The sequence below is a fragment of the Candidatus Glassbacteria bacterium genome, assembly GCA_019456185.1.
Lineage (GTDB): Bacteria > Gemmatimonadota > Glassbacteria > GWA2-58-10 > GWA2-58-10 > JAJRTS01.
Map to the genome: position 1 here is coordinate 48,293 of VRUH01000014.1, position 47,104 is coordinate 95,396.

Below are 47,104 nucleotides of genomic sequence, written 5' to 3' on the forward strand. Positions count from 1 at the left end.
CAAGGCGGATGACGGCTCGATGGCCGCTGGACCGATGTACTATCTCGCCCGCGGCCTCAAACATTCCCGGATGGGCATTCTGCTCTCCTCCCTGTTCGCGATCGCCGGCGGCGCGGCCTCGCTGCTGGGTGACGTGATGGTCCAGTCCAACTCGATAGCCCATGTTTTCCACAGCAGTTTCGGCGTGCCGGTGGTTATCAGCGGCCTCGCAATCGCCTCGCTGACAGCCCTGGTCACGATCGGCGGGATTAAGAGGATCGGGCTGGTAGCGGAAAAACTGGTGCCCGTGATGATCCTGCTCTTTATCGGCACCTCGCTGGTAATCCTGGCGTTGAAATTCAGCGAACTCCCCGTTGCGTTTCTGTTGATAGTCAAAAGCGCGTTCTCACCCTCGGCCGCGCTCGGCGGGTTCGCCGGCTGCGGTGTGATGCAGACTGTCCAGTTCGGGGTCAGCCGGGGCCTCTACTCCAACGAGGCCGGCTGGGGCTGCAGCCCGATTTACCACGGCGCCGCCAAAGAGGACAACCCCGAGCGCCAGGCCATCCTCTCGATGAGCGGCGTCTTTATCGACACGCTGGTGATCTGCACGATGACCGGACTGGTGATTCTCGTCTCCGGCGCCTGGACCGGCGGAGCCACCTCCACCGCCCTGACCGCCGCGGCGTTCGGCAGCGTGATCCCCCGCGGCGAAACGGTTGTGGCGCTCTGCTCGCTGCTGTTCGGCCTGAGTACGGTGTTCGTGGGCTGCTACTACCGGGAGCAGATCCTGCAGTTCCTGTTCGGGATGAAATTCTCGCGGGCGTTTCGCTACGTTTACGTGCTGCTGGTTTTTCTGGGCGCGGTGTTCCGGGTGGAGCTGGTCTGGAGCCTGACCATGATCCTGATCGCGCTGATGACCGTGCCCAACCTGATCGGCGTCGTGCTGCTCAGCGGGAGGGCGGCTTATTCTGTCGGGCGGAAAAACGAAAGCGGCCCGCCGCGATAACTCCCGGCAAGCCCGGTGGCCCGTAATATTTCGGGTGCCAGGCATGCAGGCCACCGGCCGTACAAGCATTTAAACGACTAATCCCTTCCCGGCTTCACTATAATCTCCTGTTCAACTTGTCCGTGCAAGAGAATCTATTGCTGAATGCAACCAGCTCCGGATTAGCCGTCCGCCGAGTTGAGGCCACACTGGTTTAACGGATTCCCAAATCACGCACAACGCATTGAATGATAAGATTGTCAAAAAAATATCGGAAAATGAAACATTTCTTGCAATCTCAAGGTACAAATGCAAGGACAGCATTCACACCGTCGCCCAAAGCGAGGTCATCCGCCTGGCAGTTGATGGCGATTTTCAGATATTGACTCGCTCCGAATCGCATAAAAGATAATCCCGATTTAACATACAACTCGTCGCAATTTCCGGAAATCCCACCTGTCTCCGGAGAAAATGGCAAATGCGAATCTTGTCCCGGTTCCTTATCCCACTCGTGATCCTGTCTTTCCACAGCCTTCCTTTAAAAGCTGAATTTGATTTGATCGGCAACGCCACGCTAAGCGTGCCAACCGGCGATCTGCGTAAATACTCGTACGGTTCTGTCGGGGTTGGCGGGACAGTTCGGGTGGCGACCAATATCAACAGGTACGCAAAAGTTTTTCTCCAGGGCGCCTACGCGGATTTCGGGCTCGAGAGGGGGTTTACGCGGCGGGATAATATTTTCTCGGATGCAGCACTGGAATCCGTAACTGATGCGTATTTCCTGAGCATTTGCCCCGGGATATCGTTTGGCAAGAATTTTGAGGGGATGATTACCTATTTCAATCTCGCCGGAGGAATAAACTATTACTCATCGCTCAGCCGGATCAACAGCAGGCAGTACAGCGAAATCAGCGAATACATGGAAAACAACGGGGTCACCTGGTGTGCCGGAGCCGGGGCCGGGATACGGCTGAAGACCTGGGAAGCGGATGCCGACGGTGAGTCGCATCTGATCGATGCAGTGCTGTTCGATTTCCGCTTCGATTACTTCCTGACCGGTGAAGTGGAATATCTGGATATGCGGACCGTGCGGTACAAGAGCAACGAACTGCAATATGACACTACAAAAAATTCAGGTGGACTGTTCCTGATCAATATCGGATTTGTCTTGAAGTTGTAATAAATCTTTTGCCCTTTCCACTTCAGGGAAGCCACCAAAGCTCCGGAGGCAGAGATGGATATTGTGAAGATCGGGAAAAAGTATCATTCTCTGGTATATTTGATTTTCCTTCCATTGATATTCGGGCCCAATTGCAATTCCCTCCCCCCCACATCGCCTCAGGACAGTGAATTTTTCGACCCGAGTTCTCTTACCTGGGAGACGGCCGAAGAGTTCTCGGCGCTGAGCGGCGACTGGTACAAGAATGGCGATTATTTCCTGACTCTCAACGACGACTCGGTTCGGATCAATAACTTAAAGCCATCGGATTGGTCGTTGTCCACCGCAGATTCATACTATCGACTGTCATATCGATGGGTATTTCTCTATTATGCCGTGTACTTCAAACAAATATCCGCGGACTCACTGCGATTTGTCGAGGCCGACAGCGCGGCTGCCGATCAGGCGGTAGCCAATTTGATGCCTGTAACCGGTAGATGGAGCGCTCTGACAAGCAGAGTAATCTGGAGGCCTTCCACCCTGTCATTGTCTCTGCTTGGCAACTGGCATGTCCGGGATGATTACCTGGAAATGAATATCGGCGAGGAACAGGTAACCCTGGATGGCGAAATCTGGTCTCTGGATGCGGTCCAGGTAACCAATCTTGCGAAAAGGCTCGTTTTAAGCAGGGCGGATTCAGTGATTGCAATCTATTACAGGGACGAGGAGCTTCTGACGGCCCAGATTATGCCTTGGGGCTCCGACGAATATATCCTGGACCGGAACGGCAACGTGACCGGAGAATGGCTGACACTGAAAAAGTGGTACGATTTTCTGGAGTTGAGCAGACTGCGGGACGGTGCAGTGTGGGATTATAGATTTGAATTCGACTCCAAGACTATTGAGGTTTCGAATGAAACTTCCCCGCAGGACAGCATTTTCAAGCAACAATCCCTGAATGGAGACATGGGCGTACTCGTCGAGGGCGAAATCGCCGACACGGCCGACCAAGGTTCTTTTCTGTTAAGGGTCTCCTTTGATATCTCAACCGATGAAGGCCTGTACCGCCATTTCCGCTATAACCCAACCAAGGAACTCCTAGCGGACTCTTCGTGGTCTACGCAGGGGGAGAATATTGAAAATATATTTTCCGTTGTGCTGGAGAACGATAACCTGTGGACCGAAACTCCGGAGGGACGGGTCTTTTTCGCCCCGCGCAAAGTGGATATCAACTCCAGGATCAGTCTTTACATGTTCACGTATCCATTCGACCCGGCATTGTCCCATTTCCCCGACACTAACGGCCTTAACGCTTCTCTCCAGTTGCCATACGAGATACCGTCATCCCCTGACCCAGTCTCTATCGATGGTTCGGGTATAGCTATACAAGGGACGAACCGTATCTACATCGTCGGTGGAGAAAGGGACTCATATGCCGAAATAAGAGCCTCTGATGGTATGATTAAGATTCAGTACTCGCTGGGCAGTTATGACCGCCGTTACTGGATGCGGTCCGACAGCTACAAGAATCCATTTATCCGTGAATACAAGTACACCTGTACCCTTAGCTCCTTTTATGCCGGGGGCTCTGGTGGATGATTTGCGGGAGATAGACCTCGTCTCCTTTCCAAAAGTTTTAACCCAGTCTCTAACTTATAAACTGGATCAACTTTGGAGGCAGCCTCACAACTCCTCGCCTCGGCGGCCGTCTGGACTCGCCTAGCTAAAACACCTCCACGAGGCCCAAGCTGTCCGTATGGCCGCAGCCTATCACAACAAGCCTCTGGCGCGGCGGCTGATTTTAGCTGATATTGACCAGAGAGGATAGCCTGCCATGAAAAAACGATATGCCAATATCTGTTTTCTGCTGGCTGTGGTCTGCGCCGCGCAGCCCACCGGATTGCGCACGCTGAAGGCTCAGAATGCCGCCGGAACCGTCCCGGATACTATCTATGCTAAAACCACCTATACCTACAAGGTTGCGGGGCAACACGAGATTAATGCCGACGTTTATCGCAAGCCAGGCGATGAGATTCTGCCGGCTATCCTCTGGATACACGGCGGCGCACTGATTTTCGGCACTCGAATCTGGATTCCTGTCGATCAACTGGAAGCTTATCTCAAGGCGGGATTCGCGGTAGTAGCGATTGACTACCGCCTGGCGCCGGAAACCAAGCTGCCGGAAATCATCGAGGACCTGAAGGACGCCTATGCCTGGCTGCGGGCCGAAGGCCCCGGACTGTGCGGGATCGACCCGGAGCGGATAGCGGTGGTGGGCCATTCTGCCGGCGGATACCTCACCCTGATGTCCGGCTTCTGCCTGGACCCGCGCCCTGACGCCCTTGTCGCGTTTTATGGCTACGGGAATATCACCGGTCCCTGGTATTCACAACCCGATCCTTTCTATAACCGAAGTCCGGCAGTTTCGAAGGAGCAGGCATTCCAGGCCGTCGGCGATACAGTTATTTTCAGAACCCCGTCAGCAACCCCCGCCCGGGAGCGGGGTAAATTCTATCTCTACTGCCGGCAGCAGGGTCTCTGGCCGCAACAGGTAGGCGGACACGACCCGGCCGATCTGGACTGGTACGCCGCCTTCGAACCCCTGCGTAACCTCACCCCGTCATACCCTCCGACTGTCCTGCTCCACGGCGAAAAAGATACGGACGTGCCTTTCGAGCAATCGGAGAGGATGGCCGAAGAACTCAAGCGTCACGGGGTCGCATTCGAATTCATCCGGCACCCTGCCTGGGGTCATGGCTTCGATCATGTCGGCCTTGATGACACCGGGGTTCAGGAGGCATTCGACCGCGTCCTGGCTTTCCTCCGGGAGCACGTCAGGCCCTAGTAGTCAATGCACAAAGGGTGCACCCCTAGAAGGTATCACTTCGGAAACAGCTCCCGTAGCTCATCAGCCGCTTTATTGCGAATTCACCAATAAAAGAGCGATTTTCGGCAGGATTATTCATTCTTTTTAACAAAAACCGCCGTGACAAACAAAACAAACGTTAAAAACAAGCCCACGGCCAGCAGTCCGGCAGAGGTGGTGGCAATCAGCGAGAGAGACTCTGTTGCCTCGTGCGTACTACCCAGCCCGGGAGCTTTCATGCCGGCAAACATCCAGAACGATGAGTAACCGAGCGCCCCTGCTCCCAGGCAAATCGAGGCAACATCTGTTAGTTTGCCTCCAGGGCAGAAAAGCATCATTATTATTATCAAGACCAGAGAAACTATGCCAAGACCGTTTGCGTGGATATGCGACATTTTGAATAAACCGCCTGACATATTGAGGACACTTCTCATTGAATCAATATCATTATTATAAACCGTATCAAACACGGCTTCAGCATTGGATTTCAGCACATCTTTGATAATTTCCTCGGCACCCCCAAATATTATCCCGATAGAAAAACCTAACGAGATTGTCAAAAGCGCAAGTAAAATGCCGATCTTTACCGGTCGAGTCGTTTTCTTGGCTAAGTCAGTCAATTCCACCTCCTTTGACAAGGTTTGGAGTTTCTTGTGAAAACCACCTCCGCTTTCAGTGGGAACTTTCTCTAAAAGGCAGTTTTCAGCTCAGACGCCACGATATCTGCTTAGGTCATTGGCAGGCTCTTCGATAGTGAAGAATTGATAATCATAAGGCATCTCGATTAGCGTTCATTATGATGGATCATCGCCGACGTGCTGCTTCCATTTTTGATATTTTCATAGCTTTTTCCTTCGCGATTGCTATCCTGCGTCCTAGGTATGTCAGACTATCTACATCAATTTTACCCTATTTCGTCCGATTTTATCCTACTTGGTTATAATCTCAAGTCAAAACAAAGACGCCGTATTTCCCTACAAACTCAAGAAAATACGGCGTTTAAACATGGTGGAGCTGAGGGGGGTCGAACCCCTGACCTCTTGAATGCCATTCAAGCGCTCTCCCAACTGAGCTACAGCCCCACTGAATTCGGCACTCTTAAGACCGTTAAAATACTTGGCTCAACCCGGTCTGTCAAATAATATTCCGCTAGTAAAAGTAGACTTCCTCAATCATCGCGCCATAATTCAGCAGGTCGTAATCACCGACACCGGTGCGGTCCATGAACACCAGGTAAGTGTCTCGCGAGTCCATGTAGTTCCAGACTTCCAGATTCCGTCCCGCGCCGCGCATGGCGTACCTGTCGCGCCAGTCGGGCGGGCCGAGCCTGATCCAGGTTTCGCCCATCTCGGTTTTCCAGCCGGGAAGGAGAATCGAGCCGAAATTCTCGTTGGCGTAGCGGATTCGCTGGAAATACTGTGCTCGGCTCTCCTGCTCCAGCGTCCCGTTTTGTTTATCTACAGCGGCCCAGAAGCTTTCCCACGCTTCCAGCCGTTCGTCGGCGGCCCGCTGTTCAAACTCCCCGCGGATATCGTCCCTGGCGATATACCGCAGGTAATTGACCGACTCGCTCCAGTTGTTCAGCGCCCACTCGGCGCTGCCGAAATTATCCGGCATCTCGACTTCTTTAACCGCGTAGAGCGGTATCACCGCCGTTATCAGCAGCGGCGCCACGAGGGATGCAAGAATCCTGCTGCGTATCATCATCCCCTCCCTGTTGAAGTTAAAAACCGCCCCCCTGTCCTCTGTCGCCAGTTCTGAATATTATTACCCCCCTCAGGCGTGATTTGTTCATACCGGAGCGCACCACTTCCGGTCAGCCGCACGCAAGCTCGCCTGCAGTTGTATCTTGAATTCCGGCTCCACAAGTTTTACTGTTCCAGAGTCTGGCATTGCGGGCAGATAAAATTGAATTGACGAGCCGGGGGACAGCGCCCGGCTGATTATTCAGCGCATTGAGACAATTCCAAAACCTCTAATTGATTTTCTGCGGACAACAGCATTGGATGACCCGGCTGCACAAAATACCGATCCCACCGTCACCGTGCTGATGTCGGTGTACAACGGCCAGCGGTTTCTTGCCGAGTCGATCGAAAGTATTCTCGGCCAGTCGTTTGGCGGCTTCGAGTTTCTTGTTGTCGATGACGGTTCGACCGACTCCAGCAACGCGATAATCCAGGAATTCGCCCGCGCCGACCAGCGGATCAGGATTCTGCGCAACGAGACCAACCTGGGCCTGACGCGTTCGCTGAACCGAGGTATCGCCGAGGCCAGGGGCCGGTATCTGGCCCGCCAGGATGCGGATGATGTTTCATTGCCGGAGCGGCTGGAATGCCAGACAGACTTTCTCGAAAGCAATCCGGAGGTGGGCGTGCTGGGCAGTGGATGCCTGCTTATCGACGAGGCGGGCGAGGTAGTCGGCGAGCGGACCCCGGTCCCCGATTCGCGGCGTTTGAGAACCGAACTGATTGTCAAGAACCACGCCCTGGTGCATACGTCGGTGATGGTCCGCACGAACCTGCTCAGGAATGCCGGGGGCTACGACGAAACAATCCGCTATGCCCAGGATTACGACCTCTGGTGGCGGCTGTCCGGCAGGACCGAGCTGGCCAATCTGGAACGCAAACTCGTCAAATGGAGAGTTTCGGGTGCGCAGATCTCTGCGGGCGACAGAGCGGGCCAACTCGAATGCATGCTGGAGACCTCGACAGGGATAATCGGATCATTACTCGGCGAGAATGCATTACCGGCTGAACCGTACCGTAGATTCTGGCTGGCCTGCAACAGCGACGCACTCGAGGACCTGCGTCCCGGTGATATCGATCTTTTAAAACCATTGTGGGATTTGTTGTCAAGTGATAAGGGCTGCCCGCCCGCGACGATCGGTTCTATCGAACAACTGGTTTATCGTCTGATCAGATCACGCGGCTACGGCGCGGCTCTCCGTCTTTCCGGGATTCTCAAATCTTACTTCAATAACCCACTCCGACTGACATCCGTGGCCGCCAGTATCCTGCGAAGTTTTCTGCCGCGAGCCTGACAGAATTCCCGCCTGCCGAACCTATTCATCACCGCCGCCGGTTGTAACACTCATGACTTGAATATTGCCGGCTCCGGGATTAACTTGCCCGGGACAGGCGGCCGTCATTAAGCAGCCGCAGTCTGACAGGGCAAATCTAGGGGCTGGAAAAAGAAAAATCAACGTTTGGAGCACCTGCGATGGTTGTCGAAACTATCACCTGGCTGGGTAATGCGCCCGGCGGCAGGGTTAAACTGATCGACCAGACATTGCTGCCCGGAGAGGAAGTTTATCTCGAACGCAGTGATTACAGGGATATCGCCGATGATATCAGGCGGCTGGCCGTGCGCGGAGCACCGGCGATCGGCGTGGCGGGAGCACTGGCAGTGGTGTTGGGGATGCAGGGCGGGACAGCGCTGGCCCCGGCTGCTTTCCGCGCGAGACTGGCCGAGGTCCGCGATGAGCTGGCAGGCACCAGGCCGACCGCGGTCAACCTGTTCTGGGCTATCGACCGGGTGAAACGGGTGGCGGACAATCTGGACCGGAAGACTCCATCGGCTGAAATACTCTCGGCGCTTGAGCGGGAAGCTGTCGGGATCATGCGCCAAGACCGCGAGCTGTGCCGGGCGATCGGCGAGCACGGCGCTCCGCTGGTGGCCGACAGCAGCCGGGTGCTGACCCACTGCAATGCCGGTGCGCTGGCGACCGCGGGAATAGGCACGGCGCTGGCCGTAATCTACGTGGCCACCGAGCAGGGACGGCACCCCTCGGTATGGGTCGACGAGACCCGTCCCCTGCTCCAGGGTGCCCGGCTGACAGCCTGGGAACTGACCCGTGCCGGCGTTCCCGCCACGCTGATCTGCGATAATATGTCCGCCAGCCTGATGGCCGCCGGGAAAGTGGACATGGTGATCACCGGCGCGGACAGGATAGCGGCCAACGGGGACACGGCCAACAAGATCGGCACTTACGGCGTGGCCTGTCTGGCCGAGCGCCACGACGTACCATTTTATGTGGCAGCGCCGTTCAGCACGTTCGACCTCGAAATTCCCGACGGGAGCCGGATCCCGATCGAACAGCGCGACCCGGCCGAGGTCACTGCTCCCCGCGGCGTGCAGTTCGCTCCCGAGGGTATGGATGTGTTCAACCCGGCGTTCGATGTCACTCCGGCGGAACTGATCGCCGGAATAATCACCGACAAGGGCGTGCTGAGACCTCCGTACACCGAAAGTATCCGTCACGCCCTCGCCGGTTGAGCATCGGCTACTGCTTATAGCGCTTCTGGTAGAAGTTTTGAATCCGCATTCGCAGTTCGGGACTGATCCCGTCGCGGTGCCACAGGTGGCCGTCCTGGCTGTAAACATATTTTTCGAGCAGTTCTTCGGCTTTCTGCTCGCCGGCGGCTTCCTTAAGTTCGGGAATGAACTTGATGTAGAAGTGCTTGGCCACCTCATACATCCCGTGCCACCAGGCGTAGTCGGGACCCATCATCGAGGCGCCGTGGCGCGCCCTTCGGCCCTCATGGTGCCACAGCTCCCACCAGGTCCACTCAATCGGGTCGTCGAAGTCAGCCTTGGTAATTATGCCCTCGTCCTTCAACTCCTGTATGATTGCCCTGCAGGGTTTGGCGAACTTTTCGTTGTAAAGCTCCACCAGATTGTCGTACTGAGTGTAAAAGCTTTCGACAAAAGGCTCGGCGTGGCACTGGGTGCAGAGCTGGGCCATTTTATCCCGCCTGTCCTGCCAGGTTAAGACAGCCTCGACTTTCTTGTTCTCGCCCGATTTCGTCTTGTGCATCGCCCCCACATCCGGAAGCTCGGGAGCTTCTCCCAACAGGTCCTCTTTCGAGTAATCCTCGTAAATAACCATGTTCAGCTTATCGGAAACCGGCGGGCGCAGAGTCCAGGAAATCCGCTGGCCCACATCATGTGTCACCTGTTCGCTGCCGCCCGCGCCCATATGGCATGAGGAGCAGGTGGGTCCGGTGAAATAGTCCCTGCCGGCCACCCACTCGTCACGGTCCAGGTTCATTTTCTCGCGGTTGGCGTGGTAAAGGATGCCATGCTTTGATTCGTTCCAGACTTCAATCTGGGGATGATCGGGACCCAGGTGGCACTTGCCGCAAGCTTCCGGCTGGCGCGCCTGCTCGACACTGAACGAGTGGCGGGAGTGGCAGGCCGAGCACGATCCCTTGGATCCGTCCGGGTTGATCCGTCCCATGCCGGTGTTGGGCCACGTGTCGGCGGTTGGGCGCCCGCTTTCATCGACAGCCACTTCCGAGCCGTGGCACTGCCTGCAGCCGACAACTACCGCGGGCGGTCCGCCCACAACCTCGCCCAGCAGGTTGTCCAGCGAACCAAGAATATCCGCTGCCTTTGCGTGGTGGGAGCCTTTCTGCTGATTGAATTCGGTTTCATGGCAGATCGAGCAGTCCCTGGGAGAAACAATCACCGATATCAGTTCGCCGTAGTGCTCGAACCCATCCGCATCCTGCTTCTCGGCTGTGTGGCAGGCGATGCAGGTGACATCCTGTTCGGCGTGTTTCGATGACTCCCATTGAGATACGATACCGGGACTCTCCTGCCTGTGACATTCGATACAGGCGGTATCCTGAGCTTCAAGTGATGAAGGTGCCATAAACAGGTTCGCGGCTGCGATTACCACGGAGACCGCCGTTACGGTTGCGAAACGAATTGTGGTTGACGGCATTTTACTCCTCCCATGTGAAAAGAAATCGGCGGTTTTTTTCAACGACTCGAACGACAAGAAGTAAAGCTAGAATTTGACGGTTACCATGTGGTAGACCCACCACGCAGTACGGTCTCCCCTGGTTTTTTTGAAGACATCACCCGGGGAGAACACGCTCAGGCCGAAAACGTTACCGACCCCTTTACGCGTATTGATCCCGAGGTTCAAATCTATCTCGGTGCCGATATCCGTGTCTCCGCCCGCATCCTGCTCTGCATTGCGGAAGAAATGGAGATCACACCTGAGCAGGCATTTCGGATGAGGATTCACTTCGGCCTTGAGCATGTAATCCACCAGGCCCCTGTTGCCAGTATGGGCCGGGATGTTCAGGAAATAATCCATCTGCCCGTAGAATTTGTGATTTGTGGCGTAGAGCGTATTGAAAGCTTTTATCTCGCCGGCGGAGGGATCATCGTCTCCCGATAGGAAATCTACCCCGGCCGACAGGCGCGGCTTTGCCGGAGAGTTAAACGTGTACCCGGCCGAGGCAGCGAGCAGATACGCGCTGATATCCTCGCCAGCCTGTTCGCCACGCTGTACGGCTGTTTCGAAATCGTAGCCGAAACCGCCCACGCGTCCGGTGGCATGAAAACCTATGGTTTGCCTGCTGAGGAGCTTCATCCCCGCCGAATTTTTTACGCCGTCAGTTTCTGCGATCAAATAACCGCGCGGTACGAATTGTGGAGACGCCTTGATTTCCAGATCGATCCCGTAGATCGATTGGTCCAGGTCCTCGCCGTTTTGATAATTCTCGGCCAGCCTGGCACTCCAGAATTCCACCTTCGCCGATTCAGGGTCGTAGATCACCCGCGCTCCATCGAACGAGCGCCCCACGTTGTCCCAGCCCACCGGGCCCACCAGCCTCTGTCCGCCGAACAACATTTCCATTCTGCCGGCAGTCACACTCAAACCCTGCGCGCCGAACAGGTTGTTGAACGTGACGTAACCCTGATGCAGATCGATGTTGTCCTGGGCAGACAAGGTGGAAACCTCTTCGCCGAACGTCCGTGAGTCCTGAAACTGGACAAACGCGGTCACGTCATCGGCCAGCTTGAAATCCAGTCCAAGCCTGGTCCGCAGAAGTGAAAATTTGTTCGCGTCGCTGGCCTGATTAAAGTCCTTGGAGTCCACCTCGCTTCGCAGCCTTATTTCTCCGTTAACAGTCAGACGGTTTTCAAGCGCCGCTAGCTGGGCAAAAGAAGAACTGGAAACCGTCAACAGAATCAAGACAGTCCGCCTGATTATGACGTCAATCGTCATCGCATCATTCTCCATAGCTTCAGTTGTTCAGTGGTGCGAATTGCAGTCGCTTCAATGAAAGGTAAGCACAACCGTATCACTCAGCAGCGATACGGAAGATTGCGGAACAACATAAACTGTTTATCCGCGAAAAACAACATTTATGACTTCCTTATCTTGTATTCTCTTTTAGCCCATGCCATCCTTTGATCGGATTTTCTTTGACAAGGTGTTTTGATTGCTTATATAATGCGGCATAGGCAACTTGGATTTAGCTTTGACCGGTTTACCGTTCCCTTAGGTCGATCCCAGGCAAGTCCTTACAAACGGGGAAGTTACCCCGTCGCAATAGAGGAAAGCATTACCCCAGCACCCCGCCCCGGTCGGAGTACTGCCTGTTGATTTGAGCAAGGCACGGCGGCCCCTCCACAGGAGCGGATACTATCCATCAATTTTTTGTATCCGGAGGTGTCAGTGAACAAGCTCAAGGAGAAACTCGCAGCCCAGATTCCCGCCCTGCGCGATGAACTGAAGGGTCTGATCGGCAACAACAGCGACAAAAAGATCAGCGAAGTGACCGTGCAGCAGTTATGGGGGGGAATGAGAGGCGTCAAGTCGCTGTTTTGCGACACGTCGGTGGTCGAGCCGGAAAAAGGCCTGATCATCCGCGGCAAATCGATTCTCGAACTTGCCGACCGCCTTCCCGAAGAAATTTTTATCCTCCTGCTCACCGGTGAACTTCCCAGTAAAGACGAACTAAAAGACTTCCAGGCAACACTGGACAGCCTGCCGCCGGTGGAGGAGTACGTGTGGGATATCCAGCGCTCTCTGCCGGCCGATACGCACCCGATGATACGTCTTAGTATCGGCATTCTGAGCCTGGAGAAAAACAGCAAGTTCAGGGCGCGCTATACCGAGGGGATGCAGAAGGCCGATTACTGGGAGCCGGCGCTTGAGGACTCGATGGTCCTGCTGCACAAAATTCCCGAGCTGGCGGCGGGAATCTACCGGATCCACACGGGCAAGGGCGATCCGCTCCATCCAAAGACCGGTCTGGACATGGGCGCCAACTATGCTTACATGCTGGGAATTCCCGATCCAAACGGCGAGTTCGCCAACCTGATGCGCCTCTACCTGGTGCTGCACAGCGACCACGAAGGCGGCAATGTCAGCGCGCTGACCACCCACGTGGTTGGCTCCGCACTGTCGGATCCGTACTATGCTGTCAGCGCCGGCCTGAACGGGTTGGCCGGCCCGCTGCACGGTCTTGCCAACCAGGAATGCCTCGATTTCGTGCTGCATATCGAGGAACGTTTCAACGGTGTGCCCAGCGAACAGGAACTGATCGACTTCTGCTGGGAAACGCTCAACAGCGGGAAAGTGATCCCCGGTTACGGCCACGCCGTGCTGCGCACCACCGATCCGCGCTTTACCGCTTTCCGCGAATTCGGCCTCAAGCACTGCCAGGATTCCAAGCCGTTCCAGATCGTGGACATGATGTTCCGGCTGGTGCCGGATGTGCTAAAGGAGCACGGCAAGGCCAAGAACCCCTACCCCAACGTGGACGCCGGCAGCGGCTGCCTGCTCTACTATTACGGCCTGGCGGAGTTCGATTACTACACCGTGCTCTTCGGCGTGTCGCGCGCGATGGGTATGCTGAGCCAGCTGGTAATCAACCGGGCCATGGGCGCGCCGATTTTCCGGCCCAAGTCGGTGGGCCGGGGTTGGGTCAAAAGTCAGGTAAGTTAATGGTCGGCAAAAAGAATAGCATTACAAAAAAGCGGCGGGTGGACCACCCGCCGCTTTTTTGAGATATACCGGCTTTATCAGGAATCTTCGTGGGAGGAGTAGGACTCGTACATCAACCCGCCCCCGTCGGTTGAGTCCACTTCGAGGTAATGTCCCTTGGAAAGCAGCAGGTATTCCATGCGCTGCTGCTCGCGGGTGCCGATCATGATATCCCGCTCCACCGAACCCGCCAGCTGGTCCACGGTATCCACTTTCCGGAGTTTCATATAGGCGGACAGCGAATCCAGCAGATGAGCGGCCTGCTTAAGGCCGTCGCGGTAAAACAGGGAGCAGACCTGGACAGTCCTGGCACCGGCCAGAATGTATTTAACGAGCGCATCGCCGCTGTGCACCCCGCCCGAGGCGGACAACTGCACTTTGGGCATCAGTTCGTGAAGGATCGTGATCCAGCGCAGCGGATAGTAAAGCTGATGGCCCGAGGTTAAACCCTGCTCGCCCTTGCTGCTGAACGCCTTGCGGCTGTTGAGGCTGATATCCAGGCCGCTCTGCCGGTTGAACACCACCAGCGCATCGGCTCCCGCATCGACAAGTTTTTTCGCCGTGCTCTGCGGAGTTGTCAACTGGCCGCTCATCTTGACCGCCACGGGTATCTTGACCTTCGAGGCCACCGCAGTGACAATTTGGCGGAAACTGTCCTCAGCCTGCTCCGAGGTCAGCTCCAGGTCTATCGATGGAACCGAGAGATTGAGCTCGATCGCGTCCGCCCCGGCGCCCTCGAGCTGGGCGGCATAATCCACCCACCAGCGCGATTCGGCGCAGTTGACCGATGCGATCACCGGGATACCTGTCTCCTTCTTGGCTTTTTTTATCTCCTCGCAGTACTGCTGAGCGCCGTAGACCAGGCCCACATCGGCCCTGAAATACTCGCTGGCCTCGGGGTGCGTGGAAAAGAAATCGTCGAACGTGTTGTCCTTGCGCCGGATATCTTCCTCGAAGATGCTCTTCATCACCACCGCCCCGGCGCCAGCCTCCTCGCACTGACGGACCAGGCTGGCGTTACGAGTCAGTCCGCTGCTGGCGACAATCAGCGGATTCCGCAATTTCAATCCCAGGTACTCGACAGACAGCTCCGGCATGGCTCACACCCTCTCTGACTGATAACTCGATAAAAACAGCAGACATAATCTGGTCAGCTTATCCCGCACAGACCGGGCCGCGGGGACACGCGCCAGCATTAATTTAAGCAAAAAATAACTGCAACTCCAGGGAAGATGTTTGAAACGTGGCTTGTCTCAACAGGGCTCCAAGGAGCTTCCGGTCTGGAAACCAGGTACCAGCTACTAATTCTAGTACACTCTCCAACAACAATATCATGGTTACCGACAGCATCGACGTCAGTTACCGCGTTTCCGATGGATTCAAATCAGTATCAGTCTTTCTGGCGGTTCAGCGCTTGCTCGATCTTCAATGCGATAATTTCCCTCACCCGGTAGACAGTCCGGGGATCACTGGTAAATCGGGTGGTCGATACGGCTACTTCCCCGGCAATGTGCACTTCTCCCTGCAATTCCGCCAGCAGCCTGAGATATTCGTAGTCCTCCAGACCGTCCCTCAGATTGGCCAGGCGGATCGAGGCCAGAGGGTTGCCGCCTGGTCCGGGATAGGTAAGATAGCCATCCCCGTTGTAATTTCTGAAAGTGTTGGCCGTCCAATTTCCGCGCAACTGCGGAAAGCCCTCGTTTTCTCCCCAGCTGTTGGGACTCCAGTATTCGAAGCCGGTCACGCCGGTTTGCCAGCAGATCCAGCCCAGCAGCCGGCCGTCGATGGCCGGGTATTCGAGGAAAAAGTTCGGCCGGTCCACCGGGTAGCAGCAGACGGCCAGCCAGGCTTCGTCCCCGTCGGCCACCCGTTGCTGCACCTCGGTCTTTTCGTACTGGGCCACGTAAACATCCCAGGTGTCCGCGAAACCAGCCATCGCCTTTACCCCCTCCGGGATGTTCAGGCATTGTATCACCCTGAGTTCCTGACTAACGCTTTTAACCAGCTCGTACATCTGTTTGGCCTGAGGCCAGTGTTCCCTGCCCACTTCGTCGTAATTGTAGACGTAGGCCTTGCCGTCCAGCCAGCCTCGCGGGCCGAAGCGCCGCACGTAGCTTTCAAGTTTTTGTACAAGTTCACGCTTGTAACTGGCAGAATATTCTTCCTCACCCCTGCGCTTGAGGTTGGGTATGACGTGCAGCAGGAAGGCGTTCATCCCGCGCTCCATGCAGTAGGCGATATCCTCGTCCGTCAACTCGATGTTGCCGCCCGGTCCCAGGCGGTGGCTCAGCAGCAGGTCGTACATCTTCCTTTTAGCCCGGACCGCTTCCGGACTGCCCCTCCGGTAACCGTAATAGCTGGACAGGTCGCTCACCCAGGTCAGGGTTTTGATCGACGGCGTGCGCGGCAGGTCGAAACCCCATACCCGGAGCTTTACCGGTACTTCCCTGCTTCCTCCCCCATCCGTCGACACTTTGATGGTAGCATAGTAATAACCCGCGGCTGTCCCGCGCGGGACATGGACGGTTACCCAAACGGGCTGAATTTCGCCCGGGGCCAGGTCGAAACTGCCGGTTTCGAGCAGCGGGTCGGGCCACCAGCCGATAGAGCTGTCGTACTTGTCACAGACAACGGTGGTGTGAACGTAGCCGACAGGGTTGAAACTTACACTTACAGGAGAACTTTCGTCTTTTTCGAACCCGAAACCCTCCGTCCTGCTGCGGATCGACCTGAGAGTGTCCCGGTGGCCTTGAATCACCAGTTGGAACGATTCGTACTCGCCTCCTGCCACGGCAAGTTCAACCGTATCTGCGGCTTCAAAAAGTTGCTGCCTGTCGAAATAGACTTTCTCCATGCTCGATGCTACGCCCAACTTGAATGTCACCTGTTCTCCGCGGCAATCAGCTAACACTCCCAGACAATACAGGGAGATTGCAAATAACACGGATGCGGTTTTCAATGTTGAAGTATCTCCAGTTTTCGGGAGTATTATTGTTCCTGTTCATATCCGCCGTGAATCAGAGTTTTTACCGTCAAAGCGTAGTTTTGTACATGGACTGCAAAATTCATAAAGATTTCCGACTCATCGTGAAAAAACGATTGTCCATTCGACTAATTTTTCCTAACCTTGAAAAGCTATTTCAAGCAAGCCGTTATTGACTTTTTGAAAAAGGATATCGGCATTTAATCGTTTTCCTTTTCCGGGGCAGGATATTTTTCGTTCAGGTAGCTGACAATCCCGTCCCATTCCGGGCTGTTCCAGATCAGCCCCTCTTTGCCTGGCAGCTGCCCGATCAACCGCCGGGCGTATTCGATCCGCTCATCGGTCATCGGGTGGGTGCTGAACAGGTTCGCCCATATCGATGGTTCCGATTCCCGCCCGGCCTTGAGCATCTTGAACATCTCGACCATCCCGTTCGGGTCGTAACCGGCCTCGTACATCGTCACCAGCCCGTCGTAGTCGGCCTCGCGTTCGGCCTCGCGGCCGTAGTAGAGCAGCCCGCCAGTGGTAAGCAGGTTGGCCACCAGGTTCGCCGTTGCTCCTCTATCACCCACGACAATTTCGGTTATTCCGCCTACAATATTCATCTGGGTCAGGCGTTTCATGCTGTGCTGGTGCACCACATGGTTGACCTCGTGGCTGATCACGCTGATCAGCTCCGCCTCTGTTTTGCTTTTACGGAACAAACCGAGGTTTATATAACAATACCCGCCTGGGATGGCGAAAGCGTTGACCGTCTCGTCATTTACCACCGTGAAAAAATACCGGATGTCCCTGCGCCTTGAGTGTTCGATCAGCGCCCGGCCGCGCGTGGTGACAAACGAGTCCAGCCGGGCGTCGTCCAGCATCTCCTGCTGCTTGCGGATTTCCTTGTCCAATGCGTTGCCGAGCTGAACTTCCTCGCGGGTGGAATACATGTTGAGATTCTGGATCGCACTGCAGCCTCCACCCGCAAACATCATGACTGCAGCAGCGAAAAGCGTTGCCCACACTCTTTTTATCATCATTGCCATCATCCTTCGCTCTTCGTCTGCCTTGACAATTTTGTCCAAACAAGCAACTTAGGGTAATATACAATTATCGCCATTCACATTCAAGCCGGACATCTGTTCGTTTTTCTGTAATTCCACCCGTTGAAAGGCCCGCTATGCCCCGGCAGGACAGATACGAAGGCCTGGCACCCTATTACGATATCTTTATCGACTGGCCGAAGCGGCTGGCGCTTGAAATACCGTTTATCATCGAAACACTGGCGGGTAATCCGACCGGGAAAAGCTGCCTGGATATCGGCTGCGCAACTGGCAGGCATCTTCAGCGGCTGGCGGCCGAGGGACTCTGTCCCGAGGGCATGGAACCCTCTCCCCACCTTCGCAAGCTGGCGCTGCGCAACCTGCCGGAAACACCGGTCCACGAAGCCGGCATGGAAAACCTGCTCGAAGTGGCGGAACGTCACGGCCCCTGGGACGTGGTCACCTGCCTGGGCAATACCCTGCCCCACCTGGAACCGCCGCTCAGGGAACCGTTTTTCAGGGGCCTCTTCCTGGCTCTGAAACCGGGCGGAAGCGCGGTGATCCACCTGCTGGGGTACGACAGGATCATGCGCGACAGACCGGACGGCCTGCTGGAGAAAAACGCTGAACGAGATGGCCACAGTTACAGCTTTTACCGGGAGTACTCCTATACCGGCGATGGGATTGTTTTTTCACTGCGGGTTGTTGTCGATGGCGCCGAGGTGGCGTCGCAGCGGGAAATGCTCCATCCGCTGACCGGGGATGAACTGCTAAAGCTCTGTAGCAGGGCGGGCCTGAAAACCGTCGCCCTCTATAACGGCTTCAACAGGACCAAAGCCTACACTGCCGACAGCGCCAATCTGGTAGGTGTTATCAGCAGGTAAGCATTGACATTGAGCCCCATGACCCGGCAGTGAAGCGTGCATTCAGGCGGTTTCTTTTTTTTCTGGCTAATCGGCTTTAGTCGTTGATATATTCCCATGTCAATTTTGTTCTGACCATGATTCGAGTTGATTTCACCTCTGCACGGTAAAGCCATGTATACCCTCGAGGAACTGATAGACCTCCTGTTGAAGGTCAAGCAGCTGCCGACGCTCAATCCGGTGATGGTCATGGTTGTCAAGATGCTCAACGAGGAAGAGCCGGACGTGCACCGGATCAGCAAGGTGCTGTCCGACGATCCGTCAATGACCGGCATGCTGCTGAAAGTAGCCAACTCCGCGATGTATGGAGGCCGATGTAAAATAGCCACGGTCCAGGATTCGGTGGTCAGGCTGGGGTTAAAGGAAGTCCGCAAACTGGTGGTTGATATTTCGGTTGTCAACTATGTGGCCAAGATGCCGAAGGGCCGGCTGGATCCGATCGAGTACTGGGAGCACTCGATCGCCGTGGCAATCTGCATGGAAGAGATCCACCAGCTGACCCGCGTGCTCGATACAAACGGTCCCCAGAGCCACGTGGTCGGACTGTTGCACGATATCGGCCGGCTGATCTGCGCCACCCATCTCCAGGAAGCCTACCGCAGTCTGCCAGATGATCCTGAGGAATTGGGCGGCAACGATGACATTGTCGAACTCGAACGCGAATCCCTGGGTATCGACCATTCGCAGATCGGTGCGGCCGTGCTGGAGCATTGGGGCATCCCGCTGAAGATTGTCAACTGCATCCGTTACCATCATGAGCCGGATGTCTGCCCTAAAGAGCAACGCAAGGAAACATGGCTGCTCACTCTCTCCGATTCGATCTGCAGGATGATGAAAATCGGCTGCGCGGGTGAAGGGGCGCTGAAGGAAATCGATCAGGAATTGTGGGAAAAACTTGAATTAAGCCCTGCTATCCAGGACGAGATCATGAAAAAGATCAGAGCTCGAATCAAAAAAAGCGAGGTTCTACTGCATATCAGCGGCATGAAGAGATAAAATCAGCCCGGGTCCGTAGCTCCATTCTCCGCCAGTTGGCTTTCCCTCCCGTTTTCATACTGCCTTGTTCCCGCAACCGAACCGGCTTATTTTACTAATTCTTACACGGAGCGCATCAGCCGAGCCCACCGGTCATTTCAACTTCCAGAATTCGTGGTGCTGCATTGCCCAACAGGTACCTGATATACACCAGCAGCTTTCTGATGGACTTCGTCTGCGCTTTCATGATCGGTGGCGTGGCGGTTTTTGCCCTTGAGTTGGGCGCGGGACCGGTGCACCTGGGCACGATCGGCGCAACCGGTGCGGCGCTCTATATCGTTTGCAGCATTTTGGCGGGTAAGCTCAGCGACAGGTTCAGCCGCAAACGCAGCCTGCTGCTGTACTGCCTGCTCAGTCTTGGCGCCAGCCTATTGTTCACCCGCGCCGGCAGTCTGGTCGAACTGTATCTTTATTACGGCCTGTTCCACGTGGCCATCGGTTTGTACTGGCCTACCCTTCAATCCCTGCTGGCCGACAGCCGTCACGGGCGGAACCTGAGCAGGACGCTGAGCAATTTCTGTCTCTCTTGGAGCCTGGGCTTCACGGTGGGTCATTATACCTGCGGCAAGCTGACCGAGTTCGACACCATCCTGCCGTTCACCTGGTGCGTATACCTCTCCCTGGTCATCTTCGCCCTGGGATTCACGCTCTCCGAGGAGGAGGGCGGGGAGAAATCGGCCAGCCGCGATTTCCTCGAACGTCCCGGCGTATCCAGCCGCCTGTGGAGCAGGTTCCTGGTCTGCGGTTGGATCGCCAATTTCACGCTGGTATTCACCCTCGGCGCGGCCAAGATGCTGTTTCCCAAGCTCGCCCTCGATGTCGACCACCTGGACCGGACCGAGCTGGGTATCATGCTGGCGCTGATCCACGGAGGCCAGTTCGCGATGTTCTGGCTGGTAAAATACTGGCACAGCTGGCAATACAACCGCAGAACGTATCTGCTTACCCAGTTGCTGGCACTGCCGGGCGCCGGACTGCTGGCCTTCTCGAACAGTGTGGCCGGCTATGCTGCGGGAATGCTGCTGATTGGTATTACCGCGGGCTTTACGTACTCGTCAAGCATTTACTACAGCACCAGCCGCCCGCCGGAATCAGCTAACCGGACCGGTATCCACGAAGCGTTTATCGGGATGGGGATTCTGTTCGGTCCGCTTGCCGGCGGACTGGTGGCCGATATCTGGAACCTTCACAGCCCCTACGTCCTGGCGCTGCTGCTGATCGCCGTATCCCTTGCACTCCAGGCCTGGCTGCTGCTGCGTAGCCCGCAGGCCGGCGGAGTTCCGGACAAGCCACTCGTTTGAAAGTTAATGCGGGTTCAAATCTCCTCTTCTTCCAACTCTTCCTCACCCATCCTGACACAACTGACACTGTACTCCATACCGGAACGCATGCAGCTGTTGCACGAAATGCACTCGTACGGCTCGAAATTGCCCTCGCGCCAGCGCGCAGGCAGATCGGGAGTGCGGATCAGCGGACGGCCGATACCGACCAGGTCGGCGAATTCGTTCTCCAGGATCTCGTTGACACCCTCGGGTGAACGGATACCGCCGGTGACAATCACCGGCTTGCCGCATGCCTGGCGGATAACGCGCGCCTGCTCGCGGAAATAGGCTTCCTTCGCCCGCGTGACAATCCTGGTGCGGGTCGGGTCGTTGCCGCTGACACTTATGATGTCCACGCCCGCTTCCACCAGCATTTCCGCTGTCGTCCGGGTATCTTCCAGTGTTATGCCGCCGGGAGTGAAATCCTCGCAGTTCAGCCGGAAAAGAATCGGCAGCTCCGGCATGGCCTCGCGGACACCGCGGACTATATCGACAGCGAATCGCGAGCGCTGACGGGAGCCTCCGCCGAAAATGTCGGTCCGCTTGTTGAATGTCGGACTGAGGAACTCGCTGATCAGGTAGTGGTGTGCGCCGTGGAGCTCGACAGCATCAAACCCGGCTTCCTCGGCCCGCTCGGCCGCCTCGATAAACTCGTCGATAATCTGATCTATCTGCCAGCGCGTGAGCGAGCGCATGATGTGGGCGTTGCCCTTGTGCAGCCTGCCGGATTTCTCGGACTGCGTGCTGCCGTTGAGCGCGATCAGGCTCGGGCCGTAAATCAACCCGTCGGGATCGTAGGAGGCGTCAGCGTTGAGACCGCAATGGGCAATCTGCAGCGCTATCTTGTCGCCCTCTTTGTGGACCGCCTCCACCAGCTCGGTAAGCCCCGGAATGAAATCATCATTTGATATGCCAAGCATCCTGGGTACGGCCCTGCTGTTTTCGCTGACAAAGCTGAAGCCGGTCTCAATCAGCCCCAGGCCCTTGCCGGCCAGCCTGGTGTAGAACTCGATAGTCCTGTCGGTCACAAATCCTTGCTCATCGGCCGTACCGGACCAGACCGGAGCCCTGACAAGCCTGCCCGGCAGTTTAAGGCGCTCGCTTTCGAACGGTTGATAGGCGCTGTCCAACGATGTAATTGTGGCTTCCGGCATCCATCCTCCAGGTTGACATTACTCCCGCGCATTGCCGGTATTACTCAGGCGGGGTTAGCGTAGACTTCCTTCATTTCCTCGAATCTTTGCAGGATCGGCAGGTGCTGGGTGCAGGCCTGCTCGCAGTTGCCGCATTTTGTGCAGAGTTCCAGCTCCTTCAGATCGTGAATCCCGAAATGCCACTTGAGCCGGTCGTGAAGGCCCTCGCCGCCCTTGAGCATCATATGGTTGTAGGCTTCCATGTACTTGTAGACCGGGATACCCTCCGGGCAATCGCGGCAGTAGCGGCAGCCGGTGCAGAGAGCGTTGAACGATTCATCCGCCTGCCGTTCCATCCGCGCCAGATCCGGTTGCACGGCACCGTCGAATTTCTTCCACGCAGCGGCCGCCGTGGCGACATCATCAGTGTTGCGGAAGCCCACCAGCGCGGCCGTGATCTCATCGTGGGCCCAGAGGAAATTCAGCGCCGCCTCCAGGATGGACTCCTCGGGCCGGGAGCGGATATAACCGAACGTGTCCGGGTTATCCGTAATCACGCCTCCGCCCAGGGGATTCATCACCACCACGCCAATTCCGGCTCTCCCGGCCGCCTCGATTCCGGCGCGGCGGTAAGCGAAGTTTGACGCGTTGTAGCCCAGCGTTACACCCTCGAATATGTCCTCGTCGATCACGGTGCCGATCTCATCACCCGCCAGGTGCGTGCTGATTACCAGGTGCCGCACAAGGCCCTCCTCGCGAGCTTTAAGCAATTCATCCACCGCCCCGCCGGCCTTACGGGCTTCCCATCCGTCGAGCGTAAGCAGGTACCAGCAGTGGTAGAAATCGATCCGGTCGGTTTTGAGCCTCTCCAGGCTGCACCCCAGGTCGCTGCGCACGCCCTCCGGATCGGACTTGCTGGTTTTGCTGGACAGGTAAAATTCGCCCGGCATGCCTCGCATCTGACTGACCGCGGCCCCCATGATTATTTCGCTCTGATCGGCGCAGTAGCCGGGGGCAGTGTCGAAATAGTTGATTCCCGCCTCGCGCGCGGCAATCACGATTTCCGCCATCCGCTGGGTGTTGCGCGGCTCCTCGAACCGCATCCCGCCGAATGCAAGCCTACTGACATTCAGGCCGGTGTTTCCATACTCCAGATACTGCATCCGCTTGCTCCCATGCCAGCTCAACTATCTTCAATCGAGAGTATCTGCCGGGCAAACACAGGCACATTGGCCGCTGTAGAGCCGCCGTACCGGTCAGTAAATAATATATTACGCCGGATACATGGACAGGCGGGGATCAGCAACGGGAGCCGCCCTGGGTGGGGTCTCACTGATCTATCATTCGCAGCGGCAGTCGTTTTGTTCAAACCGGTCGGGGAATGACCCGCATGATCCAAAACGGCCGCGGCACCGTCTAATTTATCATCCGTCCGCAAGAATGCGCAACATAATCTTCCCACCCGGCCAGGCCCTGCCCGCCATAAAATATAGTTTGACTGCCGGGGCGGCTGAAAGTATTATTCAGCGCGAGAGCGAGACTATTCAGGCAGACCGTCAATCCACCACATAAGCTGCGGACAGCCCAGGTGAAATTCGTCCTGACCGGCGGCGGAACCGGTGGCCATGTTTACCCCGCACTGGCCATTGCCGATTCCCTCAAAACCCGGTACAATGATGCGAAGTTCCTGTATATCGGTGTGCGCGGACGGGCCGAGGAGAAAATTGTCCCCGAACTCGGCTACCCGATCCGGTTCGTGGCCAGCGCGGGTGTGACCGGAGGTTGGCGCGGCAAAGCGACTGCCGCTGCTAAAATCGCTCTCGGCTTGGTTCAGGCGCTTGCCATCCTGATCCGCTTCCGGCCTGATGCCGTTATCGGCACGGGCGGTTATGCCAGCGTACCCGCGGTCCTCGCCGCCGCGGTTCTGCGCAGAACCGGCCTGCTTAAAACAAAAATCTTCATCCACGAGCAGAACTACGCGCCGGGGCGCTGGAACCGGATGATCAGCCGCCGCGCCGACCGGGTCTGGACCTCGTTTGTCGACTCGGAGAAATTCCTGCCCGGGGCGACCGTGGAGTTCACCGGCTACCCGGTACGGGCTGAAATCGTACCGGGAGACAAGACCGAGGCCCGCCGCAAGCTCGACCTCCCCCTCGAGGCGCGCGTGCTGATAGTGTTCGGCGGCTCCCAGGGGGCGCGCTCGATCAACCACGCGCTGGTGGCGGCTCTTCCCGACCTGCTCAGCGACAGGAACCTCGTGATCCTGCATGGAACCGGGGCGCAGAAAACGCGGGAATACGACGCCCCTGCCGACACTGCCCGCCGGATAGCCGAGCTTGGGCTGGGGCCTGACGAGCTGGAACGCTACCGGCCATTCGAGTATTTCAGCGAAATCCAGACCTGCTACTCAGCCGCCGATCTGTGTATCTGCAGAGGGGGCGCCGGTACGCTCAACGAGCTGCTGACCTGCGGCATGCCGGCTATCGTCATCCCCAAAAGCAGTCTGGCCGGCGAGCACCAGGCGGTCAACGCGCTGGCCCTGGCTAAAGCCGGTGCGGCCGAGGTCCTCTTCGAACGGCCGGTAATCGAAAACGGCAGGACGAGAGCCCATGTCGATTCAGGAGTTCTCGCGGAACTGGTGACCGGTATGCTGGCCGACAGCGCCCGCCTGGAAAAGATCAGCCGTGCGGCCTACGAGATGCGCGTGATCGTGGACTCTTCGGTCTTTCCCCGCTCGATTGCAAGCGTTATCGATGGCGAGGGAGCGCCCGTGATGGCCGATACCCGCGCCCAGCCTGCCTGGGGCAACCTGGAAGCGGTCAGGCTGGCCAGCCTTTCCCCGTCAGGAGTACTGGCCCACGCGCGCAGGACCCTTGCCGGGCGTGACAGCACCCAGCTGGAGCACCACCCCAATATCTCGCTCCTGCGTTATCTGGCCGATATTTACCTTGTCGCCAGTCGCTGGCAGGTGAGAAATATCGGGATCAAGCTCGTCGGGATTACATGCTACTGCGAACGGCGTGGACTGCTGATGACCCTGGCCGGCGACCGCAACCCAGCTCCGCTGCTAAAAAGACTTTTTTGCAGAGACTACAGCCAGGTCGGTTTTATCCGTCGCAACGCGATCACCGTGCTGGCCGGAATCGGCGTCTGGGACGCGGAGTTTGAGCAACTGCTGGCGCGCTGCCTGCAGGAAGACCCTTACTACGAGGTCCGGGTGGAAGCGGCCAAAGCGATCATCCGCTTAAAGCAGCACATTAAGGGCAGCAACTTATTAACAGGAAGCCTGTTGAGGAATCTCAATCACTCGTCACTTGAAGTTGTTTGGTGCTGTATTGAGGCCCTGGGAGTAACCGGCGGCGCTGACGATCTGTCCGGTCACGCGCAGCGCTTTTCCCTGCACCCCAACTGGCGGATCCGTCAGTCCCTGCTGACAGCGACGGAGCATCTTCTGCAGCGGGGAATTATCACGGCCGGCGACCCGCTGATCGAGCGTATCGAGCAACTGATCCCTACCTGCACCGATTTCACACCCAGTTTTCCGCTCAAGCGTTCGCTGAACAGGATCAAACAGTTGAAGCAGCTCGAGGGCGGCGGGAAGGTTGAGCCATGATCTACTACCTGTGCAAATACGTGCTGGAGTCCGTGCCGGGGCTGGAGTGGACCAGGCTGGCAAGCTATATTTCCATACGCTCGATTGTGGCGGCGATCACCGCTTTCGGCCTGATCCTGCTGCTGGGCAACCGGACGATCCGCCACCTCTACCTTCGCGGGGCCAGAGACACTATTTTAGACTACGGGTTCACGGACCCCGAGAGCAAGCGCGGTACACCTACGATGGGCGGTGTGCTGATTATCGGGGCCGTGCTGGCGGCGATCATGCTCTGGAGCGACCCGGCCAACCCGTTCGTCCAGTGGGTCGTGGCCGCGATGGTCTGGTTCGGGGCTATCGGTTTTTGCGACGACTACCTCAAGGTCCGCCACCTTGACAGCCGGAGGGGCATGAGCCAGACAACCAAGCTGCTGCTCCAGGCCGTGTTCGGGCTGGCTTTCATGCTGGTCTACATCTCGCCCGAAGCCAGCCCGCTCGAGGCCGGGCGGATCAAACTGCTGCAGGGACTGGAGGGAGTGACCGCGGCGGATTACAAGTCCTGGCTGCAGCTGCCGTTTGTCAAGGAGCCTTTGATCGACCTGGGCTGGCTGTATGTCCCGTTCGGTATATTTGTGATCCTGGCAATCGCCAACTCGGTGAATTTCGCCGACGGCCTGGACGGCCTGGCGATCGTGCCCGCTTCGCTTACCGCCGGGGTCTACGCCCTGTTCGCCTATATTATCGGCAACTCGATCTACTCCCGCACCCTGCTGTTTACCCACATTGTCGGCAGCGGAGAGCTCTCGATTATCCTGGCCGCGCTTGTCGGCGCCGGTCTGGGGTTCCTGTGGTTCAACACGTTTCCCGCCCAGGTGTTCATGGGCGATACAGGTTCGATGGCGCTGGGCGGAATCCTCAGCGTGGTGGCGATCATGCTCAAGCAGGAGTTCCTGTTCCTGCTGGCCGGCGGAATCTTCGTGGCCGAGGGCGCCAGCGTGCTGATCCAGGAGAAGATCGGGATCAGGCTGCTGGGCCGCCGCATTTTCCACCGCGCCCCGATCCATCACAACTACCAGCATTTCGGCCTGGCGGAAACCAAAGTGGTGGTCCGGTTCTGGATAGTCGGGATCATCCTGACCCTGGTCAGTATCGCCACGATCAAGATCAGATAACAAGCCAATCGGATAACCATGGCCGCTGCCTCGATACGCTCACTGCTCAAGGAAACCGCAATCTACGGGATCAGCGGCGTTATCGGCCGCAGTATGGGCCTGCTCCTGCTGCCGGTGCTCAGCAACCTGCTCCCCCCCGAACAGTTCGGCCATTACAAGCTGACCTATGTCCTGATCGGCCTGCTCCAGTTGGTGCTGATGTTCGGGATGGGCAATTCGCTGGTGCGCTACCTGATTGACACCGATGACGAGCCGCGGATGTTCAGCTCCCATTTCTGGCCGCTGATCGTGGTCAGCACAGCCGGTTGCGCGGCATTGTCCGCATTCGCCCCGCAGGTCGCAGCGGCCTATTTCTCCGAACCGATTCCGGGCGATGCGCTGCTGATCCGGCTGGCCGCGGCGGTGGTGTGGCTGGAGACTGTCAATATCCTGCCCTACAGCCTGCTCAGAGCCAAACAGAGGCCGTTCGCTTATGCCGGTGCGCTGCTGCTGTCAGTGGTGGTCTACGGCGCCCTGGTGGTGTACTTTCTCGGTGTGCGGGATTCGGGCATGACCGGCGTACTGGCGGCCAACGCGATCGGCAGCGGCGTGGTAAGTTTACTGTTTATCCCCCTGCTCCTGCGCTACCTTCGTCCCGTATTCGACCGCAAGCTGTTCCGGCTCTATTTAGCTTTCGGTTTCCCGATTATTTTCAGCAGCCTGGGCAAGTCCCTGCTTGACCTGGCAGATCGCTGGATCCTGGACCGCCTGATGGGAGCTAAAACAGTCGCTTATTACAGCGTGGGCTACCAGATCGCCGCGGTGGCCAACCTGGCGGTGGCCTCGTTTACCCTGGCCTGGAAACCGTACCTGGTGCGCGCGGCCAAAGCGGACGATGCGCCGGTTACGTTCTCCCGGATCATGACCATGACTGTCGCGGTGCTGGCGGCCCTGTTCCTGGCTGTCAGCCTGCTGGCCGACAACCTGGTGGCGCTCGAATTCGGCGGCTACCATCTGATCGACCCCGGCTACTGGGCGGGGCTGGTGGTAATTCCCGTGGTGATGATCAGTTACGTGTTCTACGGGATCTATATCAACCTCACGGTCGGCTGTGACCTGACAGGACGCACGCGTTATTACGCCTGGACAACCGTTATCGCCGCCACGTTTAATGTGGCCGCCAATTTCATCCTGATCCCGCGCCTGGGCATGATGGGCGCGGCCTGGGCCACCCTGGCCGCCTATGTCATGCTGGCGGGCCTGCTGTTCCTGTTTACGCGTGGATTCTATCCGGTCCCCTACCGGTGGGGCAGGATGGCGCTGATCGTTTTGGCCGCGGCCCTGCTCTATGCTCTCTGCGGGCGGGTGGAGACACGGATTACCAACGAATGGCTGGAAATCGCATTGGAACTGTCGATTATCTGTGCTTTCTGCCTGGTTCTTGCTTCTCGCGGCCTGCTGGGTATGAGTTTAACGCGCAACCGGAAAGGATAAACCTGTTGCATCGCTGCGGCAAACAGCTATAATTCTGCATTCCCCTTGCGATACCCTTTACTGTCACCGGGAGACCAGATGCGCCTTGGCATTTCTCTTGCGATACTTTTCCTGGCTGCAACCGCGCACCTGTCCGCCGAGTTCCCTGCCGACCGCTGGCAGGAAAGCAATGACCGCGTGGAAGTGATCCAGCCGGTAGTTTACGGAACCGGAGGCGGACGTGAACTGCGGATGGCTCTCTATGTCCCGAAGCGTGGACGCGGCCCGTTTCCCGCAGTCGTTTTCGTCCACGGCGGCGGCTGGCAGGGCGGCAGCGCGATCCATTTCAGCCGCCAGTCGATGATTCTCGCCGAGGCCGGTTATACCTGCGCCTGTATCGAGTACCGCCTCAGCGGCGAAGCTCCTTTCCCGGCCCAGATCGAGGATGTCAAGTGCGCGGTCCGTTTCCTGCGGGCCAATGCCGCTCAATACTTGGTCGATAAGAAAAGGATCGCTGTCGCCGGCGGCTCGGCAGGCGGACACCTGGCCCTGCTGGCTGGATCAAGCGGAGGTGTGGCCGAACTCGAGGGCTCCGGCGGCTGGCAGGAACAGTCCAGCGCTGTCCAGGCTGCGGGTGGGTTCAATCCCGCAACCAAGATCGAGCACAAGGGCAAAGGCTCCGTGCGCAAATTGATCGGCGGCGAGTATCAGGAAAATCCCGCAGCCTACCGCGCGGCCGAGCCGGAAACTTATCTGGACCCCGACGATCCGCCGGTAATCGTGATGCACGGTACCGCCGACCGGATTGTGCCCTATGGCGAGGCTGCTTTCTATGTCAGCAAACTGCGCTCGCTGGGTATCACGGCGGAACTCTACACCGATTTCGACGTGGACCACGCCTGGTTTAACGAGCCGCCTTATATGGAACAGACAGTCAACGCATTGCGAATGTTTTTGGACAATCACTTAAAGTAATACTCAAAGGCAAATCATGGAGGAAATACAAATGAATCTTCCACTATCCGCTGTAATGATCGCAGCTCTCGCACTGCCGCTGGTGATGGCACTGGGGTGTTCATCCGGCTCCGTAGATGCCTCTTCACCCCGTACAATCACGGTTGCCCTCAGCGGCCCTGCCGAGGTGACCGGCAGCGACAACGTGGCGATCCAGCAGGCAGCCGATATGCTCAATCCCGGCGACACGCTCGTTATCGCCGCCGGCACGTATACTATCCACAACAGCGTTTTCATCCCTGTCGACAACGTGGTTGTCCGCGGCGAGCCGGGCAAAACTATTCTCAGGAAGGCCGCCGGAGTCGCCAGCCGCGTCGTTGACTGCGGAGATTTCGGCGAGGACGTCCTCGTCGTTGCCGAGCCGGAGAAATTCAAACCCGGCATGGGTATCTCCGTCACGGATGACCGCTACGACAGCGGCTGGGCGGTTTCAGTGACCTCGGTCAAAGCGATCAAGAGCGATACCCTGTTCCTCACCAGGCGAACTGTCCGCGACTACGACTATATCAACAGCAACGCGCGGGTCGAAAACAAGTTCCCCATCCTCTGCGGGATCGACCGTAAAGGCCTTATCTTCGAGGGTATCACAGTGGACGGCAACCGCGAGGAAAACCCCTACTTCCTCGACGGCTGCCGGGGCGGCGGGATCTACCTCTACCGCAGCACCGACTGCGTGATCCGCAACTGCACGGTGCGCGGCTACAACGGCGACGGGATCTCGTTCCAGATCACGGATAAGATCAGGGTCATCGACTGCGAATCCTATGAGAACACCAACTACGGCATCCATCCCGGTACAGGCAGCTCCAATGCGGAGATCACCGCCTGCCATTTCCACGACAACGACCGGATCGGCTTCTTCCTCTGCTGGCGGGTACGCTACGGCAACTTCAACGACAACCTGATCGAGAACAACGGCCTCTATGGGATCTCGATAGGCCACAAGGATACCGACAACTTGTTCACCGGCAATACAATCCGCGGCAACGGGTTCTGCGGCGTCTACTTCCGCCCCGAGCACGCACAGCTCAGCGGCCACCGTAATGTCCTGCGTAACAACGAGATTGTCGATAACGGCGACAGCAAACGCGGCTACGGGGTCTATGTCGATCCCCACGCCGGAGATATCACGATCGAGCACAACCGGATAGCCGATACAGGCGCCGGCACCCAGCAATACGGGGTCTACGTGGTCAAGGACGCCGGGAAGGTGCTCCTGACAGACAACGAGATGAGCGGCCACTCGAAAGCCGATTTTCACGACGAGAACGGCTGATAACGATCTGGGCGCGGGCCGGCACGGTCATTGCCCGGTCGCGCCGGGAGCGGGTTTGCTGAACGGGTGGGAAAAGCAATGACCGTGCCGGCCCGCGCCTCGCGAATGCTCAGGCAAGACTTGAAAGAACGCTGGATCTGGTAGCACTTAAACAAAAAGCCGCCCCCTCGATGGGGGCGGCTTTTTGTCTTTCCGGTTGATTATCTGAAATTTATTTGAATCCGAGTTCTCCCAGCTTTTCCCGCGCCACCTCTCGGTCATCGAAATGGATCGTGCCGGTCGGCAGGATCTGATAGTCCTCGTGACCCTTGCCCGCGATCAGCAGCGTGTCCCCGTCAGCCATCATTTCCAATGCGGCATGGATCGCTTTGCGACGGTCCGGTTCTACTATGTAATTCTCGCCCTCCCTGCCTCCTCCCTGACTGACTCCCTCCAGTATCTGTTCGATAATCACTTTCGGGTTCTCGCTGCGTGGGTTATCCGAAGTGACCACCGTAAAATCCGCCTTGCTCAGCGAGATTTTCCCCATCGGAGCTCGTTTCTCCTTCATCCTGTCCCCGCCGCAACCAACAATACTTACCAGTTTGCCGGTTGTATGCTCCCGCGCGGCATCCAGCGCCTTATCCAGCGCATCGGGAGTGTGGGCGTAGTCGACCAGCACGTTGAAATTCTGGCCCGCCAGCACCGGTTCCATGCGGCCGGGTACGGGTGTCAGCGCAGGGATATTCTCTTCCAGAAAATCAGCACTTATCCCCATCGCCACCGCCACCCCGCAGGCCGCGGCGATATTCTGCGCGTTGAATCCGCCCAGCAGGCCGACTTCGGCGGTCACTTTCCTGCCGAACACCTCCAACTCTATCTCCGAACTGTTTTCCAGCGGTTTCCACCCGGTAATTCTGATGTCACAGTCCTTGCGCCTGCCGAAACTGATCAGCGGACCATCGATCATACCCGCCAGTTTCTCTCCCCAGGGATCATCTAATCCAACCACCGAGCGGCCGGTTTTGCTCATTTCTTTGAACAAGATAGTTTTTGCATCAAAATAACTGTCCATGTCCGTATGATAGTCAAGATGGTCGGGAGTGAGGTTGGTGAACACGGCCACCTGGTAGCGGGTTCCCATCGTGCGTTTCTGATCGAGCGCGTGGGAACTGACCTCCATGACCGCCGCGCGGTTTCCCCTGTCCCTCATCTGGGCCAGCATCCGCTGGACCTGGTGCGGCATGGCGGTAGTCAGGCCGGCCTTCTGAGCGTCGTCGGGAGCGATAACATTGTATATCGTACCCAGCAGCCCGCAGCAGATTCCCCGCCGCTGCATAAGCTGGTGTACCAGCCAGGCTACTGTAGTCTTACCGTTGGTGCCCGTGATCCCGATCAGCGGAAATGATTCCGACGGGTGGTTGTAAAATTCGCAGGCAGCCAGCGCCAACGCCTCACGGGTATCCGGCACCAGAATCTGCGGCAGGCTGCAACCGTCCACATTGCGGGAAACCACTGCCGCCACGGCCCCTTTCTTCTGCGCCTGCTCCAGGTAGTCGTGCCCGTCGGCCGATGCTCCCTCGACTGCGAAGAACAAATCTCCCTGCCCGGCCTCGCGGCTGTCGGCAGTCAAGCCGGTCATTTCCGTCCGCCGTATGTCCGTCTCGGCGCAGGAGGCTCCGATCGCCCCCAGGATCGAGGTCAGTCTCATGCTTCCATGCTCCCCCGCTTGGCTGGCGGGAATTACAGAGTCATCAGGTCTTGAGTTCTTTCTTGCGCGCGGCGGGAAACAGCAGGTTATTTAAAATCAGCCTGTAGCCAGGCGAGTTTTTGTGCAGTTCCAGACGGGTCGGGATATCGCCGATCCGGTGCTCCGGGTCCTCCGGATCGTGTCCGCCCAGGAAGGTCCAGAACCCTTTGCCGGTATTGCCATGGATGTAATTGACCCTCGGCTTGCCCTCCTCGTACCCCAGCACCGTAACCGCCTCCTTGAGCACGGAGCGGTTAAAACTGGTGGACTGGCCGTAGAATCCCCGGATAAAATCGGTGTGGTTCTGGGTCAGCAGCGACGGTACCGGGTCATACTTCGCTGAGAACCTGAACAGCTTGAAATAGCCCAGCGGCTGTTTCAGGGGCGGGTTGTTCACCTGGTGCCCGTCGATATCGGAGAACGAATTGACTGTCGGATTCAACTGCACGGTAAAATCCTTGAAAGCGAGGCAGCGGCTGTAGTCCAGCTGCTGCTGTGCGGCGGGAACTATCCCGTCGCCGTCTACCTGCGGCGGCACGATATCCGTATCACCCAGCGCCAGGGCGATATCGAGTGTCTCGCTGGCCAGGCACATCCCGAACAGGAAGCCGCCTTTTTCCACGTACTCTCCGATTCTGCGGGCGACAGCGTGCTTGAGCTTCCAGACTTTATCGTAGTTGAACCGCGCGGCCATCTCGGTGCTCCGCGCCACCTCCTCCTGGTACCAGTCACGGCCGGCATAACCGATATAGAACTTGCTGTACTGGCCCGTGAAATCTTCGTGGTGAAGGTGGAGCCAGTCGAATTCCTCAAGTGCGCCGGTCATCACTTCCCCGTCCCAGACAGTCTCGTAATCCACCTCGGCATAGTTCAGCGCCAGGGTGACCGCATCGTCCCAGGGACTCATGTTCGGCGGAGTGTAGATCGCTACCCGCGGGGCTTTTTCCAGCAGCACGACCTCCATGTTTTCCTGCTCGATACGTCCATGGATCGCCGCCACCTCGCCCGGTCCGGCCAGTTCGTAGCTGACACCCATCAGGCGGGCCTGGCGAAGGAACTGCTCGTTTTCGGGGAACAGGAAACTGCCTCCCCGGTAGTTAAGCAGCCATTCGACATTGACCCCTGCTTTCAGTACCCGGTAGGCCAACCCGTAGGCTTTCAGGTGGTCCGCCTGGCTTAGATCCATCGGCACCAGCACCTCGGCGCGCGCCGGGCTGATCAGAACGGCGCTCAACAGGCAGAGCAGAGACAGTCTATGTCCGGACAGGCTCTTCAAAGCACCTCCAGTGCCAGTCTACAGTTTTTCATCATCCAGGGTGCGCAGCAGACGGCGTGCCTGCGGCGTGGCCACTCCAAGCGGATATTCGACCACAACCCGCTCCAGGTGGCCCCTCGCGCGGGTCGTGTCCGCCACCTCCTCGAGCAGGATAATCCCCATCCTGAGTTCCGCCAGCGGAGCCAGCTGGTGGCCGGGAAGCTCATCGATCAACTGGCCGTAAGTTCCCAGTGCCAGCGAAAATTCGGACTCGCGTTCGTACATCCGGCCCATCTGGTAGTACACCTGCGCCCTGTAGAGTGAGTCGGACTGCTCGCGAAGAAGCCCGGCGAACAGGTCGCGCGCCAACTGGACATTACCGTTACGGGCCGCGTAGAGCGCCTCGCCCACCTTTCTGCTCGGACCGCCTTCGGGACTGCGGTCGTGGCGAATCAGATAGATTTTACCCATCGCATCGTTGGCCAGCTGATCGCCAAGGTTCAGTTTCGCAAAAGTCAAATACGCTTCAGCCGCGCTGTCCGGTTGACCGCCGAAAAACAGCACATCGCCCAGCAGCAACATCGCACCGCTGGATTCCAGCGGGTCGTATTCGCTGCTGTCGAGCAGTTCACGACAAAGCGCGCCTGCATCGTCCAGACGCTCCAGCCGGATGAAGCTTTCCGCGATCCTCAACTTGGCGTCAAGAAGCTGTTCTTTCTCCAGTCCGCCCAGTTCTTCGAGCTTGCGGTAGCAGGCCAGCGCCTCGCCCGGGCGATCCATCCGGTTGAGATAAATATCGCCCAGCTTCCGCCATGCCATCGCCGCAATCGGGGTGCTTTCAAACCCGATCAGCTCGATAAAATGATGCTCCGCCTGCTGATAGCGCCCGAGTCTCAGCAATATCTCGGCCTGCCCCAGCAGGGCTGTCTGATGGTTCACCAGCTTCAGCGAATCCGCCAGCGCGTAGCCGGAAAGCGCGCTGTCGAACAGGGAAAGACGGGCCGCCCTGCCAATAAAGAGTTGTGCGATACGGCGCGCCGCCCTGTCATCGAGTTTCCGCAGCAGGCTGCTGAAATACCCGTAGGCCTCCTTTTCCAGTCCGGCGCTGAGGCAGAGCTCCATCAGCAGGGAGCGGAGGCTTTTTTCCACCTCTCCACCGGCGCTTTTCAGAGCATCGTCCAGCCGTTCGAGAAGCATATCTTCCGCCTGGCGTCCCCGTGAAGTTATCCGGTAAGCGACCTGTCTGGGATGAGTACTTTCGGCCGGATTGCCGCGCACCATCGCCAGCAACTCCTCGACCGCTTCATTCAGCAGTCCGAGATCCGCAAGCTCTAGCGCGATTTCACGGGCAAAAGCGCTGCCGCCCGCCGCTGCGGCTCGTCCGCGGTTAAACACTTCGAGCGCGGCGGCGTGCATGCCTAATTCCGCAAGCTGACTGCCAACCACCCGCCAGACCTCGGACAGAGTGTCGGGAGCGCTGCCGATGATCCGGCTGGCAACGGGCATGACACTGTCGGCCATCCCGGCCGCGTGCAGAGCTTTAAGGTACACGCCCTGGACGGCCAGATCGAGAGGCTGACGCGCTGCCTGCTCCGCGGCGATCTCGAGAAACTCCAGTTGACGCTCCGCCTTGCCGTAATATTCGAGCAGCAAGCCAAGCACGCGTGGATCGTCCTGATGCTGGAGCAGGATCGGGATGGGGCGTTCCGGACCGGCCTGGTCGGCAATGGTGCGGGAGAGCTGGCGCAGTTCGTTGAATCTGCGGTCATCGAGCCTGGCGGCACCGGCGGACATAACCGTCAGCGCCAGCAAGGCGGCAGCAGCCGAAAAGCTATATCCGGAAGAGATTGCCAATTTCAGTTATCCTTTTTCCCGCTTAATAATCAGTCCGTGCTTAAATACTTTATACAGTTCAGTCAGTGTTTTGTGCCCCGGCAGTTCCAAGGTTCCGCAGGCCCGGAAGACAGCAGAGCAGGAGTCCCGCATCACGGAGCAGAATCCGCCAGGGCGGAGTGTGCCCGCTGCCGAAACATCCGCAGTCGAACTCCACACCGCGGATCAGGTTGAAAGAGATCGCGGCAATAAATACAAGAGTCAATCCCGCCAGCACCAGCGATGCGCCGCCGCGCACAAGTCCGGCCAGCAGAAGCAAACCGCTGATCAGCTCCAGCCAGGGCAAAACTATCGCCGTGAAATTTACGGTCGCAGGCGGCAGAATCTGGTAATTGTCAACAATTCTGGCGAACTGCGCCGGTGAAACGATCTTGTAGAGCGAAGCAAGCACGAATACCAGTCCCACAACTCGGAGCGCAAGTCCCGGGGCGAACGAATCCGTATCTCCGCGTTTCAACAGGACAAGTATCCAGACCCCAAACGCCAGCAGGGCCAGTTCGCCCGCCAGCCACAACCATGCCGGTACATAGCGGCTGAAATCCGCCGCCTGTCTGACACCCGAACCCGTCGCGGCCGGCTGCGTTGAATCAGTTCCGGTGCCGATTGCCAGACCGGCCTGTTTCCAGTTCTCGAAGCCGCCCTCGTAGACGTAAAGCCGCTTGAAACCCAGTTCCTGCATGGTCTGTGCCAGGAACCGGCTGTCCTCGCAATCAGCCCCCGCGCAATAGATCATCATCGGGTCGTCCAACGCCACCCGTTCCAGCAGCGGGGGAAGGTATGTTTCCAGCTCGTAGACGTAGCAGTTGACCGCCCCGCTGATATGGCCTTCTCCGTACTGTTCCGGAGAGCGGGCATCTACAACCGGCCCCTGAGCCTGATCTATGAACTGTCTGGCCGCATCCAGACCGACCAGGTGGATTCCATCTTCCACGGGAAGACCGGTCCCGAGGGCGCGACGGGCTGTGTCCTGCGGGGCAACCAGCGCTATCCCGCCGAAACCGTTGTAAATCAGTCCGGTCACAATCGCCGCCAGCACCAGCAGCAGCGCGGACCGCCATCTCAATTGGAGCCTAAAGTCTGCCATCGATCCGTTCCAGCTTGCAGGCTGCCGCTTTTCCGGCAAATCCCGGTTCGCCGATTTATCGCGTTAAATTCAGCTACCGAGCGTTAAACTTAGCAGGCAGAACGCGGAGATTCAAGTAGGGGGAAACAGCAAGGCCCCCGCCGGTAATGTCCGGCGGGGGCCTTGAGCTTTCTTCTCCATCAGAAAAGCGTCGCGGCAAGCCTACATCAGCATGACCAGCTTGCGGCTCTGCCCGGTTTGCTCCCCGCTGAGGTCCAGCTAGTGATGGATACCGCGCAGCATGCCGCCCAGCGGCCCCGGACCCCTCCTGCCATGCCGCCCTTGACCCCGGCGGCCGGCCATCTTCTCGTGAATCCTGTCGAGCTGCTCAAGCTGCTCGGGACTCAGCACCCCGGACAGGCTACCGCGAAACCTGTCCTGCTCGGCTTTCAGCAGTTCACGAGCCTGCTCGCGCCCCAGGTCCTCATTCCTGATCCTGTCCCGGATAGAGCGGAGATTGTCGTGATGCTCCTTACGGAGTTCCTTCATCTGGTCCTGCTGGGAATCCGAGAGACCCAGTTGCTCCGTCGCTCTCACCCCCGGTCCAGCCGTCGAGCCGCGGCGCTCACCGCGCTGTTCTTCCCGGATCGCCAGCTTTTCGAGCTGTTGCGGATTCAGCAGCGCTTCGAACGCCTCCCGGTGCTGCTTGAAACTTTCCTGCATTTCCCGCCGGCGGGCCTCGAACAGGTCCGCGGCCCGGGATTGCTGGGATTCGTCCAGGTCCAGGAATTCGCACATCCGCTCGAAACGCCGCTTATCCTGCTGTTGACGGTCGCCCTGGCGCGCCCGTCCGCCCCGAGGCCCGTCCTGTGCCGCACCGATCCGGCTGCCGCCGCGCGGAGCCGCCGAGAGTGCGTCAATTCCGGTTGTCATGTTAACTGTCAGCAACAGAGCGACAGCGACAACAACGCTTCCGGTGATCCGTTTCATTGCTTCTCCCTTCTTCGTGTTTTACCGGTGTTATCGAGTAAAACGTCCCCACTTCAGCCTGTGATATCAAGATTCAGTTATCTTTTTCAGGCGGCTCAGCCTCGAGGTCTTCCAGCTCTATATCCAAGTCCAGGCCCGGCAGTCCCCTGGCTTTCAGCTCTTTGCTGATCCGCTGGAGATTCTGCTGGAGCTGTTGCATGTGTTTCTCGAGCTTCTGCTTGTCGAACGCCAGCGGCGGCCAGCCACCGCGTGGCTGGTAATGGACCCGGGCGATCGACTCCCAGATATCCCGTTCCACCTGGTTGAGGGTCAGCGCCAGACGGGCCCGCTGACGTGCATTAAGGATTTCGGCGGCATCGTCGATAGCTTTGTTCTTCGACTCGACAACCTTCAGGCCGTTTTGCTTTAGATCCGACAGCAGCTGGTTTAATTTACTGTCCGATGGATTTTCCCCGGCCAGTTCCTCCTTAAGCTGCCGGGTAATGTCGTTACGTTCTCTGGCCAGTTCGCGCTCGGTTTTACTGTGCTGACGCATCAGGGGGAAAAACCCGTCCACCTGCTCATCGGTCAGGTCGATATCCTCCATGATTTTCCACAGACGATAAAGCTGAATCCTTTCGGCGTGTCTGTGCCGCCGATCCTCGCGGTCTCGCCCCTCGGCAAAAGCCAGCATCCCGTATTCCTCAATCCCCGGCAGAGGCATGGCGGGCAACTCCAGTTCGGGAATTTCCATTTCGAAGAGCTGGAATACGTCCGCAACGTCCTCGTCCTGTTTCTCCTCCGCGGCCCATCCCCCGGTGGCGCAAAGCGCCAGACCGGCCACAGCGGCTGCCGCCAGAAAACCACTGAAACCTTTCATTTTCAACTCCTTGCAAAAATATTTGTCGTCTACTTGCCGTAAACGAGTACGGCACATTCAAGTGTTCTCAATTGCTCGCCAATAGATAGATTACCTGCTCCAGCTTATCCTCCTCCAGATCCAGCAGGGCATCGTAGAAATTGCCCGTAACCGGATAAGTTATCCCCACCTCGTCGTATGCGTCCCCCCCGCTATCCGAGCCGAGCTCCTCGATAGATTCCAGCGTCCGGTAGGTCATCTGGTACTGGTGCGCGATCTCGGCCAGCAGGTAGAGCGAGTCGACCAGGGCCTGGGTGCTGATAGTGTCGGCACTACGGACAGCCGCCATTTGCCGCGCTCCTGAGTTGTCGAACAGGCCGGTACGGAACGTGCCGACCAATGCCAGCAGAAGCACCGCGGCGGCGGCAACCAGCGGAAGGAGCTTCCTCAGCCTGCCGCCGGATTTCCCGCTGCCGGGTTCTCTGCTTTGCCAGGTTGCCAGACCGACCGCCTCGAGGTTCCGCCGCCAGAACTGCTCGTCGGGAGGGCCGAAACCAGCCACTTTGTCCCGGATGGCTGTCCGTACTGCCCGCAGACGCTCCAGACGGCGGCCGCACTCTATGCACGAGCCTGTGTGCTGTTCCACTTCCCGTCCGGCAGCGCCCTCGAGTTCCCCTTCGAGGAAATCGATCAGGATTCCGTCATCGATCGGACACTGCATCTCGCTCACCTTTCCAGGTCCAGGTTCATTCTTTCGGCAGCGGGAGCGAGCCATCTTCCCAGGGTTTTCATCGCCCTGTGGAACGTAACCTTGGCGTTACTGAGACTGATCCCGCACGATTGAGCTACATCACGAAACGGCATTTCCTCATAGATCCGGAGCAACACCACTCTGCGCTGCTCCGCACTCAAGCTTTCCAGCGCGCCCGCCACCAGTTCTTTCACCCTGCCGCGGTCCAGTTCCCCGTCCAGATCGGCCTCTTCCGCACTCAGGACCACCGCTTCCAGCGACAGGCTGCGCCTTTCCCTCCTCAGATAGTTCCGCGCCTGATTGGCGGCAATCGAGTAGAGCCAGATCCGGAACCGCTCGCCGCCGCGCAGCGTATCAAGTTTTTCGTAGGCCCGGATCAGGGCCGACTGCAGGACATCGGCGGCCTCGTCATGATCGAGACTCATCCCGCGCAGGAACCGGTAGATCTGCTGCTGGTATCGCTCGGCCAGCACGCCGAATTTTTCTGTCCGCCCTGCCAGTATTTCATCTACAAGCTGCTTGTCAGTCTGCATCTGGCCCCAACGTATCTGGCGTTGCCTTCATCCCGACTTCATAGCTGTGACAATCCGCGCCGGGAATTGGTTACAGATTTCCATCCGCATCCGAACCGGCCGGCCCGCGATACGGCGTGGCCGGTGTGATCGATTCCGCCTGCCGGCGCTCGCGGAACTGCATCTGTTCCAACTTGCGACGGAATCGTCTGCGGAGGGTGAAAAAAATAGCGATAAACAGCAGCGAGATGGCGATCCAGACCAAGGTGGCGCTGGTCAGCAGCTTCAGCCAGCCGTAGCGCACCCCGGCCCATTCGCGCCACTGGCCCTCCATCTGGCCCAGGGTCAGGCCAAGGCTGGAGCGCAGAGCCGTGTCCAGGTCGCCGGTATTGCGCCAGCGCTCCATCAGTAATTGCATCTGCAGCTCGTTCCAGCGGGTAAACATGAACTCGATAACCGTGTAACTCTGAAGGTAGGCCCGCTGGGCCTGGTTCTCGTCATCCGGGAAACTCCGCTCGAGGTTGTCGAGTGAGAACACGCGGCCCATCAGCATCGCCACAGAAAATTCCAGGAAGCTGTCCACGCCCCACATCCGGCTTACATACTGGGCGTAGCCCTCGTGGAACCAGCGGGGGACCTCGGCCCCGGCCATCAGCTGGTCCAGGAAGACATGTGTTATCTCGTGGTAGAGAATCTCGCGGGGGTCCTCGCGCCACAACTCGACAATCCGCGGTGAGCGCACGATCACCACGTCGGTGCCGGGGATGGCGCAGGCAACGCCCCATTCGGGCAGCCTGCCGCCGCTGAGACGGTAGAACTCCTGCAGCGAGGGAGCGATATAGACCGAGAGGCTTTGCAGGCGGCTTGATGCAAGCCAGGCGGGGCGTGGCCGGTAGGCGGCCGCCCAGTCGAGGTAGCGGCGGGCCACACGGGAGTCCGGCGGTTGGTAATAGACCGTTGCCGGGCCAATGCTCATCGCCTGGTAATCATCGGCGATTGCCAGCGGCCCGGCCGTGCAATGCTGTGCGGCAGAGAATATCAGCACTGCGAGGACAAATGTCAGACCAAAGGATTTCCCGGTGAAAAACATTGACAAACCGCCAGAAAACATTATCTTAGCACAATTCGAGCCTGAAAATATTATGGCATAATACGGGTAAACAGTAAAGCGAGTTAACGGAGGACGGACGTGCCGAACGTAAAAAGCGCGATCAAACGCCACAAAACGAGTTTGATCCGCAGGGAGCGCAACCGCAAACGTCGCGCCACCATGCGTACTTTCATCAAGAAACTGAGAGCCGCCGAAAGCCCCGAGGAAGCGACCAAGCTGTTGCCCCAGGTGTTCTCCAGCGTGGACAAGGCTGTCAAAAACAAAGTGATCCACCCCAGCACCGGCAGCCGTTATAAAAGCAGACTCAGTAAGTTTGTCGATAGCCTGGGCAAATAGCAATCCAGAACAGCAGGATTTCGATCAGGAATAGTCAAAAAGGGCAGGTCCCGAAAGGACCTGCCCTTTTTCGTCCGGGTCTTTCGGCCGCGGTAAAGCGCGCCTCAGGCGATCGATTCCAGAATCTGCGTCGCCAGGCGGGCGTCCTTCAGGTCCACCATCACCATCAGGCCCGTAAGCATCCGCTGCCCCTTCCCGTCCGGCGATGATCCCGGCGGTAAGGCACCCATCAGGTTGACAGCGGCCCTGTAATAGTTGCGGTTCATGTCGAGTTCAAACGGGAACTCCCCGGCCTCGGTCTGGAACACCGCGAGGAAATCTTCGATTTCGCTCTTCAGCCCCGCCAGCTCGTCCTTATCCGCATGGATTACCGCGTTACGGTCGATCCAGCGATTGATCGGCAGCATGCGGCGGATCTCCAGCCAGCGCGCCACCTGCTGGTCGTCGATAGCACGGCCGCTGCAGGCCCTGCGCAACTCGTCCTCGTATACCATTCTTATCCCGGACCCCTGCCGCTTGACATGCCCTGCCCGCGCAACCGGAGGCGTCCCGTTACCTTTTTTCCGGGTTAAATCATGGTCGTGCAGCGGCGAATTCATTTTTTTTCGCTCCTTCTGTTTCTCCTGCCACGTCTATTCTGGCTTGCTTTCGGCCGCGCCCCGTTCTCCAGCAGTACGGCGGGCAGAAAATCTATCCGCCGTCGTTCCGGATCGGACTCCACGAGCACGACTTCAAGTGTCTGGCCGAGGCGGAAAATCCTGCCTGATTTTTTCCCGACAAGCGCGGCTTCCTCGCTAGAGAGTTCGTAGAAATCGTCCTCCATCCGGCCGGCGTAAACGTAGCCCTCAACGTAGACATTCTTCAGCCGGACCCTGAACCCGTTCGACTTGACCGCGGTGATCAGGGCGTCGAATTTCTCACCCTCGTGGCGCTGCATAAACCGCGCCTCCACCCGGTCGTCGCTCTCCCGCTCCGCCGACTCGATCATCTGCTCGCGGCTGCTGCAGTGGACCGCGATCTCGGCCAGCGAGCTGACGCTCAGCAGGTCTTCCGGATGCTGGGTGCCCTCGCGCTCCTCGGCGATCAGGTACTTGAGCAGCCGGTGGATCACCAGGTCCGGATAGCGGCGTATCGGCGAGGTAAAATGTGTGTAGCTCTCGCTGGCCAGGCCGAAATGCCCCCGGTTCTCGACACTGTACAACGCGCGCTTCATCGACTGGACCACGATCAGCGAGGCCAGCTCCCCCAGCCCCAGTTCCTCCGCCCTCTCGATCACGGCCGAATACGCCGCCGGCGACAGCTTGTCGGCGTCGGCGGGAATCTCCAGCGACCTGTCGATAGTCCGCAGTTTGAAATTCACGTTATCCACGCCTTCAGGGTCGGGCGGCTCGTGGATTCTATAAAGCGTCGGCAGCTTGCGCTCGGTCAGCCTTCCAGCCACAAGCTCGTTGGCCGTGATCATGAACTCTTCCACCAGACGGTGGCTGTCCAGGCGCGGCTTGCGGATTATTTCCACGGGTTTGCCCGCGGCTGAGCGCAGAACCAGCGGCTCCGGCAGATCGAAATCCATCCGTCCGCTGTCGGCGCGCAGTTCTATCCGCTTCTTGCTCAGATCGGCCAGCGATTTAACCGCCCTCACGGTGGTCTCGCTGAAATTTCCCGCCCCGGCTTCCATTTCGATTATCTGCTGGGCCTGTTCGTAATCGAGACGTTTATCGCTGCGGATTACCGACGGCGTCAGCCGGTGGCCCACGATCCGTCCCCGTGAGTCCAGACGGATCATCACGGACATCACGAACCGGTCCTTACCCTCCACCAGCGAACAGACTCCCGAGCTGAGGTCCTCCGGCAGCATCGGCACGTAGGCCTCGTGGAGGTAGATACTGGTGGCCCGCTCGCGGGCTTCCTCGTCGAGCGAGCTGCCGGGCAGCACGTAGTGGCTGACATCGGCGATATGCACGCCCACTTCCGCGCCGCCCTCAGGCAGCGGACGCCAGCTCAGCGCATCGTCGAAATCCGCGGCGTCGACCGGATCGATTGTAAATGTGTCGAGGTGACGGTAATCGCTGCGGCCCTCGAACAACTGCTCCGACGGCTCGACAGCCAGCCTTGCGGCCTCCCTGAGCAATACGGCGGGGAACTTTTCGGGGAATTCGTACTTGAGGATTATCTCTTCGTCCGGCGGACTGTCCGGCCGGTCGAGAACCCTGAGGACTTTGCCCAGCGGCTTACAGCTGCCGTCGCCCCAGTCGAAAATCTCGACCATGACCTTCTGGCCGTTTTTCAGCCGGCTGGTTTCCTCAGCCGGGATCAGGATTTCGGTGGTTATACTCTCTTCATTGGGCAGCAGCCGCGAAAACTTTGAACGTTTCTGCAACTCGCCCACGAACCTTCGCCTGGCGCGGCCGGTTATCCGCCGCACCTCGCCCTCGGGCTTGTCCCCCCGCGAGCGGCCGGTGACCTCCACCTCCACCTTGTCCCCATCGAACGCGCCGCCGAGACTGTGTCCCGGCACAAATACGTCATCGCCGCCGGAATCGGGGATTAAAAAGCCGAACCCGCGCCTGACGATCTGCATTCTGCCCGATACGGTTTCTCCGCCTCCGGGCAGCGCGAACGCGTTCTTTTTCACCCTGTTCAGCAGGCCCTCATCGGCAAGCTCCTGAAGGACCTGCTTGAGCACAGGATAATCTTTATGCTTGACGCCCAGGTCACTGGCGATCTGTTTTGCCTTTACCGGCGAACCGTGTTCCGCTTGCTCAAAATACTTCCGCAGAGCTTTCTTACTGATACCCATTTAACTTCTTTACTCCCCCGGCCGCACCCATCATCAACACCGGACCGGCCGTTTCAAAATCTCGCTTCCGTACAAGGCCCGGTGGCTGTAATCAGGCTGCGGAGCGTAACAATACTTCCGTCCGGCGCTCCCGCGCCCGCCCGGCCCACTTGCCGGGATCCGAAAGTGCCACTTATAATTCGGCCCCCGAAACTTGCGTAACGGAGGCCCCCATATATTTTAATCAATTGGGACCGAAATGTCCAATCCGAATTTTAAAAACCTGAAATCCGCTGAGGGCGCCACTGTGCCCTCCGCTGCACCGGGAACGATGAGGAGAGGAGAGTACGATGCTGGCACAGATAAGCATGTTTCCGCTGGGAAAAGCGAGCGGTTTGAGCGAGGACGTGGCCGGAGTGATCGAAATGATCGAGCAGAGCGGCCTGCCCTACCAGTTGACCAGCATGGGTACGCTGATCGAGGGCGAATGGGACGAGGTTATCGAACTGATCGGGCGCTGCCGCAAACGCCTGCTGGAAAAACACGAGCGGATTTACCTGGTGATGAAAGTGGATGACCAGAAAGGGGTAACCGGCAAGCTGCGCGGCAAGATCAGCTCGGTGGAAAAACGACTGGGACACGAGGTCAGCAAGTAGGATTGAGCGCTTATCTCAGCTTGTAGCCTGTCCGCTCGATCAGCCGCATGAAATTACCACCCAGCACAGCTTCGCGCTCGATGTCGTCCAGGTGGTCGTAGAGCACCCAGCCCAGGATCGGCGCTGGATCGCGCATGGGCGTATCGGTGCCGAACAGGATCTTCTCCACGCCGGCGTTACGGATCAGGTGGGAGATCATCCCGAAGGGTACCGAGGTGTAGTTGATCTCCAGCCAGACGTTATCGAATTCGACAGCCAGATCGGTCACCGAGTCGGCCAGACGGTGGGAGGCCCCCGCATGGGCGATCAGGAACTGCGCGCCGGGGTAGAGCGGAGCGAGCAGCCGCAGTTCTCCGGGACTTACCCCCGCCAGCGGCTCGAACCCGAAATGGCAGAGGATCGGCAGGCGGCGCCGGTCGGCCATTTTGAGCATCTCGCGGAAAGCGGGATCGGAAATCGCCCGGCGCTGGCTGGTGGGATACGGTTTGAATCCGAAAAAATCCCTGCTGACGAAACATTCCTCCACCAGCCGGTCCCAGTCCTCGGGGTAATTGGAATTGACCACCGCATAGGGCAGAATCCGTCCCGGATGGCTCTCCGCTCCATCGGCGGCCAGGAGATTGCCCTTCAGCGCATCGCCACCCTGGATTTCCCAACTGCTTACACAGAGTGATTTTATGCCGATCCGGTCCAGGCGTCTCACGATTGAATCCGCGTCCTGGGGTCCCAGGCTCAGCCCCAGGATCCCATCGACCCCAACCGGCGCAATATGGCCGTGGCAGTCGAAAATTTCGATCCTCTCAAGCAACGGTTCGCCTCGGTCGGCGGCGGCCAGCAGAGGGGAGCGGCCGGCCTGCTCCGGCAGCGAGTGTGTCTCCGGCTGGCCCAGCAGCCCGGCCAGGTTGCCCGCTGCCACCTGCGCCCGCTCCTGCCCGGAAATATCGGCATAGGCCAGTGCGGCGCGGGCGGCTCCCGGCGCGGACACGGGCATCCCGGTGCCGAACAGCAAACGCTCCGCACCCCAGTTACGGCATATGTAAGAGATAGCCTCGAACCCCTGCATCAGCGAGGTCTCGACCAGCACGTTTTCTACCTCGTCCAGCAGGCGGAACAGACGGGTATGGTGGGTCCAGTTTGCGCCGACAGGTACGAGCGGCAGGTCGGGATAATCGCTTGCCAGGCTGTGGATTTCAGCCAGATTCAGCGAGCGCTGCTCGTGCTGGCCCAGTTGACGGAAATTGTACCAGAACTGGTCGTAGTCCACCCACAGGGGAAGCTTCTTTTCGGCCAGAGCAGAAAGCACCCGGCTCATCCGCGGGCCGGCAAGGTCCGCTCCATGCCAGAGCGGGAACACCCGGAAGGCGCGGAAACCCAGCTCAAGCCATTCGTCCAGCTCGTCGGCCAGGTCCCGGTCCCGGCCGTAGGGCGCGGGACTGATCACGGCCTGCCCCAGCAGACGGTTCTCACCGGCAAGCTGCTCCGCCAGCTCGCGGTTGGCCCTCCTGCTGTCCAGTTCGCGGGCCGCGGCGTTGAACACCAGCGCCCGGCTGATCCGGCAGTGGTCCAACTCATCGATCAGGCCCGGCATGTCGTACGGGGCGCCGGGCAACCGGGCGCAGGCCCTGCCGAAAGTAGCGTTGGCGTCGAAATACGCCGTTTCACTCATCGGTTGATTCCTCTAGATTCGCAGTTCTGAGCAGGCTGCGCATCAGGGCGAAAAACCCGGCGGCGATCCCGACGATCAGGAATTCCCAGCGGTAGGGCTCGGGCATCGCGCGGCCGAAACCGGCGTCAAGGTCAACCGTGTACGACAGCAGAATCAGCCAGACTCCGCCGCAGGCAATAATCCATTCCCGCCAGTTGGGACGGAACACTCCGCCCATGTTCAGCCGCTTGAAAATAATCAGCGAGCCGGTAAGCAGTGACAGGGAAACCAGCAGCGGCGACAGCACCGGCCCGATCCACGGCAGCGGAATCAGGAACAGGACGTCCCAGGTGAGCAGGCTGGACGGCCAGCCCAAAATCACCTTGAGCCAGACGTAATAGAAAATATCCCAGAGAGCGAACGCGAAACAGAACAGGGCGAACCGCTCGGCCAGCCTCCGCCCGGCGAACCAGCTCGCCGCACTCAGCAGCACGATTGTGCTTAACTCCCGGCCGATTTCGACAACCAGGATCTGCCCGTCGATAGGAACCAGCGGGAAGGCGAAACCTCCGGGGTAGTAAATTTTCCTCAGGTAGACCACGATCGCCGCTTCCATGTAGGCCATCGCCACGGCGAACACGGCCATCGCCGCCAGGGCCAGCGGGCGGCCTCCGGGGGGAGTTCCACTCAGGTCTGGCAGGTGATGCTTCACGCTCGACGCTCCCGTGGATTCACTAGAGGTTATTTCAAAACCCTAATTCAGTACTGTCCGGTTAAAATTTGAGGGACAGAGCTAATTGAGGTTGATTGGGTTTCAGTAATTTAAGTTTTTCGAA

General features: G+C 58.2%; 39 protein-coding genes, 1 tRNA gene and 1 pseudogene (1 of these 41 only partly in view). 18 read left to right on the forward strand and 23 right to left on the reverse strand.

All coding sequences use genetic code 11. The annotated features are described in order from the left end of the window. From FVQ81_07525 to FVQ81_07545, 5 genes and pseudogenes are all read left to right on the forward strand, one after another. Positions 1-12: pseudogene (locus FVQ81_07525) on the forward strand (sodium:alanine symporter family protein) (it extends 447 nt beyond the left edge of the window). A gap of 7 nt (positions 13-19) precedes the next feature. Next, positions 20-985 carry an alanine:cation symporter family protein gene (locus FVQ81_07530; GenBank protein ID MBW7996401.1) on the forward strand — a complete coding sequence of 322 codons (966 nt, stop codon included), beginning with the start codon at positions 20-22 and terminating at the stop codon, positions 983-985. A 457-nt stretch (positions 986-1,442) separates the two neighbouring features. Next, positions 1,443-2,144, forward strand: coding sequence for a hypothetical protein (locus FVQ81_07535; protein ID MBW7996402.1), 702 nt, complete (start codon positions 1,443-1,445; stop codon positions 2,142-2,144). Between the two features lie 54 nt (positions 2,145-2,198). Next, complete coding sequence (locus tag FVQ81_07540; GenBank protein MBW7996403.1) at positions 2,199-3,722, forward strand: hypothetical protein; 1,524 nt, start codon at positions 2,199-2,201, stop codon at positions 3,720-3,722. A gap of 235 nt (positions 3,723-3,957) precedes the next feature. Continuing rightward, positions 3,958-4,968, forward strand: coding sequence for an alpha/beta hydrolase (locus tag FVQ81_07545; protein MBW7996404.1), 1,011 nt, complete (start codon positions 3,958-3,960; stop codon positions 4,966-4,968). Positions 4,969-5,081: 113 nt separating this feature from the next. On the opposite strand, the gene FVQ81_07550 is transcribed toward FVQ81_07545, so the two are convergent. From FVQ81_07550 to FVQ81_07560, 3 genes are all read right to left on the reverse strand, one after another. Beyond that, positions 5,082-5,609 (reverse strand): hypothetical protein, encoded by a 528-nt coding sequence (locus FVQ81_07550; GenBank protein ID MBW7996405.1) that lies wholly within the window; start codon positions 5,607-5,609, stop codon positions 5,082-5,084. A 386-nt stretch (positions 5,610-5,995) separates the two neighbouring features. Continuing rightward, positions 5,996-6,071: transfer RNA gene (locus FVQ81_07555), tRNA-Ala, on the reverse strand. A 67-nt stretch (positions 6,072-6,138) separates the two neighbouring features. Further along, complete coding sequence (locus FVQ81_07560) at positions 6,139-6,696, reverse strand: GWxTD domain-containing protein (GenBank protein MBW7996406.1); 558 nt, start codon at positions 6,694-6,696, stop codon at positions 6,139-6,141. 295 nt (positions 6,697-6,991) lie between these two features. Between FVQ81_07560 and FVQ81_07565 the strand changes: the two genes are divergently transcribed. Further along, a complete protein-coding gene (locus FVQ81_07565) occupies positions 6,992-8,029 on the forward strand; it encodes a glycosyltransferase (GenBank protein ID MBW7996407.1) in 1,038 nt (345 codons plus the stop codon). Positions 8,030-8,208: 179 nt separating this feature from the next. Beyond that, entirely contained in the window at positions 8,209-9,264 is a 1,056-nt protein-coding gene (gene mtnA, locus FVQ81_07570; GenBank protein ID MBW7996408.1) for an S-methyl-5-thioribose-1-phosphate isomerase, read from the forward strand. Positions 9,265-9,271: 7 nt separating this feature from the next. Here the strand turns inward: mtnA and FVQ81_07575 are convergent, their stop codons facing one another. Together FVQ81_07575 and FVQ81_07580 are read right to left on the reverse strand one after the other, a co-directional pair. Then, positions 9,272-10,717 (reverse strand): cytochrome C552, encoded by a 1,446-nt coding sequence (locus tag FVQ81_07575; protein MBW7996409.1) that lies wholly within the window; start codon positions 10,715-10,717, stop codon positions 9,272-9,274. A 66-nt stretch (positions 10,718-10,783) separates the two neighbouring features. Then, positions 10,784-12,031, reverse strand: coding sequence for a hypothetical protein (locus FVQ81_07580; GenBank protein MBW7996410.1), 1,248 nt, complete (start codon positions 12,029-12,031; stop codon positions 10,784-10,786). A gap of 438 nt (positions 12,032-12,469) precedes the next feature. Between FVQ81_07580 and FVQ81_07585 the strand changes: the two genes are divergently transcribed. Further along, the gene (locus tag FVQ81_07585; GenBank protein ID MBW7996411.1) at positions 12,470-13,744 is read left to right on the forward strand and encodes a citrate (Si)-synthase; all 1,275 of its coding nucleotides are present in this window, start codon (positions 12,470-12,472) and stop codon (positions 13,742-13,744) included. A 77-nt stretch (positions 13,745-13,821) separates the two neighbouring features. Here FVQ81_07585 and FVQ81_07590 read toward each other — a convergent pair whose 3' ends face one another. From FVQ81_07590 to FVQ81_07600, 3 genes are all read right to left on the reverse strand, one after another. Continuing rightward, positions 13,822-14,880 (reverse strand): dihydroorotate dehydrogenase-like protein, encoded by a 1,059-nt coding sequence (locus tag FVQ81_07590; GenBank protein MBW7996412.1) that lies wholly within the window; start codon positions 14,878-14,880, stop codon positions 13,822-13,824. A 293-nt stretch (positions 14,881-15,173) separates the two neighbouring features. Further along, positions 15,174-16,667: a DUF4091 domain-containing protein gene (locus tag FVQ81_07595; GenBank protein MBW7996413.1), complete on the reverse strand. Its 1,494-nt coding sequence runs from the start codon at positions 16,665-16,667 to the stop codon at positions 15,174-15,176. Positions 16,668-16,966: 299 nt separating this feature from the next. Then, a complete protein-coding gene (locus FVQ81_07600; GenBank protein ID MBW7996414.1) occupies positions 16,967-17,800 on the reverse strand; it encodes a M48 family metalloprotease in 834 nt (277 codons plus the stop codon). A gap of 131 nt (positions 17,801-17,931) precedes the next feature. Between FVQ81_07600 and FVQ81_07605 the strand changes: the two genes are divergently transcribed. The 3 genes from FVQ81_07605 (at position 17,932) to FVQ81_07615 (ending at position 21,053) form a co-directional block, all read left to right on the forward strand. Then, positions 17,932-18,678 carry a class I SAM-dependent methyltransferase gene (locus FVQ81_07605; protein ID MBW7996415.1) on the forward strand — a complete coding sequence of 249 codons (747 nt, stop codon included), beginning with the start codon at positions 17,932-17,934 and terminating at the stop codon, positions 18,676-18,678. Positions 18,679-18,831: 153 nt separating this feature from the next. Continuing rightward, positions 18,832-19,713: an HDOD domain-containing protein gene (locus FVQ81_07610; protein ID MBW7996416.1), complete on the forward strand. Its 882-nt coding sequence runs from the start codon at positions 18,832-18,834 to the stop codon at positions 19,711-19,713. A gap of 203 nt (positions 19,714-19,916) precedes the next feature. Then, the gene (locus tag FVQ81_07615) at positions 19,917-21,053 is read left to right on the forward strand and encodes an MFS transporter (protein ID MBW7996417.1); all 1,137 of its coding nucleotides are present in this window, start codon (positions 19,917-19,919) and stop codon (positions 21,051-21,053) included. Positions 21,054-21,067: 14 nt separating this feature from the next. On the opposite strand, the gene FVQ81_07620 is transcribed toward FVQ81_07615, so the two are convergent. Beyond that, entirely contained in the window at positions 21,068-22,228 is a 1,161-nt protein-coding gene (locus FVQ81_07620) for an NADH:flavin oxidoreductase (protein MBW7996418.1), read from the reverse strand. A 44-nt stretch (positions 22,229-22,272) separates the two neighbouring features. After that, positions 22,273-23,370 carry an aldo/keto reductase gene (locus FVQ81_07625; protein ID MBW7996419.1) on the reverse strand — a complete coding sequence of 366 codons (1,098 nt, stop codon included), beginning with the start codon at positions 23,368-23,370 and terminating at the stop codon, positions 22,273-22,275. Positions 23,371-23,795: 425 nt separating this feature from the next. Between FVQ81_07625 and FVQ81_07630 the strand changes: the two genes are divergently transcribed. From FVQ81_07630 to FVQ81_07650, 5 genes are all read left to right on the forward strand, one after another. Continuing rightward, on the forward strand, positions 23,796-25,820 hold the full coding sequence (locus tag FVQ81_07630) for a UDP-N-acetylglucosamine--N-acetylmuramyl-(pentapeptide) pyrophosphoryl-undecaprenol N-acetylglucosamine transferase (protein ID MBW7996420.1): 2,025 nt from the start codon (positions 23,796-23,798) through the stop codon (positions 25,818-25,820). Beyond that, complete coding sequence (locus FVQ81_07635) at positions 25,817-26,971, forward strand: phospho-N-acetylmuramoyl-pentapeptide-transferase (protein MBW7996421.1); 1,155 nt, start codon at positions 25,817-25,819, stop codon at positions 26,969-26,971. The genes FVQ81_07630 and FVQ81_07635 overlap by 4 nt, the downstream gene beginning before the upstream one ends. 18 nt (positions 26,972-26,989) lie before the next feature. Beyond that, the gene (locus FVQ81_07640) at positions 26,990-28,444 is read left to right on the forward strand and encodes an oligosaccharide flippase family protein (protein MBW7996422.1); all 1,455 of its coding nucleotides are present in this window, start codon (positions 26,990-26,992) and stop codon (positions 28,442-28,444) included. A gap of 78 nt (positions 28,445-28,522) precedes the next feature. Then, entirely contained in the window at positions 28,523-29,398 is an 876-nt protein-coding gene (locus FVQ81_07645) for an alpha/beta hydrolase (protein ID MBW7996423.1), read from the forward strand. Between the two features lie 16 nt (positions 29,399-29,414). Then, positions 29,415-30,713, forward strand: a complete 1,299-nt coding sequence (locus FVQ81_07650; GenBank protein MBW7996424.1) for a hypothetical protein — start codon at positions 29,415-29,417, stop codon at positions 30,711-30,713. Positions 30,714-30,924: 211 nt separating this feature from the next. Here FVQ81_07650 and FVQ81_07655 read toward each other — a convergent pair whose 3' ends face one another. From FVQ81_07655 to FVQ81_07695, 9 genes are all read right to left on the reverse strand, one after another. Then, complete coding sequence (locus FVQ81_07655) at positions 30,925-32,403, reverse strand: UDP-N-acetylmuramoyl-L-alanyl-D-glutamate--2,6-diaminopimelate ligase (protein MBW7996425.1); 1,479 nt, start codon at positions 32,401-32,403, stop codon at positions 30,925-30,927. 43 nt (positions 32,404-32,446) lie between these two features. Next, positions 32,447-33,694, reverse strand: coding sequence for an asparagine synthetase B (locus tag FVQ81_07660; GenBank protein MBW7996426.1), 1,248 nt, complete (start codon positions 33,692-33,694; stop codon positions 32,447-32,449). A 42-nt stretch (positions 33,695-33,736) separates the two neighbouring features. Beyond that, positions 33,737-35,491, reverse strand: a complete 1,755-nt coding sequence (locus tag FVQ81_07665; GenBank protein MBW7996427.1) for a tetratricopeptide repeat protein — start codon at positions 35,489-35,491, stop codon at positions 33,737-33,739. A gap of 118 nt (positions 35,492-35,609) precedes the next feature. Next, positions 35,610-36,674, reverse strand: coding sequence for a hypothetical protein (locus FVQ81_07670; GenBank protein ID MBW7996428.1), 1,065 nt, complete (start codon positions 36,672-36,674; stop codon positions 35,610-35,612). Positions 36,675-36,932: 258 nt separating this feature from the next. Next, a complete protein-coding gene (locus FVQ81_07675; protein MBW7996429.1) occupies positions 36,933-37,643 on the reverse strand; it encodes a hypothetical protein in 711 nt (236 codons plus the stop codon). A gap of 73 nt (positions 37,644-37,716) precedes the next feature. Further along, the gene (locus FVQ81_07680) at positions 37,717-38,502 is read right to left on the reverse strand and encodes a periplasmic heavy metal sensor (protein ID MBW7996430.1); all 786 of its coding nucleotides are present in this window, start codon (positions 38,500-38,502) and stop codon (positions 37,717-37,719) included. Positions 38,503-38,569: 67 nt separating this feature from the next. Then, a complete protein-coding gene (locus tag FVQ81_07685; protein ID MBW7996431.1) occupies positions 38,570-39,202 on the reverse strand; it encodes a hypothetical protein in 633 nt (210 codons plus the stop codon). 5 nt (positions 39,203-39,207) lie between these two features. Then, positions 39,208-39,765 (reverse strand): RNA polymerase sigma factor, encoded by a 558-nt coding sequence (locus FVQ81_07690; protein ID MBW7996432.1) that lies wholly within the window; start codon positions 39,763-39,765, stop codon positions 39,208-39,210. Positions 39,766-39,835: 70 nt separating this feature from the next. After that, a complete protein-coding gene (locus tag FVQ81_07695; GenBank protein ID MBW7996433.1) occupies positions 39,836-40,855 on the reverse strand; it encodes a hypothetical protein in 1,020 nt (339 codons plus the stop codon). 78 nt (positions 40,856-40,933) lie between these two features. Here FVQ81_07695 and rpsT point away from each other — a divergent pair, with 78 nt between their 5' ends. After that, a complete protein-coding gene (gene rpsT / locus FVQ81_07700; GenBank protein ID MBW7996434.1) occupies positions 40,934-41,191 on the forward strand; it encodes a 30S ribosomal protein S20 in 258 nt (85 codons plus the stop codon). Positions 41,192-41,295: 104 nt separating this feature from the next. Here the strand turns inward: rpsT and FVQ81_07705 are convergent, their stop codons facing one another. Further along, complete coding sequence (locus FVQ81_07705) at positions 41,296-41,790, reverse strand: hypothetical protein (protein ID MBW7996435.1); 495 nt, start codon at positions 41,788-41,790, stop codon at positions 41,296-41,298. After that, positions 41,787-43,988, reverse strand: coding sequence for a ribonuclease R (rnr, locus tag FVQ81_07710; GenBank protein MBW7996436.1), 2,202 nt, complete (start codon positions 43,986-43,988; stop codon positions 41,787-41,789). The genes FVQ81_07705 and rnr overlap by 4 nt, the downstream gene beginning before the upstream one ends. 329 nt (positions 43,989-44,317) lie before the next feature. On the opposite strand from rnr, the gene FVQ81_07715 reads away from it, so the two are divergent. After that, positions 44,318-44,623 carry an MTH1187 family thiamine-binding protein gene (locus tag FVQ81_07715; protein ID MBW7996437.1) on the forward strand — a complete coding sequence of 102 codons (306 nt, stop codon included), beginning with the start codon at positions 44,318-44,320 and terminating at the stop codon, positions 44,621-44,623. 10 nt (positions 44,624-44,633) lie between these two features. On the opposite strand, the gene FVQ81_07720 is transcribed toward FVQ81_07715, so the two are convergent. Beyond that, positions 44,634-46,289 carry an amidohydrolase family protein gene (locus tag FVQ81_07720; protein MBW7996438.1) on the reverse strand — a complete coding sequence of 552 codons (1,656 nt, stop codon included), beginning with the start codon at positions 46,287-46,289 and terminating at the stop codon, positions 44,634-44,636. Next, positions 46,282-46,980, reverse strand: coding sequence for a hypothetical protein (locus tag FVQ81_07725; GenBank protein ID MBW7996439.1), 699 nt, complete (start codon positions 46,978-46,980; stop codon positions 46,282-46,284). Before FVQ81_07725 ends, FVQ81_07720 begins: the two co-directional genes overlap by 8 nt. Positions 46,981-47,104: the final 124 nt, after the last annotated feature.

Bases quoted from the DNA above. Each gene is read 5' to 3' on its own strand.
- FVQ81_07695 (MBW7996433.1), bottom strand. From the start codon at position 40,855: ATGTTTTCTGGCGGTTTGTCAATGTTTTTCACCGGGAAATCCTTTGGT.
- FVQ81_07720 (MBW7996438.1), bottom strand. From the start codon at position 46,289: ATGAGTGAAACGGCGTATTTCGACGCCAACGCTACTTTCGGCAGGGCC.
- FVQ81_07615 (MBW7996417.1), top strand. From the start codon at position 19,917: ATGGACTTCGTCTGCGCTTTCATGATCGGTGGCGTGGCGGTTTTTGCC.
- FVQ81_07705 (MBW7996435.1), bottom strand. From the start codon at position 41,790: ATGAATTCGCCGCTGCACGACCATGATTTAACCCGGAAAAAAGGTAAC.
- FVQ81_07580 (MBW7996410.1), bottom strand. From the start codon at position 12,031: ATGGAGAATGATGCGATGACGATTGACGTCATAATCAGGCGGACTGTC.
- FVQ81_07690 (MBW7996432.1), bottom strand. From the start codon at position 39,765: ATGCAGACTGACAAGCAGCTTGTAGATGAAATACTGGCAGGGCGGACA.
- FVQ81_07605 (MBW7996415.1), top strand. From the start codon at position 17,932: ATGCCCCGGCAGGACAGATACGAAGGCCTGGCACCCTATTACGATATC.
- FVQ81_07715 (MBW7996437.1), top strand. From the start codon at position 44,318: ATGCTGGCACAGATAAGCATGTTTCCGCTGGGAAAAGCGAGCGGTTTG.
- FVQ81_07655 (MBW7996425.1), bottom strand. From the start codon at position 32,403: ATGAGACTGACCTCGATCCTGGGGGCGATCGGAGCCTCCTGCGCCGAG.
- mtnA (MBW7996408.1), top strand. From the start codon at position 8,209: ATGGTTGTCGAAACTATCACCTGGCTGGGTAATGCGCCCGGCGGCAGG.
- FVQ81_07645 (MBW7996423.1), top strand. From the start codon at position 28,523: ATGCGCCTTGGCATTTCTCTTGCGATACTTTTCCTGGCTGCAACCGCG.
- FVQ81_07675 (MBW7996429.1), bottom strand. From the start codon at position 37,643: ATGAAACGGATCACCGGAAGCGTTGTTGTCGCTGTCGCTCTGTTGCTG.
- FVQ81_07535 (MBW7996402.1), top strand. From the start codon at position 1,443: ATGCGAATCTTGTCCCGGTTCCTTATCCCACTCGTGATCCTGTCTTTC.
- FVQ81_07640 (MBW7996422.1), top strand. From the start codon at position 26,990: ATGGCCGCTGCCTCGATACGCTCACTGCTCAAGGAAACCGCAATCTAC.
- FVQ81_07670 (MBW7996428.1), bottom strand. From the start codon at position 36,674: ATGGCAGACTTTAGGCTCCAATTGAGATGGCGGTCCGCGCTGCTGCTG.
- FVQ81_07610 (MBW7996416.1), top strand. From the start codon at position 18,832: ATGTATACCCTCGAGGAACTGATAGACCTCCTGTTGAAGGTCAAGCAG.
- rnr (MBW7996436.1), bottom strand. From the start codon at position 43,988: ATGGGTATCAGTAAGAAAGCTCTGCGGAAGTATTTTGAGCAAGCGGAA.
- FVQ81_07685 (MBW7996431.1), bottom strand. From the start codon at position 39,202: ATGCAGTGTCCGATCGATGACGGAATCCTGATCGATTTCCTCGAAGGG.
- FVQ81_07575 (MBW7996409.1), bottom strand. From the start codon at position 10,717: ATGCCGTCAACCACAATTCGTTTCGCAACCGTAACGGCGGTCTCCGTG.
- FVQ81_07600 (MBW7996414.1), bottom strand. From the start codon at position 17,800: ATGATGGCAATGATGATAAAAAGAGTGTGGGCAACGCTTTTCGCTGCT.
- FVQ81_07665 (MBW7996427.1), bottom strand. From the start codon at position 35,491: ATGTCCGCCGGTGCCGCCAGGCTCGATGACCGCAGATTCAACGAACTG.
- FVQ81_07560 (MBW7996406.1), bottom strand. From the start codon at position 6,696: ATGATGATACGCAGCAGGATTCTTGCATCCCTCGTGGCGCCGCTGCTG.
- FVQ81_07625 (MBW7996419.1), bottom strand. From the start codon at position 23,370: ATGCAGTATCTGGAGTATGGAAACACCGGCCTGAATGTCAGTAGGCTT.
- FVQ81_07620 (MBW7996418.1), bottom strand. From the start codon at position 22,228: ATGCCGGAAGCCACAATTACATCGTTGGACAGCGCCTATCAACCGTTC.
- FVQ81_07650 (MBW7996424.1), top strand. From the start codon at position 29,415: ATGGAGGAAATACAAATGAATCTTCCACTATCCGCTGTAATGATCGCA.
- FVQ81_07530 (MBW7996401.1), top strand. From the start codon at position 20: ATGGCCGCTGGACCGATGTACTATCTCGCCCGCGGCCTCAAACATTCC.
- FVQ81_07590 (MBW7996412.1), bottom strand. From the start codon at position 14,880: ATGCCGGAGCTGTCTGTCGAGTACCTGGGATTGAAATTGCGGAATCCG.
- FVQ81_07680 (MBW7996430.1), bottom strand. From the start codon at position 38,502: ATGAAAGGTTTCAGTGGTTTTCTGGCGGCAGCCGCTGTGGCCGGTCTG.
- FVQ81_07635 (MBW7996421.1), top strand. From the start codon at position 25,817: ATGATCTACTACCTGTGCAAATACGTGCTGGAGTCCGTGCCGGGGCTG.
- FVQ81_07545 (MBW7996404.1), top strand. From the start codon at position 3,958: ATGAAAAAACGATATGCCAATATCTGTTTTCTGCTGGCTGTGGTCTGC.
- FVQ81_07540 (MBW7996403.1), top strand. From the start codon at position 2,199: ATGGATATTGTGAAGATCGGGAAAAAGTATCATTCTCTGGTATATTTG.